Source organism: Shewanella sp. 8A, from assembly GCF_023475945.1.
Taxonomy (GTDB): Bacteria; Pseudomonadota; Gammaproteobacteria; order Enterobacterales; family Shewanellaceae; genus Shewanella; species Shewanella xiamenensis.
The window spans coordinates 57,672-100,843 of the sequence record NZ_JAMDJP010000017.1 but is presented as its reverse complement, the minus strand read 5'-3'; the positions used below and the strand labels follow the sequence as shown (position 1 = coordinate 100,843).

General features: G+C 48.1%; 38 protein-coding genes, 1 tRNA gene, 1 pseudogene and 1 riboswitch (1 of these 41 only partly in view). Of the genes and pseudogenes, 17 read left to right on the top strand and 23 right to left on the bottom strand.

Annotated elements, in window-relative coordinates; translation table 11 throughout:
• Nucleotides 1-77 precede the first annotated feature (77 nt).
• From M0413_RS22955 to M0413_RS14445, 4 genes are all read right to left on the bottom strand, one after another.
• Nucleotides 78-209: a hypothetical protein gene (locus M0413_RS22955; RefSeq protein ID WP_283771962.1), complete on the bottom strand. Its 132-nt coding sequence runs from the start codon at nt 207-209 to the stop codon at nt 78-80.
• Nucleotides 209-1,084, bottom strand: a complete 876-nt coding sequence (locus M0413_RS14455) for a DNA-methyltransferase (RefSeq protein ID WP_249554708.1) — start codon at nt 1,082-1,084, stop codon at nt 209-211. Before M0413_RS14455 ends, M0413_RS22955 begins: the two co-directional genes overlap by 1 nt.
• A 327-nt stretch (nt 1,085-1,411) precedes the next feature.
• Nucleotides 1,412-1,855 carry a GIY-YIG nuclease family protein gene (locus M0413_RS14450; RefSeq protein WP_249554706.1) on the bottom strand — a complete coding sequence of 148 codons (444 nt, stop codon included), beginning with the start codon at nt 1,853-1,855 and terminating at the stop codon, nt 1,412-1,414.
• Between the two features lie 10 nt (nt 1,856-1,865).
• The gene (locus M0413_RS14445) at nt 1,866-4,001 is read right to left on the bottom strand and encodes a S9 family peptidase (protein WP_249554704.1); all 2,136 of its coding nucleotides are present in this window, start codon (nt 3,999-4,001) and stop codon (nt 1,866-1,868) included.
• A 240-nt stretch (nt 4,002-4,241) separates the two neighbouring features.
• Nucleotides 4,242-4,472: riboswitch (FMN riboswitch) on the top strand.
• Between the two features lie 195 nt (nt 4,473-4,667).
• Here M0413_RS14445 and ribB point away from each other — a divergent pair.
• Complete coding sequence (gene ribB / locus M0413_RS14440) at nt 4,668-5,321, top strand: 3,4-dihydroxy-2-butanone-4-phosphate synthase (RefSeq protein WP_037416362.1); 654 nt, start codon at nt 4,668-4,670, stop codon at nt 5,319-5,321.
• A gap of 355 nt (nt 5,322-5,676) precedes the next feature.
• Nucleotides 5,677-8,910, top strand: coding sequence for an EAL domain-containing protein (locus tag M0413_RS14435; RefSeq protein WP_249554702.1), 3,234 nt, complete (start codon nt 5,677-5,679; stop codon nt 8,908-8,910).
• 75 nt (nt 8,911-8,985) lie between these two features.
• Here M0413_RS14435 and ftnA read toward each other — a convergent pair whose 3' ends face one another.
• On the bottom strand, nt 8,986-9,522 hold the full coding sequence (gene ftnA / locus M0413_RS14430; RefSeq protein WP_037416358.1) for a non-heme ferritin: 537 nt from the start codon (nt 9,520-9,522) through the stop codon (nt 8,986-8,988).
• A gap of 328 nt (nt 9,523-9,850) precedes the next feature.
• Between ftnA and moeA the strand changes: the two genes are divergently transcribed.
• Genes moeA through M0413_RS14410 form a run of 4 tightly spaced genes read left to right on the top strand, consistent with a single transcriptional unit; the run spans nt 9,851 to nt 12,906 of the window.
• Nucleotides 9,851-11,104: a molybdopterin molybdotransferase MoeA gene (gene moeA / locus M0413_RS14425; RefSeq protein WP_047536506.1), complete on the top strand. Its 1,254-nt coding sequence runs from the start codon at nt 9,851-9,853 to the stop codon at nt 11,102-11,104.
• Nucleotides 11,105-11,113: 9 nt separating this feature from the next.
• The gene (gene moeB / locus M0413_RS14420; protein WP_249554700.1) at nt 11,114-11,875 is read left to right on the top strand and encodes a molybdopterin-synthase adenylyltransferase MoeB; all 762 of its coding nucleotides are present in this window, start codon (nt 11,114-11,116) and stop codon (nt 11,873-11,875) included.
• Between the two features lie 55 nt (nt 11,876-11,930).
• Nucleotides 11,931-12,593, top strand: a complete 663-nt coding sequence (locus tag M0413_RS14415) for a Bax inhibitor-1 family protein (RefSeq protein ID WP_037416350.1) — start codon at nt 11,931-11,933, stop codon at nt 12,591-12,593.
• 25 nt (nt 12,594-12,618) lie between these two features.
• The gene (locus M0413_RS14410; protein ID WP_249554698.1) at nt 12,619-12,906 is read left to right on the top strand and encodes a putative hemolysin; all 288 of its coding nucleotides are present in this window, start codon (nt 12,619-12,621) and stop codon (nt 12,904-12,906) included.
• Nucleotides 12,907-12,945: 39 nt separating this feature from the next.
• Here the strand turns inward: M0413_RS14410 and rlmF are convergent, their stop codons facing one another.
• Together rlmF and M0413_RS14400 are read right to left on the bottom strand one after the other, a co-directional pair.
• Nucleotides 12,946-14,103, bottom strand: coding sequence for a 23S rRNA (adenine(1618)-N(6))-methyltransferase RlmF (gene rlmF / locus M0413_RS14405; protein ID WP_249554696.1), 1,158 nt, complete (start codon nt 14,101-14,103; stop codon nt 12,946-12,948).
• 59 nt (nt 14,104-14,162) lie between these two features.
• Nucleotides 14,163-14,573, bottom strand: coding sequence for a flagellar basal body-associated protein FliL (locus M0413_RS14400; protein WP_037416344.1), 411 nt, complete (start codon nt 14,571-14,573; stop codon nt 14,163-14,165).
• Between the two features lie 101 nt (nt 14,574-14,674).
• Here M0413_RS14400 and M0413_RS14395 point away from each other — a divergent pair, with 101 nt between their 5' ends.
• Entirely contained in the window at nt 14,675-15,244 is a 570-nt protein-coding gene (locus tag M0413_RS14395; RefSeq protein ID WP_037416341.1) for a chorismate--pyruvate lyase family protein, read from the top strand.
• A 64-nt stretch (nt 15,245-15,308) separates the two neighbouring features.
• Here M0413_RS14395 and M0413_RS14390 read toward each other — a convergent pair whose 3' ends face one another.
• Both M0413_RS14390 and M0413_RS14385 read right to left on the bottom strand, forming a co-directional pair.
• On the bottom strand, nt 15,309-17,633 hold the full coding sequence (locus tag M0413_RS14390) for an immune inhibitor A domain-containing protein (RefSeq protein WP_249554693.1): 2,325 nt from the start codon (nt 17,631-17,633) through the stop codon (nt 15,309-15,311).
• A 302-nt stretch (nt 17,634-17,935) separates the two neighbouring features.
• Nucleotides 17,936-18,529, bottom strand: a complete 594-nt coding sequence (locus M0413_RS14385) for a YhgN family NAAT transporter (protein WP_037416335.1) — start codon at nt 18,527-18,529, stop codon at nt 17,936-17,938.
• 285 nt (nt 18,530-18,814) lie between these two features.
• Here M0413_RS14385 and M0413_RS14380 point away from each other — a divergent pair, with 285 nt between their 5' ends.
• Together M0413_RS14380 and M0413_RS14375 are read left to right on the top strand one after the other, a co-directional pair.
• Nucleotides 18,815-20,455 (top strand): ZIP family metal transporter, encoded by a 1,641-nt coding sequence (locus tag M0413_RS14380; protein ID WP_240292790.1) that lies wholly within the window; start codon nt 18,815-18,817, stop codon nt 20,453-20,455.
• 62 nt (nt 20,456-20,517) lie between these two features.
• Nucleotides 20,518-21,318, top strand: a complete 801-nt coding sequence (locus M0413_RS14375; RefSeq protein ID WP_249554691.1) for an NRDE family protein — start codon at nt 20,518-20,520, stop codon at nt 21,316-21,318.
• A 4-nt stretch (nt 21,319-21,322) separates the two neighbouring features.
• Here the strand turns inward: M0413_RS14375 and M0413_RS14370 are convergent, their stop codons facing one another.
• Nucleotides 21,323-21,772 carry a YybH family protein gene (locus M0413_RS14370; protein WP_037416327.1) on the bottom strand — a complete coding sequence of 150 codons (450 nt, stop codon included), beginning with the start codon at nt 21,770-21,772 and terminating at the stop codon, nt 21,323-21,325.
• A gap of 129 nt (nt 21,773-21,901) precedes the next feature.
• Between M0413_RS14370 and M0413_RS14365 the strand changes: the two genes are divergently transcribed.
• Together M0413_RS14365 and M0413_RS14360 are read left to right on the top strand one after the other, a co-directional pair.
• Nucleotides 21,902-22,462: a lysophospholipid acyltransferase family protein gene (locus tag M0413_RS14365; protein WP_188871302.1), complete on the top strand. Its 561-nt coding sequence runs from the start codon at nt 21,902-21,904 to the stop codon at nt 22,460-22,462.
• A 26-nt stretch (nt 22,463-22,488) separates the two neighbouring features.
• On the top strand, nt 22,489-23,112 hold the full coding sequence (locus tag M0413_RS14360; protein WP_172589868.1) for a LysE family translocator: 624 nt from the start codon (nt 22,489-22,491) through the stop codon (nt 23,110-23,112).
• Here M0413_RS14360 and M0413_RS14355 read toward each other — a convergent pair.
• The gene (locus M0413_RS14355) at nt 23,109-24,377 is read right to left on the bottom strand and encodes a mechanosensitive ion channel family protein (protein WP_037416320.1); all 1,269 of its coding nucleotides are present in this window, start codon (nt 24,375-24,377) and stop codon (nt 23,109-23,111) included. The two genes, M0413_RS14360 and M0413_RS14355, sit on opposite strands and share 4 nt — an antisense overlap.
• Nucleotides 24,378-24,584: 207 nt before the next feature.
• On the opposite strand from M0413_RS14355, the gene M0413_RS14350 reads away from it, so the two are divergent.
• Nucleotides 24,585-25,163, top strand: coding sequence for an outer membrane beta-barrel protein (locus M0413_RS14350; RefSeq protein WP_047536485.1), 579 nt, complete (start codon nt 24,585-24,587; stop codon nt 25,161-25,163).
• 17 nt (nt 25,164-25,180) lie between these two features.
• Here the strand turns inward: M0413_RS14350 and M0413_RS14345 are convergent, their stop codons facing one another.
• Nucleotides 25,181-25,573 carry a DUF1090 domain-containing protein gene (locus M0413_RS14345; protein ID WP_249554689.1) on the bottom strand — a complete coding sequence of 131 codons (393 nt, stop codon included), beginning with the start codon at nt 25,571-25,573 and terminating at the stop codon, nt 25,181-25,183.
• A 218-nt stretch (nt 25,574-25,791) separates the two neighbouring features.
• On the opposite strand from M0413_RS14345, the gene M0413_RS14340 reads away from it, so the two are divergent.
• Together M0413_RS14340 and M0413_RS14335 are read left to right on the top strand one after the other, a co-directional pair.
• Complete coding sequence (locus tag M0413_RS14340) at nt 25,792-26,433, top strand: DUF3157 family protein (protein WP_249554687.1); 642 nt, start codon at nt 25,792-25,794, stop codon at nt 26,431-26,433.
• 136 nt (nt 26,434-26,569) lie between these two features.
• A complete protein-coding gene (locus M0413_RS14335; protein ID WP_037416307.1) occupies nt 26,570-27,559 on the top strand; it encodes a DUF481 domain-containing protein in 990 nt (329 codons plus the stop codon).
• On the opposite strand, the gene M0413_RS14330 is transcribed toward M0413_RS14335, so the two are convergent.
• The gene (locus tag M0413_RS14330) at nt 27,560-28,159 is read right to left on the bottom strand and encodes an MliC family protein (protein ID WP_372841599.1); all 600 of its coding nucleotides are present in this window, start codon (nt 28,157-28,159) and stop codon (nt 27,560-27,562) included.
• A 402-nt stretch (nt 28,160-28,561) separates the two neighbouring features.
• On the opposite strand from M0413_RS14330, the gene M0413_RS14325 reads away from it, so the two are divergent.
• Together M0413_RS14325 and M0413_RS14320 are read left to right on the top strand one after the other, a co-directional pair.
• Entirely contained in the window at nt 28,562-29,176 is a 615-nt protein-coding gene (locus M0413_RS14325) for a hypothetical protein (protein ID WP_249554685.1), read from the top strand.
• A gap of 116 nt (nt 29,177-29,292) precedes the next feature.
• Entirely contained in the window at nt 29,293-30,618 is a 1,326-nt protein-coding gene (locus M0413_RS14320) for a M48 family metallopeptidase (protein WP_249554683.1), read from the top strand.
• Nucleotides 30,619-30,708: 90 nt separating this feature from the next.
• Here M0413_RS14320 and yedF read toward each other — a convergent pair whose 3' ends face one another.
• The 3 genes from yedF to fdhD form a co-directional block, all read right to left on the bottom strand.
• Nucleotides 30,709-30,942, bottom strand: a complete 234-nt coding sequence (yedF, locus tag M0413_RS14315; protein ID WP_011070517.1) for a sulfurtransferase-like selenium metabolism protein YedF — start codon at nt 30,940-30,942, stop codon at nt 30,709-30,711.
• Complete coding sequence (yedE, locus tag M0413_RS14310) at nt 30,942-32,156, bottom strand: selenium metabolism membrane protein YedE/FdhT (protein WP_249554681.1); 1,215 nt, start codon at nt 32,154-32,156, stop codon at nt 30,942-30,944. The genes yedF and yedE overlap by 1 nt, the downstream gene beginning before the upstream one ends.
• 124 nt (nt 32,157-32,280) lie before the next feature.
• Nucleotides 32,281-33,117, bottom strand: coding sequence for a formate dehydrogenase accessory sulfurtransferase FdhD (gene fdhD / locus M0413_RS14305; RefSeq protein WP_011624738.1), 837 nt, complete (start codon nt 33,115-33,117; stop codon nt 32,281-32,283).
• A gap of 141 nt (nt 33,118-33,258) precedes the next feature.
• Between fdhD and M0413_RS14300 the strand changes: the two genes are divergently transcribed.
• Nucleotides 33,259-33,353 (top strand) — tRNA-Sec (locus tag M0413_RS14300).
• A gap of 93 nt (nt 33,354-33,446) precedes the next feature.
• Here the strand turns inward: M0413_RS14300 and selB are convergent.
• From selB to hutH, 7 genes and pseudogenes are all read right to left on the bottom strand, one after another.
• A pseudogene (gene selB, locus M0413_RS23115) lies at nt 33,447-35,240 on the bottom strand (selenocysteine-specific translation elongation factor); the annotation flags it as partial.
• A 2-nt stretch (nt 35,241-35,242) separates the two neighbouring features.
• Nucleotides 35,243-36,664 (bottom strand): L-seryl-tRNA(Sec) selenium transferase, encoded by a 1,422-nt coding sequence (selA, locus tag M0413_RS14280; RefSeq protein WP_249554674.1) that lies wholly within the window; start codon nt 36,662-36,664, stop codon nt 35,243-35,245.
• A 57-nt stretch (nt 36,665-36,721) separates the two neighbouring features.
• Nucleotides 36,722-37,630 carry a formate dehydrogenase accessory protein FdhE gene (gene fdhE / locus M0413_RS14275; protein WP_249554672.1) on the bottom strand — a complete coding sequence of 303 codons (909 nt, stop codon included), beginning with the start codon at nt 37,628-37,630 and terminating at the stop codon, nt 36,722-36,724.
• The gene (locus M0413_RS14270; RefSeq protein WP_037416279.1) at nt 37,630-38,271 is read right to left on the bottom strand and encodes a formate dehydrogenase subunit gamma; all 642 of its coding nucleotides are present in this window, start codon (nt 38,269-38,271) and stop codon (nt 37,630-37,632) included. The genes fdhE and M0413_RS14270 overlap by 1 nt, the downstream gene beginning before the upstream one ends.
• Entirely contained in the window at nt 38,268-39,182 is a 915-nt protein-coding gene (gene fdxH / locus M0413_RS14265) for a formate dehydrogenase subunit beta (RefSeq protein WP_047536467.1), read from the bottom strand. The genes M0413_RS14270 and fdxH overlap by 4 nt, the downstream gene beginning before the upstream one ends.
• Nucleotides 39,183-39,184: 2 nt before the next feature.
• Entirely contained in the window at nt 39,185-42,199 is a 3,015-nt protein-coding gene (fdnG, locus tag M0413_RS14260) for a formate dehydrogenase-N subunit alpha (RefSeq protein WP_172589872.1), read from the bottom strand.
• Nucleotides 42,200-42,808: 609 nt separating this feature from the next.
• Nucleotides 42,809-43,172, bottom strand: partial view of a histidine ammonia-lyase gene (gene hutH / locus M0413_RS14255; RefSeq protein WP_055646902.1) — the 3' end only. The gene runs 1,178 nt beyond the window's last position; the window shows 364 of its 1,542 coding nt (coding positions 1,179-1,542); its start codon lies beyond the right edge, outside the window — the gene reads right to left on this strand; the stop codon is at nt 42,809-42,811.

Below are 43,172 nucleotides of genomic sequence, written 5' to 3'. Positions count from 1 at the left end.
GGCTTTAAATTCTTGCGTATGGATCTTGCGGGGTTTCTTTGTTGACATACTTCACCTCAATAAGCGAGTTTACTCACTTAGCGAGATGTCCAAAAGTACCGGATCGGATCAAAAAGTTTTAATCCAAATATTTTAAGCTCTTTCTTTTTATGAAAGTCATTATCTACATTTGAAACTATAAAATCTGATACCGTTGTTGAATCAATCATTAATCCTCCTCAAATACAACTAAGCCATTTTTTTCTTTTTTTGACAGATTAATTCTCTCTGCACTAGCTATACAATGTTCACTAAGTATCTCAATTCCTATACCAATCCTTCCTAGATCTTTGGCTACCTTCATTGTTGTGCCAGACCCTGAAAATGGATCTAATACCACATCACCACTTTGGGTAAAAAGCTTGATAAACCAAGCAGGAAGGCTTTCAGGAAAAGCTGCACTATGGTTTTTGTTTGAACATTCAGTCGCTAGATGAAGCACGTTAGATGGAAATGCCATGTCTCTTTCGACCCAATTCTCAATTTTTTTACCGAAGCCGCTACCAACTCTTGATTCATCCCTTTTTTTATCAGTATCACTTAAATTCTTCAAACGAGAGTTAGCCCAATTTCCCATCGGTACTTTTACAGCATCTTGATACATATTGAATTTTTTGTTTTTTGTGAAGTGCAAACAACGTTCCCAAGAATCTCTAAATCGGTTAGGCCATTTACCTGGGAAACTATTCTTTTTATGCCACATGTACTCCTCTGTCCAGAGCCAGCCTATTTCCCTCATTTTTACAATTAAATCAATCACATAAGTATGTCTTTCGCCATTGACAACTTTTTCCTTGATATTGAGTACAAAAGATCCGGTAGGTTTTAATATCCTCAATAGTTCATGAGCAATAGGTAAAAACCAGTCAACATATTTATCAGGTCTTATCCCCCCATAAGTACTTTTACGCTGGTCAGCATAAGGAGGTGAGGTAACTATCAGATCTATTGAATCATCATCTATTAACTTAAGAACAGATAAACAATCTGCATTGAACAGAGTTGATGCATTTATGTTCAATTTTTTTTGTGTGCGTTGTAACATTTTTATTACCCAAGAATAACCAATTACGCAATTATAACTTTTTAAGTTAATGAGGTCCAGAACTATCACTCTCTAGTTAAATTTTTAACCTCAGAAATATTTATCAAGACACCCACTGTTAAATCTGGATATGAACAGGCTCACAAGATACTCCGTGGTTAACGGGATTAAGCACTGACATGGAAGTGACCGTCCGTGACATGGCCGCTCTTTCACATCCATGTGATCGCGGCATTCGCACTTCCTTATGCAGCAGATGTCACGGTCGAGCCTATAGGGATACTTCTTGTTAAATGAAAGGGCGGCGTGTCACTGAAATGGCAGAGCTTAATCGTTCCCCGCCATCATACCTAACGCTATCAAAGCGAGCTTTTGACTGCGGCTCAGCTTTTTAACTGCTATCTCACGGCGCAATGCATCACCACGACTCCCGACCGTTTCTTGGTACATCAGGGTTAATGGCCCTTTGCCGCGCAGGTACTTTGCTGCTTTGGGGCTGCTTGATTGATGTTCGTTAAATCGGCGTGCGACATCTGTGGTGATGCCAGTGTATAAGTGGCCATTGGCGCAGCGGATAAGATACAGATACCACGTTGATGCTTGTTCAATCTCTGATGTTGCGCCTTGCTCCGAAGTCACAGCTTGCTCAGCACCTAGCGCTTCTGGCTTGCTAGAAAGCGGAGCTTGGTTAACAGCTTGCGCTTGGCTAGCCCCTTTTTGGGGGCTAGCCGAAGGAGTTGAATTAGCGGCTTCAATCACTAAATCGGTCACCCGTTGGCGCCTACTTAGTCATGCCGAGCAGGCTTAAGAAGAAGGCATATTCCTGCGCTGTGTCTTGGTACTGGCGGTAACGACCACTCTTACCACCGTGTCCTGCATCCATATCGACGTGGAATAACAATACCTTATCGTCGAGTTTGTACCATTTATTTTGCACTTCGCGCAGTTTTGCTACCCATTTAGCAGGCTCGAAATACTGCACCTGTGAATCATGCAAACCTGTGGTCACCAATAGGTGGGGATACTCATGGTCGGCAACATTGTCATAGGGCGAGTAGCTGAGCATATAGTCGAAATAGGTCTTGTCGTTTGGATTACCCCATTCATCGTACTCGTTGGTAGTGAGCGGAATCGACTCATCGAGCATAGTCGTCACCACATCCACAAAGGGCACGTGCGCCGCAATGGCAAAGTACTTTTCAGGCGCCATATTGGCAATCGCGCCCATTAACAGCCCACCAGCACTGCCGCCCGAGGCCACCACTTTATTTTTATCGCCATAACCTTGTTCGGTTAAGGCGGTGGTGACATCGATAAAGTCATTAAAGGTATTCTTTTTATTCAGTAACTTGCCCGCATCGTACCAAGGGCGACCTAACATTTCGCTGCCGCGCACATGGGCAATGGCATATACAAAGCCGCGGTCGAGCAGACTGATAACCGACGACGAAAAGTCAGGCTCTACTGTGTAACCATATGAACCATAACCATATTGGTACAGAGGATTGGTGCCGTCTTTGTTGAACTTATCCTTACGATACACCAAAGACACTGGCACCTTAGCGCCATCGCGGGCGGTGACAAATAAACGTTCGGCGCGGTATTGGCTGGCATCGAAGCCGCCGAGCACTTGCTCCTGCTTAAGCAGATCGCGTCTATCGGGATTGCTTAAGTGGTACTCATAAATCGCCTCGGGTGTAGTCAGGCTCGAGTAGAAAATCCGTAACTTATCGCTATCTTGCTGAGCGTTAACATCTAAACCGAGCACATAGGCGGGCTCGTCAAAACTCAGCTCAAAGGGCTTTTGACCATTGAATGGCATCACTTTAATGCGCGTTAGGCCATTTTCACGGGTTTGAATCACCAAATAATCCTTCAGCACCAGCTCGTCTTCGATGCGCGCATTAGGATTATGGGCAACCACTTCCTGCCATTTGGACTTATCGGCGGCATCCTTAATCGCCACTTTCATCAAACGGAAGTTGGTTGCCTGCCAGTTGGTCAGGATGTAGTAGCTGTCGCCCAGCTTAGAGACGCTGTATTCATGGCCTTCTTCCCGCGCCAGCACAGGTTTGAACAGGCTTAGGGGATCGTTAGCATCCAGCACCGACACTTCGCTGGTTGTGGTGCTCTCTTGGAACAGCACAATTTGCGACTCATCTAAACTCTTGCCGAGGGAGATGTAGTAAGCATCATCTTGCTCCTCATACACCAACACATCGCTCGATTGTGGCGTGCCGAGTTCATGGCGATATACGCGGTAACCCAGCAGGGTTTGCAGATCTTTGGCGATATAAAACACATGGCGATTATCATTGCCCCAAACGATGCGTCCCTCTGTGTTTTCAAGCACATCGGTGATCATGGCGCCGGATTCAATATCTTTAAAGTAGATGTTATACACCCGGCGGCTTAACACATCTTCACCGAAGGCCAACATGGTTTCATCCGGGCTGACGCTGACGCCACCTAAACCATAAAACTCATGGCCCTTGGCGCGCTCATTCACGTCCAGCATCATTTGCTCAACCCCGTCACTGCCTTTGCGGGCGATCAGCGGATATTCGCCGCCCTCTTGGTAGCGGCGGTAATAGCTGTGCTGGTGCCATTGGTAAGGCACGCTCGACTCGTCGGCCACTAAGCGCCCAGTCAGTTCGTTAAACAGCCCATCCTGCAATGACTTAAGCGGCTTAAAGTAGGCTTGGGTGTAACGGTTTTCGGCGTTCAGATGTGCCAACACCTTAGGATCTTGGCGTTTATCGTCGCGCATCCAGTAGTAATCGTCGGTGCGCGTGACCCCGTGCAAGGTCATCACATGGGGAATTTTTTCCGCAACGGGCGCAGAGACTTGCCCTTTTGGAGTGGAGCAACCGGGTAATAGCATAGCGAGACCTAAAGTAAGCAGCAGAGTGCGCATTTATACGTCCTTGTGACGTTCATACACCATCGTGGGGCACGACGGCATGCCAATAAGTTGATGTGCCGGATATGATATACCCAAGCTAGCGCTTGTTGCGAGTTTCCTAAAGATGATGCTGGTTTAAGCTTGGCGGCCAGTTGTGCGCTTGCGCAAACATTGCCCAATTTATGGCGCGATTTTATTGCCATTCCAACTAAATAGGCGCAACATAACCGCGTTTTTAGGCCAAGGCCTAACAACAATTCTCAGGGCGGGGTGAAACTCCCCACCGGCGGTAAATAGTGAGGTGAATAAAATTCCCCACACTAAAGCCCGCGAGCGCCCGAACGCAATTTGGGGTCAGCAGATCTGGTGCCCTAGCTTGTCTCGCCATGGTTAATGCCTATCGAGCACTACTATTCCAGAGCCGACGGTAATGGACTGTTTGCCGCAAGCAACAGTACTGAGTCCGGATGGAAGAGAATGTAAGACAACACTTGGATAATTGGCATTTACTTGAGCTAAGTATCCCTGCTGTTAGCCTCATATTTTGCAATCACGTTTTTAAGCCTGCGCTTAAAGCGGGTCGATTGCTACAGCACAATCCCCTTTAGGGTAATGGCTGTATTTCTGCACGCCCTGATTCTGGATATTCCCATGTCGTATTTTTGAAGGATATTAACCATGAATCAGTCTTTACTTGCTCCTTTTGGTACTGCTATCGAACGCGTTGAAGCGGGTCTTGCTGCCCTGCGCCAAGGCCAAGGTGTGTTGGTGGTCGATGACGAAGATCGGGAAAACGAAGGCGACTTAATTTTTGCCGCCGAGTCACTAACCAATGCGCAAATGGCCATGCTCATTCGCGAATGCAGCGGTATCGTGTGTTTGTGTTTACCGGACGAAAAGGTCAAAGCCCTTGAGCTACCACCTATGGTCGAAAACAACTCGAGCCAATATGGCACCGCGTTTACCGTGAGTATCGAGGCCAAAGTGGGCGTCACTACTGGGGTTTCGGCCGCTGACCGTGTCACCACCATTAAAACCGCCATCGCCGACAATGCTAAGCCAAGCGATTTGGCTCGCCCAGGCCATGTGTATCCGCTGCGCGCTCAACCGGGCGGCGTGTTAACTCGTCGTGGCCACACCGAAGGCACTATTGATTTAATGCAACTGGCCGGACTCAAGCCCGCAGGCGTGTTATGTGAAGTCACTAACCCCGACGGTACTATGGCGCGTCTGCCTGAGATTATCGCCTTTGGTGCAGCGCATAAAATGCCTGTACTGACGATTGAAGATATCGTGGTTTACCGTAAGTCGTTATTAGCCAATGTAGGCTAAATTTGGCCCCATAAACAGGATGCAATTTAAAGGACGCGTGCGAAGGCCCGCGTCCTTTTTTATTTAACTTCGATAAAACACTTTGGTTAAGCATCAAATCACGCTAGATATCACAGACAGCAAAACAATTTATCTGCTAGGAGAAAATTTCATCAATAAAAATATAATCTTAGGTGTATATAATAAATAGCTGAATTTCGTGAGCTAGATTAGATATCCATAAACCAAGGGTCGCGAGCGACAGACTTGTATGTTAAATATTCGCACCCAGTGCCTGACCTTCCGCTTTCACCCCATCAAGGAAATTCCTTGATTTTTTATGTCTCAAATCAGGCCAATTGAGGAGTAAGTTTGTATGCCATCCACGCTACAGCATCTCAGCTTGAAACAGAAACTGATTCTGTTTTCGCTGCTACCTTTGCTGATGATGAGTATTTTTGTGCTGTCGCGAATGTATGTACTTGTGAAGGAGTATCGCTTTGCCACTCAAAACCATTTGGCAATACAAACCACCTCAAAAATTAATGAATTACTCTATCAACTTCATAACGAATATGGATTAAGTACCCAATTACTCCCAGCCACTACGCCTCAAGATGAAACTCGTCTATTGCAACAGCAACAACTGACCTCTGATGCACTAGAAGCACTGCTTAAAAGTCCGGCTTTGCTTGCGTTGAATACTGCGTTAAGTGGCCAACTGGCATCGACCCAATTACAGGAAAAACTGACGAGTTTAACGCTGCTAAGTCATAAATTGGCATCGAGCCGCCAAGAAGCTCTCGATCAACACCCATCCGCATTTATCGATTTATATCAACAATTTAATTCTGAATTAATGCAGTTAATCCAACAACTGCAATTACTCACCAATGATATTAATCAATCAAGAGCCTACGCAGATTTACTGAATCTACTGATGGTGCAAGAGTTGGCAGTGAAAGAACGCAGCGCCATCAATCGTATGTTGTTGTCAGAAAGCCTCAGCATTAATGACTACAAAGCCATCAATACCATTATGTATGAATATGGCCAAGCCATCTCCCATGCCAGCAATGCCTCAATATCAGACAGACATTCCCTCATCCGCCAGATACAAGCCTCACCGGAAAGCTTGCGAATACTTAAAATCAGTCAACAAATAGAGCAACAGATCCATATCAGCACGTTAGTACAAAGCATCAACGCCAATCTGGGTTACGATGGGTTAATCGATAGTTTTCAAGATTACTTATTAACGGGTAGCCTGATATCGCTTGAGAAGTTCAATCAATCCTTAGCCACGATTCAGCAAAAACTCGCAGAACTTAACCGCGAAACAATCAACCTGCCTTCACTTGCGCCTGCAGTACAGATTATCGAAGAGAGTATCAACCAGTATCAATTCTGCATGTCCAAGATCTTACAATTAAAAGATCAAAAACTATCGCTCGCTGAAATCACCGCCCTTGCCCACATCAACAATACCGATCTCACTAGCGCCATTGATAAATTATTAATGCCTCCCCACCCAGTGAGCAGCAAACACTGGTGGACATTAACCACAGATAGAATCAATAAGCTGAACGCGCTCAGTAATGAAATCACGCGTACCATGGCTCGCCAGAGTAATGAACAACAACAGCATGCGCTAACCCTATTAGGTATTTATCTGCTCTCCGCCTTATTTACCGCCACCATCACCCTGTGGCTAGGGCGGAAAATCATTCGTAGCTTTATGGATAAAATCACCCAAATTGCTAATGATATGCAGCGAATGGCCACCGACCCTGAGTTGAATATTCATATTGATGTGTCAGGCTCAGATGAACTTGCGCGGATGTCTCGGGCGATGAACCGTATGCTGAGCGAGCGCCAGAAAGCTAATCAAGCGCTTAATCGGGCCGCGGCGGTCTTTAACTATTCGGCCGAAGGCATTATGGTGACGGATGCCGATAACCATATCGAATTAGTTAACCCCGCCTTTAGCCAGATCACAGGCTATAGCTTAGAAGAGGTGAAAGGCCGAAGCCCTTCACTTTTAAGCTCGAAACGCCATCCAAGCCATTTCTATACCGCGATGTGGGAAGCATTAGAAAAAAACGGCAAATGGGAAGGCGAAATCTGGAATAAGCGCAAAGATGGCCAAGTGTATCCCGAGTATCTTGCGATTACAGTGGTGCGTAATGAACGGGGTGAAATAATCCAACATATTGGTTTGTTTATGGATATCAGTAAACGTAAGCAATATGAACAGGATCTGTGGTACCAGGCACATTTCGATACGCTCACCGGATTACCGAATCGCAAACTCTTTAATGAGCGGCTGCAGCATGAAATCCAGCTCGCCCAACATGACTCCCGTAAACTGGCGATTCTGCTGATTGATTTAGACCAATTTAAATATATTAATGACGTACAAGGCCACGCCACAGGCGACTTATTATTACAAGATGTGGCCAAGCGACTGGAAAATATTGCTGGTAAAACCGACTTTGTCGCCCGCATCGGCGGGGACGAATTTGTGCTTATCCTTCCCCGTGTCACCAATGAATTTGCGATCGAGCATATGGCAAGCCATATCATCGAAACCCTGTCGACGCCTTTTAGCTTGAATGAACGGGAAATTCAAATTTCTGCCAGCTTTGGGATTGGAGTTTACCCAGAAGATGGGCTAGATGTCAGCTCGCTGACCCGCAACACCGAAATGGCCATGTATCAGGCAAAAGACGCCGGCCGCAATAACTTCAAATACTTCACCTCAGGAATGAACCAAGCCATGTTTGCCCGTATGGAGCTTGAACAGCGGCTACGCCGTGCCGTGGCACAGAATGAGTTTACGCTGCACTATCAACCGATTGTGGAGATGAAAACGGGTAAAGTCTGCAGTGTTGAAGCGCTGATCCGCTGGCAAGACCCTGATTTAGGCTTAATCCCTCCTGACCAGTTTATTGGCATCGCTGAAGAAACAGGACTTATCGAACCTATGGGGGAATGGGTGCTCAACCAAGCGATGCACGACCTCAGACAATGGCAACAACTTGGCTTACACCTTAACGTGGCTATCAATGTTTCAAGCCGCCAATGTGTAAATGCTCGAGGTTTAGGATTTGATCAAGTGCTGCAAGAATGCTTTAACCGCCACCATATCAACCCAAGAAACGTGCATATTGAGATCACTGAAAGCATGCTGATGGGCGATGCTAGCCATTGCTTAACCACCCTAGAATCCATCCGTCATTTAGGCTCGCAGATTTATATCGACGATTTTGGTACTGGCTATTCATCCTTGAGTTATTTGAAGAAATTCCCTATCTCTGTGATAAAAATCGATCGTAGCTTTGTGGAAAATGCCCTGAGCAATAGCTCAAATACTAATTTAGTGAAAGCCATCGTGATGATGGGGCAAAGCCTTGAAATGGAACTCGTGGCCGAAGGGATTGAAACCGAAGCCCAATGGAATCTACTGCGCGATTTAGGTTGCCACTACGCCCAAGGCTATTTGATCTCTAAGCCCCTGCCATTTGCAGCCATTACGCCGCTGCTAAGCCAAACACTACCGGCATTATTACAGCAGCAAGAACCGCGCGAAAAGTGCGTAAATGCTTAATAGATTGACCCAAACCCTGATTTTTGCCCATAAAAAACAGCCTAGGCTGCTTTTTTATGGGCAAAGATGTTGCGCTTAAGCCTGCGGTTGGCTTTGGGCATTCATAATACTTTCACCGCCCTTTGAGGCTAATTTGGCAAGATCTTTATCAATAAAGAACAACGCTTTGCCATCTTCACCCACTAAACGGATCTTATCGACAATCGACTTAAACAGCTTTTCTTCTTCATGCTGTTCAGCCACATACCATTGCAGAAAATTGAAGGTTGAATAATCTTGATTCGAAAATGCAGTGTGGGCTAACGCGTTAATCTGACGAGTAATTAACTGTTCATGCTCATAGGTCAGCTCGAATAACGCCAGCAGAGAATCGAACTGTGACTGAGGTGCTGCAATGGCGCCCAATAGAGGTAAACCACCGGTTTCACTCACATAGGTGAACAAACGGCGCATATGGCCCATTTCTTCATCTGCATGTTCGCGCATAAATTTTGCTGCGCCTTCAAAGCCTTGATCTTCACACCATGCACTCATTTGCAGGTATAAATTAGAGGAGAAAAACTCCATATTAATTTGTTCATTCAACTTTTCGATCATGGTTGCAGACAGCATAGTTAATCCTCTTGGGCATTCGCACTTAAATCATCGGCTCACATTGTCATAAAGGGCGGCAGCAAAAGCAACAAAATTTACCTTTGTTGACTTAGCTAAGTTAATGATTCATTGATAAAAATGATTTTCATTTGTTCATAGAATCGCGTTTAGTACCGCACGAACGTTACTGCAAACTCAAGTATAAAAAGAGTAAACCTTAGGCAACACTTAAGGAAAACTACCTAACAAATCACATAAACTCCTATGCAGATCATAGCCAAGCAAGCGCAGCGTGGCATAATAGCTCCCATATTTGCTCCAACCCTTTGCCCATAAGGAAGACCCGATGTCCGTGAAAGCCGATCCTTGTTCGCAACCTAGCTTAATGCATCCAGATCAAGCCATTCCCCTTCTGCTTGAGCAGGTTAGCCCAGTGTCAGACACCGAAGTCGTTACACTTCCCCACGCGCTTGGCCGCGTGTTAGCAGAGGATTTGGCCTCGTGTATCGATTTACCCCCCTTTGATAACTCATCAATGGATGGCTACGCTTTTCGCTTTGCCGATTTAAACAGTCAAACCGAGCACACCACATTAACACTGATTGGTAGCTCCTTCGCAGGCCATGGCTTTGAGGGTGAAATTATCCCCAACTCCTGCGTGCGCATTATGACGGGCGCGCCAGTGCCTGCAGGTTATGACACAGTGCAAATGCAGGAAGAGACCCAAGCACAGGGCAATCAAATCCAAATCAATCACCCTAAGGCTAAGGGCGCCAATGTGCGTTGCCGCGGTGAAGAGCTGTTGCAAGGCACCAAAGTGCTGAAAGCGGGCATCGAAATTAAAGCCGCCGAGCTCGGTGTATTAGCCACCATTGGCGTGAGTCAGGTGCGGGTTTACCGCCAACTCAAGGTCGCGTTTTTCTCCACAGGGGATGAGCTGCGCCCCGTGGGCAGCGACTTAGCGCCAGGGCAAATTTACGACTCCAACCGCTATTCAATCCAAGGGTTACTCAACCGCGCCAATGTGGAATGGTTGGATTTAGGAGTTGTCGCTGACGATCCAGAGGCGATTCGCCATGCATTTCGCCATGCTGCGAGCCAAGCGGATATGGTCTTAACCTCGGGCGGCGTATCCGTCGGTGAGGCAGATTTTACGAAGCAGATCCTTGATGAAGAAGGCAAAATCACCTTCTGGAAACTCGCCATCAAACCAGGTAAACCCTTCGCTATGGGACGCATAGGCAAAGCAGTATTCTGTGGTTTACCGGGTAATCCTGTGTCCTCTATGGTGACCTTCTACAAGCTGGTGTGGCCAATTCTAAACAAGATGCAGGGCTTAACCCCAAAAGCGCCACTGATGTTATCGGCTACCCTGACGACACCAGTGCGTAAACAGCCCGGCCGCGTTGAGTATCAGCGCGGTATTTTATCCCGCAATGCACAGGGCGAGCTGGAAGTCGCCATTACAGGCAGTCAAGGGTCGGGTATGTTGACCTCTATGAGTTTGGCTAACTGCTTTGTGTTGTTAGAACAGTTCCAAGGTGACTCGCCAGCGGGCACAAAAGTCACGGTTGAACCCTTTAACAGCGTGCTTTGCTAAGGTCTTTTTATGAATCAACAAGTAGACATCCTTAGCGATAGCGAACTCACCCGCTACAGCCGCCAAATCTCGATCAAGGCGATGGATATCGATGGCCAAGAACGCTTAAAACTCGCCAAAGTGTTGATGATTGGCGCCGGCGGTTTAGGCTGCGCGGCGGGGCAATATTTGACCGTTGCGGGTATTGGCGAGATGACCTTAGTCGATTTCGATACGGTTGAGCTCTCTAACCTACAGCGCCAAGTGCTGCATCAGGATGCCACTATTGGCCAACCTAAAGTCGAGTCGGCCAAGCAGCACCTTAATCAGCTCAATCCTCACGTTAAAATCAATACTATCAATGCGGTATTGGATGACCATGAGATCGATGCCTTAGTCGCCAACCACAGTATCGTGGTCGATTGCACTGATAATGTCAGCGTGCGTGAGCAATTAAATAAGAGCTGTTTTAAGCACAAGATCCCTCTGGTTTCTGCCGCAGCCATCCGCATGGAAGGCATGGTCACCGTATTTGACTATCAAGCGCAAACGCCTTGTTATCATTGCTTTAGTTCACTTTTTGGCGAGCAGCAACTCAGCTGTGTCGAATCCGGTATTCTTGCGCCCGTCGTCGGTATGGTCGGCTGCTTGCAGGCGGTTGAAGCAATCAAAGTCATCACGGGTATGGGCAAAACACTGGCAGGACGAATGCTGATGATCGATGCTATGACCATGGAATTTCGCGAGATGAAATTACCCAAGCACCCTCACTGCAAGATATGTGGTGAGTAGCACATTAACCTTTAATATTCAGCACGCTTTTTACAATTAAGGAATGACAAATCAAATGGATACTGAAAATAGCGTATTTGACCGCCGCACAACCGATGACCCTATTATTGGCGCGGGTGTCTATAACTTAGTGATTGGCTTAACCCTCGTCTGGGGTTTTGCCGTGAACTATATGATGGTCAGCTATATCGACCCCGAAGCGATTGCCAGCGTGAATCCGTGGGTGTTCTTTATCGGTTACTTCGCCTCCTGCTTCTTGGGGATTTATCTGTTCCAATCTTCAACTAATCCCCTCGTCAGCTTTATTGGCTATAACTTTGTAGTCGTGCCCTTCGGCCTGATTATTAATATGGTTGTCAGTCAGTACGATCCCGCATTAGTTACTGAAGCGATTAGAATAACTGGCCTAGTCACGATTGCCATGATGTGTTTGGGCACCCTGTTTCCAGCTTTTTTCCAAAAAATATCTGGGGTACTCACCATCGCATTACTATTGGTGATAGTGGTCGAACTAATTGAAATATTTATCTTTAATACCCATCACGGCATTTTAGATTGGATAGTTGTGCTGATCTTTTGTGGCTATATTGGCTACGATTGGGGCCGCGCGAACCAAATCCCGAAAACCGTCGATAACGCCGTCGATAGCGCCGCCGCTTTGTATATGGATATCATCAATCTATTTCTGCGTATTTTGCGGATTTTAGGACGAAAATAAGTCACTCAATGACAAGGAAAACAGCATGAAACTAACCTCACCACTGTTAATCGGCATCATCATCGGCACCAGCTTAATCGGCTGCGGCGAGAAAACCGAGCCAGCAACAAACGCTCAGGCTGAAACAAAAACGGAAGCGAAAGCACAAATCGCCAACCCGGCATCAGAGTATTGCGCCGCCCTCGGTGGCATATCGGAAATCCAAAGAACCGCAGAGGGGGAACACGGTATGTGTACCTTGCCAAACGGTGAACAGATTGAAGAGTGGGCGCTATTTCGCCGCGACCATCCACAGGAAAAGCCCAGTAATTGAGGCTGAGTAAAAAAGCAGGCGCACTCGGCGCCTGTTGTTTTATGTCCCGCTGACGATCTGATTTCGCCACTGCAAACGTTTAGCCTGCGAATGGAAACTCCAGGCTAACACTCGGGTGATCTTATTACCCTGCTGCATCTCAATGGTTTTAACGGTATCAACACCCAACTTTGCCAATGCTTGATAGCAAGGTTTAAGATTTTCCTGCTTTGACACTAAACTGGTAAACCACAGACACTGCTCGGCAAACGCTTGGCTCTCGCGGATCATTGTGGCTAAAAATTGCCTCTCTCCGCCTTGGCACCAAAGCTCCGCCGCTTGGCCACCAAAGTTTAAGGTTGCGCTGGTCGTTTTAGGCTGTTCACCGCGATTAAGTTGCAGATTACGCACCTTGCGCAGCGAGCCTTCGCTAGCTTCTTTTAACGAGCCATGAAAGGGAGGATTGCACAGAGTTAACTCGAAGCGGTCAGATGCCTGAATGATCCCCTTAAAGACCGCCTTTTCATCCTGCTGTTGCCTTAAGGATAAGTGCCCCTGCAAACTCGGGTTATTGTCGATAATCCGCTGCACATTGGCTAGCGACTCGGCATTGATATCCGAGGCGACAAACTGCCAGCCATACACTTGATGCCCTAGGATGGCATAAACGCCGTTCGCCCCAGTGCCGATATCTAAAGCACTGACTTGTCCAGCACGCTGGACGGGGGCGCCTTCGAACAACAGATCAGCCAAGTAATGTAGATAGTCGACCCGTCCGGGGATTGGTGGGCACAGCGCGCCCTTAGGAATATCCCAAAACGCCAGCCCATAATGATGTTTCAAGAGGGCCGCATTGAGGGTTTTCACCGCCAAAGGATCGGCAAAATCGATAGATAAGGCGCCGTATGGCGTTGGCCGAACAAAGGTTTTTAGCTTAGGGTAACTTGTCATCAACGCCGAAAAGTCATAGCCGTGAGCATGCAAATTACGCGGGTGTAAGGTCTTTCTCTCAACGCCCTGTTTTGGCTTGCTCGTCGCTTTAGCGGGGGCAATATTTGGTTTGGCTGGTTTGGCTGGTTTGGCTGGTTTGGCTGGTTTGGCTGGTTTGGCTGGTTTGGCTGATTTTGCCACAAGTGGCTTAGGCGAGCTTGGTTTGCTGCGTTTTCCTGTGGGTGACATCGCAGGCTTAGCGGCAATTTTAACGACGGGTTTAGACATAATGATGGTTCAACAAGAGCGGGCCAATCCAAAGATCGGCCCTTAGCCTATTGGCTGGATTAATCGTAAAGATAAGAGGTAAACAGTAGATTGACTACTATAGGTTTACCCGCTTCCTTGGTCAGCAGATTATTGACCATATCAAAGCATTCGCGGCGGATTTCCTCACGGCCAGTAAGAGACTTAATTTTTTCTTCGGCTTGGTTACCCAGCACCTCAATAATGGCGGCACGCAACAGTGGATCATGGCGCTCAACGATCACTAAATCATCGGGACTCTTTACCATCAGCTCAACACTGATCTTTACAAACCCGAGCTTTTTGCGGTTTGAAATATAGTTAGTCACAATTTCGGGCTCAAACCCGTAATAGGCGAAATCCCCAGTAGGGGGTGGAGCTTTCTCGTCGGCTGCATATGCGCTAAACACAGCACTGAGCAAGATCAGGCAGGCTGATAATAATTTTTTCATCGCGGTTTACAGCTCCCTAAAAACAATAATGGTCAATGGAAGAAACTTCCCAATCTATCTGGTAGACTGCCGACGTTTGCTTATATTGTAACGAGTATTTAATGAATGTGACCAGCTTAAGCTTTCCCTATGGCGAATCTATTCAATGGTTTTGTGCCGATAATGCCAAAAATCTTCCCGCTTCTCCCCTTAAGGAATGGTTACTGGCGCCAGGAAGCCTGACGCAAAAACTCAAAACCTGCTGCGATAAGTTTGAAGTAAAAATCCTTGGTGAAGGCCAATGTGCCCCGCTCGAAGGGGAATATCCTAAGCAAAACACCGTTTGGGTGCGCGAAGTGTTACTCTGCCTCGATTCTGTACCTTGGGTATTTGCCAGAACCTTGATCCCTCAGTCTTTGTTATCGACACGCCAAGCCGATTTTTTAGGCCTAGGTACACGCCCACTCGGCGAATTATTATTTAGCCAAGATAGCTTCATTCCTGGTCGCATTGAAATCGCCCAATTTGACACCGATAGCCGCCTTGCCCAACTGGCACAGAGTTTAGCGCAAAACGTCGAGCATGAACTTTGGGGCCGACGCCGATATTTTCACCATGACGAAGAGGAAATGTTTGTCAGTGAAATGTTCCTTCCGGCCGCTGTACAAGCGATGGCGAGGCTACAACCCTAGCTCTCTTAAGCTAAAACAAAAATGCCTCTATATCAGAGGCATTTTTCGTTAGAACAATCCCTTCTTATTGGCGCTGGCGGCGCCATGCAAAACCACCGAGCAACATCAGGCTTAGCCAACCTAGACTGCCACCACCAGAGCTTTCTTGATCACTTGGTGTAATGGGAACTGGATCGGCATTCGCATTGGCTAAACGAATTACCGCGGTGCGGTTATCGCTGGCCTGAGATACCACTTGCATCGTCAACCCTAGTTGTTGCAGTTGCATGCCAGACTGAGGTTGTAGTGGTGCGCTGTAATCCAAACTATCATCAAAAAGACTGACCGCATCGAGGTTATTGTCCCCAGAGTAAGCTGTTTGTTTTACCATGCTAAAAGCCGCATCACGGATTTGTTCATCGGTAGAAAGAGTGCCAATCATATTCTGGTCAGCATCAATCACACCTATCAAGCTACGGCCGGGATGATCCGATACATTGTTATCGCTGTAACTGGCATTCTCTAGCCATAGCAGTACACCAGGATCAAACCCTTTACTCTTTAAGCCCGCATCGACACCATTATGGCTACGTAATTGAATAAGGTAACGGGATGCGGCGCCAGGGCGAGTACTGGTAATGCGGCTGTAACCCACAAGAGCCGCTTTACCAGCCACCTCAGCATTATCGGCATACCGCTCAGTTACGCCCTGTTTAATGCTGATATTGTCGATAGTAATCCCCGACTCAATTGCCGCCTCATCGGTCACATAGGTAAATTCAATGGTGACACTCTTACCTGCATAGGCTGACAAATCATATTCCAAGGCAACCCAAGCATCGCTGCCCACTGCGGTAGAGATGTCTGATGACTTACCAGTGATAATATGTCGGGCATTGTTAATGGCGTTGATCGACTTAGTGTAATTACCCGCAATCGCCGTACCATTAACCTTAACTTGCATATAGTCATAGTCAGTCTCAATTGCCCAACTCGCCTGCAAAGAGAGTGTGAGTTTTTCGCTGGTGCTAGGCAAGGTTGTGGTAAAGCTCATACTGTTTGTCAGCATGTTACCTTGACCAGAGTAGTACTGGTAACTCCCTTGATAAGGTGCTTTAAAGGCAATTTGTGCCGCTGGAAGCGGTATCGATATTTGATTCACGGCATCTTGGTTTATCGCCTGATTAAGCGTGATTTCCATACCCGATTTAGGAATACTGTCTAAACTAATCTCGCGCTCGTTAAGCCACTTTCCTTTATATTTTGTCTGTAAATACGAACGTGCGTAGGGGCTAAAACCACTCGGCTGCGCACCAGGAATAACCCCAGTCCAACTGCCTCCCGACATTAAAGACCAATAACCAACAGGTGAACCATCTTTGTTAGCGTTGTCTGTAGTGTCGTACTCATCGGGCAGCCCAAGATCATGCCCAAATTCATGGGTACAGACCCCAGTCGCAGCATCGATCGGTTGGATAGTGTAACCAAAGAGTTTTTTGCTCGAGCCCGGTAAAGTGTAACCTTGAGTACCTTGATCCACGTAATAACGGTGCGACCAAATAGCGTTGTCCCCTAATTTACCGCCCCCTGTTTCTTCCCCAATACTCGAGTGGAAAATCATCACATGGTCAATAATACCATCGGGCTCGTTTAGATTGCCGTTATCATTTAAATCATATGGATCTTCAATATCATAGGTTGCAAGCTCTGCAGCTGACATATTCGCTACTGCTAGCGATACTGCTTCTTTAACCAGTTCAGTCACATTAACATCGTTGCCAGTGTCAGCATCATTAGCGCCATAATAATCAGCATTTTGGCTAGCGGTATACCAACCTTTAACGTCACCACTAAAGAAGAAGGTTTTGCCCGAAACAGCTTGGTAATACTGATAGGCCGAATCTAAAGTTTGCCCCTGCGGGCCACTAAAACCAGCCGTAGAGAAGAGTAAATTCTTGTAGTGAGAAGCAGGATAACTCGAGTAATACATGTCGGTATCACTCGCTGTTAAGCCATTGTTATTATATTTTAAATCTGGAAAATCAATCAGCACGGTTAATACCTTAACCGTTTTAGTCACATCTGCATCCGCTAAAACACGCTGTGCGGGTGCACGCATCACCGCTGATGTTTTGGCTTTTTGCAGGCGTTCATGCTCAGCCTCAATCACCATTCTAGGCTCTTTAGGCTGTGCGAAACTTGCGCGAGCAATAAAGGCTTCAACGGCCGCTTGCTTAACGCTATCGCTGGCATCCTCTGAGACTTCACCCCGCTTAATCAGCCAATAGAGGATCCGCTCTTTATTAATGACTCCTGCATCCGCTGGCGTGTGATTGGGCGCAGCAATACTCGCGCCACTCAGCAAGGCCAACATCAATCCAAACGCTGTGATACTCTTTGTACTTCGCATTACCGTCTTCCTTCCGTCACAATCTGCGCTGTTATAGCCAAGCTATTTTTTAAGGCTAGTGCCTATTTGCTCTATGGCAAGTTTGTTTATTGGTTGTCTTCCCTCATCGGAAAGCCAACTTCAATGGGATGTGAAAACATATCAGGACACCAAGAGTGTAACAACTTGATACAGATTGGAAGGTGATGGTTTTTATACTTTTGTCAGCGTTGGTTCAGCAAGCATCCTCAACAGCGATTTTTTGCCATAAAAAAACCGCATTAACGATGTAATGCGGTTTTTGATAACTTGGTGCAATACGCTTACCCAGCAGTTTTCATATAGTTTGATACTCCATCGAGGAACATTTGTACCGATATCATTACCAGCACCATCCCCATCAAACGTTCAACAGCCGTTAACCCTTTTTCACCCAACATACGGGTAAAGAGTTTATAAAACATTAAGATAACCGCACTCGCGCCCCAAGCTGATACGAGAGCAATAGTCCAATCCCCCATACGTGAGCTATCGGTATGCGCTAGTAAAATGAGCGCGGCAAGAATAGATGGTCCCGCCATTAATGGTATCGCCATCGGCACGATAAATGGCTCCTCCCCTGCGGCAAGGCCAACCACACCACCCGGCTGGGGGAAAATCATCCGAATCGCGATCAGAAACAAAATAATCCCACCGGCAATACTGACCGATTCAGATCGCAGATTTAGGAAACTTAAGATGGCTTCGCCGGCATACAAGAAGGCCAACATGATCACTAATGCAAAAATGAGTTCACGAATCAAAACCCTACGACGTTTTTTAGGATCAATATGCCGTAAAATCGACGCGAATATCGGTAAATTACCGAGGGGGTCCATGATGAGAAACAACATTACCGCAGCAGAAAATATATCCATTTAACTTTATCAACGTCTAAGCCAACATGAGCACATATTGTATAACTTTTTCGCGTTACAGATGTGAAAAATTATCTAGAAAATTCCTTAAGATGGATTATGAGTGCCGTTTTATGATCCTCTAGCGGTTTTTACCTATCATCCATAAGCCATTGAGTCGTTGATTCATTTTTACTACAAGCCACAGCACAACATCTCGCTTGAGTAAATTGCCTGTAAGTCGCTGCTCATTTAAATTACAACTGGTATACTACAGCGTTTTTTCAGCCAATTTTCGTGGAATCCATGCTCTATCTTCTTGCTAGTTGTCTCGCACTCTTAATCGGGCCACTGTTTTACCGCTACTTTGCATCAGGCAGCGGATTGCAGAAGGGACTTGATGGCTTTATTTTCGTCTCCTTAGGCGGATTAGTGCTGATCCATATTCTACCTGAACTTCTCGAGCATGGCGGCCTGCTGGCCATCGTCTTTGTAGTACTCGGCCTGTGGGGGCCCACAGCCAGTGAACGCTTGTTCCACCGCTACTCTGAAATTACGCATAATTTTGCCCTTTTTCTTGGCATTAGTGGCTTATTGCTGCACACCATCACAGATGGGAGCGCTATGGTATTAGCCCAAAATGAGGGCAACTCCATTTTGTTAGCCTTGGGCGTTATACTCCATCGTCTCCCTGTTGGTTTTGCTATTTGGTGGATACTAAAACCTCATCTTGGTGCCCGTTGGACGCTGGTTATTTTTGGCGCCATTATGCTATTCACGAGTATTGGCTATTTTGCTAGCGAACAGCTTTTATCACACATGAGCATAGATAAAACTGTTTATTTACAAGCTTTTGTGACAGGATCGATTCTGCATGTGGTGTTACATCAGCCACATGGTCAACAGGAAACAGATAAACAAGGCCAGTATGAATATCAGGCGGGTATCGGCAGTTTGCTCGGTATTGGTTTATTAATGATGCTGTTATTGATGGATTCTGGCGGTCACGAACATGCCCATCACGACCACAGTACAGAGCAGCTAACAACATGGCTAATGACCATAGCGCCAGTGCTATTACTCAGTTACGCCGTAGCAGCACTAAGGTTCCAGCTTGGTTTAACACCACAGGACAATAGCCTCGCCCGTCGTTGGTTCCAACGTTTAGCGGGCCCAGAAGCCCTCGTACTGACGGCGCTATTGCTTGGCCCTTGGTTAGCGCTGTTTCAACTCGTAGTCGTCTTGATCATGAGTGCCTATTTAGCCTATGCGCGGGTCGATATTACCGATCCCCATACTAAATTACCAAGCCAAGCCCTGCGTTTTGGTTTCGCCCATTTGGTTGATCGCAGCGCACCTTGGGTGCTCCTCAGTTTAGTATTAGTTAACTTGATTGGTCACCCTTCGGTACCGCTAAGTAATCCTATATTGCAGATTACCGTGCTATTGCTGGTATTTTTACCAATGCGCTTCTGCAATTTAGGCGCGGCCGTATTGTCAATCGCCTTAGCCTATAGCGGCTGGAGTCCGCTGGCCATCGTATTGCCTTTGATTGCCGCTCCGGTGTTGAATATCGCTCAGCTAAAACTTATGGGCTGGTCGCAACGGGGGATTTTGCTGGCAATTATTGCCATAGCCCTCGTTGCTGCCCTTAAGTTGCCCATGTGGTTCTCGTTGTTCACTCTACCAGAAGCCATTAACCTCACGGCACTGCTGATCTTATCAGCCTTATTTGCAGCCAGCTTACTGCGCCTCGGGCCTCGTAAATTCTTGCGCCGCTTAATGATGTTAAAACCTGTGGCCCACGGCCATAAACACCGCCATGATCATGCGCACGCGCATGCTAAAACAGCCGAAACATCACATGTGCACGGGCATGGCCACTCTCATTCACACGGTCAGACTAGCGGCCACAGCCATCCCCATAGCGATAAGCACCAGCACTAACACTGTTCATTTGCCGACAGACAGGCTAAGTTAACCCCATCTTTGGATAAACTTAGCCTGTTATGTGCATACTTTTCGTCGCCCTTAATACTCATCCCCAGTATCCACTGATTATTTGTGCGAATCGGGATGAGTTTCACCACAGGCCCACTGCACCTGCACAGTTTTGGCCGCCTAAGCAGAATATGCTCGCGGGCAAAGATTTACAGGCGGGCGGCACTTGGTTTGGGGTGAATAAGCAGGGACAAATTGCCGGAGTCACTAACCTCAGGGTGGCTCAAAAATCCCAAGAGCCGATGCGCAGCCGCGGCGAACTTGTCATTCAGGCATTAAGTTCGGGCTCGCTGATCTGCCCTAACTGGCTTGTGGAACACGCTGAAAATTATCAACCCTTCAATCTCGTGTTTGGCCAAGGGACTCATCTCTACTGTTTTAATAGTCTTAAGCAAGAAACGGTAAAACTCACGGCAGGATTCCATGCAATAAGCAACGGCGCGCTCGATGATATTTGGCCGAAAATGGCTAAAGGTCAGCGCTCGCTCGAGGCCCTTATTCAACAATCGGGACCGCTTGAGCTAGAGTCACTTATACGGTTGATGCAGGATGATTCTCGGCCACAGGATCACGAGCTACCCGACACTGGCGTCGGGCTAGAGTGGGAACGCCGACTCGCGGCGATTTATATTTGCCACCCCGACTATGGCACTCGTTCCACCAGCATTTTGCTACAAAATGCCCAAGGGGAAGTTCAGTTCACTGAGGTGAGATACGATGGCAAGGGACGACGTTTGGGACAACAGGATTTTCACTTCACCCTACCGTCCCAATTACCGCAACAGCCCGACTGCTTAGCCGATTTTTAGTATATCAGTCAGAGCTGTGATCCATAGTGATCACCCAACGGTCATCAATTTTTTCCACCAGCAAGGTAAATACGCCTGTCGGGCTATCCTTTTGCCGCTTTAAATCCCAGCGACCCACCACCATTGCGGCGTAGTTACTGAGCATTTTGATTTCTTTGATGGTGAACTTCAGCTCTCCTAGTGCCTCTTTATCGGGATAATTTTTCTTATAGGCTGCAAGCGTTTCTTCCCAGCCGTAACGAAACTTACCGTTTGAGACAAATCTAAGCTGCTCACTCTGCCAATAACCCTGCATGTAAGCATCAAGGTCACCGCGATTCCACGCATCTTCCTGACCTTTTAACATTTGGGTAATCTCATCAGTTGGCACCGCACTTACCTGCCCAACAAATAGCAGCAAAAGCGCCGCGAGAGACTGCAAAATGGGTTTTCTTATCAATCCTTGTCGCAACATAGTACCGCTCCCTCACAATCAGGTTAGACTGTATTATCAGTATTTCGGCCCAGACTATCTTGTCTAAGTCGATTTATAATTAAAAAAAGCTAATGATATTATTCATTTTTCGACTCTGGGCACCACACTATGTTTACACATTTATGCCGCTGGCTACTCAAGATTTCAGGCTGGCAAATCCAAGGGGAACTCCCCAATCAAGCCAAATACATTGTCATTGTCGCACCACACACCAGTAACTGGGACTTTATTATTGGGGTACTCGCCCGCGGTGCATTGGCTACGCGCATCCACTTCCTTGGTAAGCATCAATTATTTATTCCACCTTGGGGTTGGTTCTTCCGAGCGATTGGTGGTAGCCCAGTTGATAGGCGTAAAAACAATAACTTAGTCGATTCTGCGGTGCAACTGTTTGCCACCCAGTCCGAATACAAACTGGCACTCGCCCCCGAAGGAACGCGCAGCCCTGTTACCCGTTGGAAATGCGGCTTCTACCATATCGCGACCAAAGCGCAGGTCGCTATTGTCCCTGTAGGCTTAGATTTTGCGCGTAAAGCCGTGGTGATCCGTTCACCACTGCAACCCACGGATATAGAGCAAGATATGGCTGAGATTTTATGCTTTTACCGCAGCATTAAGGGACGTCATCCTAAGGTCATCCCTGATTATTCACCCGATAACAAACGCTAATTCTCTCATCTAACTCGGAGCAAAACATGCAGACCGAAACTTGGTTACTCTATCTTTTTGCGATTGTTTTGATTGGTATTTCTCCTGGGCCTATTGCAATGTTGTCTATGTCCCACGGTATTCATTTCGGTAAAAAACGCAGCATAGCCACAGGGCTTGGTAGTGTGTGCGCCGCACTGGTATTAATGGTGGCCTCGGCGGCAGGTTTAGGGGCACTGATCAGCGCCTCGGAATACGGCTTTACCATACTCAAGTGGTGTGGTGGCGCCTATCTGGTGTTTTTGGGTATCAAATTATTGCTCACAAAACAGCACGTTCAGCCATTGGAAGTGGCAAAAAAAGAAGGAAATGGTCAGCCTAAACAACTCTTTAAACAGGCATTTTTAGTAGGGATCAGCAATCCTAAAGACCTACTGTTTTTTGCGGCGTTATTTCCACAATTTATCGATTTAACCGCACCACAATTACCGCAATTGGCGATTCTTGCCCTCACTTGGGCGCTGGTCGACTTTAGCTTTGTAATGATCTACGCCTCGATGGCCAATGTGCTGGCACCTAGCCTTAAGGCCAGCAACAAATTGCATTGGTTTGACCGAACCAGCGGCGGCGTATTTCTTACCCTCGCCGCGATTCTCGTCAGTCGAGACTAACCCTCGACCTTCACCGATTTTAGACTGCGGATATCGTTACCCGTCGGCGCTTGGAAGGCCTGCAAACCAAACTCAGGCAACACGGCAAAGATATGGTCGAAGATATCCGCTTGTATCGCCTCATAAAAAGCCCAGCGGGTATCATTGGTAAAGATATAAACCTCAATCGGTAAGCCTTCGGTGGTCGGTGCCAATTGGCGCACCATCAGGGTCATATCCTTATGCACTTTATCGTGACGTTGCAGGTATTCCTGCAAATAAGCGCGGAAAGTCCCCACGTTGGTCAAATGGCGACCATTGACCATCATATCCAGATCCGACACTTTAGCATTCGACGCTTGGATCTCGCTGATCTTGGCGGGGAAATACTCTTTCAAACAATTGATTTTACTCAGGCGATTTCGATCTTCCTCAGTTAAAAACTTAATACTGTTGATATCGATATTAACCGCGCGTTTGATCCGACGACCACCGGATTCCGACATACCACGCCAGTTACGGAACGCATCCGAGACTAACGCATAGGCGGGGATCATGGTGATGGTCTTATCCCAGTTACGTACTTTAACTGTAGTTAAGGACACCTCCTCCACCGCGCCATCGGCGCCGTACTTATCCATTTGGATCCAGTCGCCCTTGCTTACCATGCGGTTGGCTGCGAGCTGAATCCCTGCGACAAAGCCTAAAATCGTGTCGCGGAACACTAACATTACAAAACCCGTCGCTACACCTAAGCCGCTGAGGAAGTACACAGGAGACTGATCGGCGAGCACAGAAAGGGACACGATAAGGCCGACAAAGAATAGGAACAACTTAAACAACTGCACAAAGCTTTTAACCGGTAGTCGGCGGCTAACCAGATTGATGTCAGAGATTTCATTAACCGCATCCAGCCCCGCGTAGATAGCGCGGATCATCAATACCACCAGCCAGATACTCAGTAGACGATCAACTAAGCCGCTAAGTACCGGATGCTCTGTTAAGGTTATAGGCACCAGCAGATTGAGCACGATAGCGGGCACTAACATCGCCAGCTTTTCGAGCACTTTATAGCGCATAAACACATCGTCCCACGTCACTCTAGATCGCAGAATCACCATGTTAACCGCGCGGATCACCCCACGGCGCATAATAAAATAGGCAATGGCCGCGACTAACACGCAAGCAAGCAGCATAATGCTGGTTGATATTCCGTCGGATGGTTGACTGTCAATTCCCAAACCCGTTAACCATGCCGAAATTTCGAGCCTTATTTCCTGATCCACAATTCACTCCAATTTAGGCGCTAGCGCAACAAAGTCATACAAAGGAAACAACTGGGTTACCCTCAGTTAAATATCCCTTTAAAAACACTCACCATAAGATACAAAAATTTTACAACCAATTATTTTAAAAGAGATTTTAGCATTTTGAATTGACCACACACAAAAGGAAATGAACAATAATCCACCTGCTACCAAGGAAGCCATCCCATGTATCGTCATTTAGCTAAATTCGCCTATCTTAGCATTGGGCTACTGAGCCTATGCCAACCGCTACAGGCAACGGAATATAACACTTCAAATCATCTGATGATGCCAGATAAATCAGTTGAGAGAACCACCACTCCCTATGTAGCGCTCATGCTCGATTACGTTCCCGCAGAAGATAATCTCTACGGAATCACCCTTGCGCCCTATCATTTCGATGATGATTATCAGCGATGGGGTTATTACCTTGGTTATGCCCGCAGTCGTGAAACCGATATTGAGGTGCCAGAACCCGCACTATCACATCGACAAGAAAGCCTCTGGCGCTTAGGTTTAAGCTACAGTTTAACCAATGACTTTAGCATTTATGCGGGCGGCAGCCTCTATATCAGCACCACAGCTTATACCAACAATATTTCACCCCGCATTGTCGATGGCAAACCCTCGTGGGAAGAAGATAAGTCCAAACATTGGGGTGCCGAAGCAGGCCTAAGATATCGCCTAACAGAGCATGTCATGCTGAGTGCAGGTTATAACTCCAGCACTGAATCGACCATTTTGAGCATAGGGTATGCGGGTTAAACCGAAAGAGTCCGAAGTTATTGTGCGAGCTCTGCTCTAGCCTTAGCAAGCTCAGATTCAACTTCTGCAATCTTTTGGCGTTTTTTATTGATTTTATCCATAGGCTTACCATCGGCAATCGCTTCGGTAAGCTCATGCTGGCGCTCGGCTAATTTAGCCTCTAAGACCTCAATTTTAGCTAAACGCTCGGCAGTTAAGCTGTCATCGTCACAATGGTTTACAACCTCACTATAGGCCTTTTCTAGCCCTGCCACTTTGTGCTGATGACCAGCAGCCTTAGCCTCAGTGAGTTCAGCACTTATAGCCGCTAATTTTGCAGCACAGCCCGTTTTAGGAGGCTCATCTGCCCAGGTTACAGCACTGAAAATCAAGCCGATAACGAGTCCATAAGTACAATGTTTACCTTGCATTTTACTCTCCTCTACAGACGTTTATAGACAATCCGACTCTATGACAACGCCCTGATACTTTTTATCCCTAAGCGCATACCTTAAACTCAGCCTGCCCTCTCTTACGGCTAAATCCGCTTTATTCATCAAAACGCGACTTAGACAGTGACGAATATGCTGCAAATTGTTTATGTTAGGGCAGAATGTTGACTCAGATGGATACCGGAGCCAGAAAATCAATGCAAACCTTATTTCGCCTTAGCGCACTTAGTTCACTCTTATTGCTCTCATCCTCAGTGATGGCAGCCGATGTGGCCACCATTACCCTTGAGAATGGCGCTCAGGTCAGACTAAAAGACGACTTTACCTGGGAATATATCATCACAGAGACCAAAGCCGCTAAATCGCCAGCTGTTGCTACAGTTGCGGCCCCAAGTTCTACTGTAACAACAGCCGTAGCCGCAGCGGCAGTAGCCAGCAGCACATCCGCCGTTGAAGCAACCCAACCTGTCACTACCTTGACCGCCAATGCCATCGCCAGACCCGAGATCTTAGGCTCTACTGCCAAAGACGGCATTAAAGTCACCTTCAGCGAGAGCCAATGGAAGCAGGATAAACTCGGCTTGACCTTTGAGCTTGCCAGCACCAGCGGCGAGCACGTGACTTTAGTTGAGGTCGAAGCCAGCTTCTTTGCCGACGATGGCACCTTGCTCAAAACCGAAAAACTGGAAGTCTGGGAAGCGATTTTCCGCATGCCAGAAACCTACCTACGTAAGGGCGAGCAACGTAAGAGCCCTGTGATTTGGGTTGAAGGCGTTGACAAAAACCGTTGGCAGAAACAATTGCTCAATCTCAAAATCACCGAAATCAATTCTCGTTGATCCTTAAGCAAGATAGGGAATTGGGTGCTAACATCCAATTCCTGAAATCTTCGCCTATTGTTATTGCCTTACTCTGCGCCATATAGGCTAGAATGCCCAAATCTTCGACACTGTTTATTTTTAGAGCCAGCCACTAATGCCAAATCACTTTTCTAGGTTATCTGTAGCCATATTACTGGCAGGCTTAAGTGGGCAAAGTCTGGCAGATACTGTGTTACTGAGAAATGGCGATAAAATCACTGGCGAAATTAAAAGCTTTGACGAAGCACACTTAGTTATCAAACCCAGTTATTCCCCCAAAATATCCATAGAGCGTAGCGCGATTAAAAGCTTTGAAACCACCCAAAATCAGCATTGGAGCATCAACCGTACGCTACAAGATGTGAGCATAAAATCCTCCGAACTCGATGGGTTTGTTCAGGTTAACAATAAACAAATTCCCATTAGTGAGCTGGTGTATTCAGACCGAAAAAGTGACTCAGAGTGGCGCTATAGTGGCAGTGTTGAGGCCGCACTCGATGTCACCAGCCACAGCAAAAATACCCAAAAACTCCATGCAAAAAGTGATATCACAGCCGAAACCTTGCAATGGCGCCATAACCTGAAAAGTGAAGTGCGCTATGAAACCGAAGGTAACGCCACCAAACGTAATACGATTGAAGGCCACTACAGCCTTGACTACCTCATCAGTGAACATTGGTTATTGCGGCAAGAAGATTATTTTCAAGAAGATAGACTCGACTTCCCAATTAGCAACTATTACGCCGCGATTGGTCCGGGTTATCGGTTTTGGGGAATAGGACGAGATAAACTGGACTTTGTTGTTACGTACAACCATTTTTGGTTGGATACCCAAATATTTACCTATCAACTCAACGCTTGGGCATCCACGCTCAACTATAAACAATATTGGTTTGATGGCGTATTGGAGACCTATGCCGATCTCCAAATCGCCTTTCCTGACACACCAACCATTGATTATATTTCGGACTCAACATTTGGGCTTAAGTATCTACTGACTCAGCAAATTTACCTCTCATTCAAATATGATATCAATGAGACTAAAACCTCGATACGCCATGTTCGGGATGTCAGTTATAACCTAGGGCTTGGTGTTAATTTTTAATCATTTAGCTGTTTTGACCGTACAGGTCATTTCTGGCGCTTCATATCCCCAGACAATTTTGGCTTCGCCATGGTGTTCCCATAGGCTTTCGTTGCGCCCCTGATACTTAGCGCCACTGCCACTTGGCTGAACAAACATCAAGGAAGTTTGATCGCCATACTCTGCAATTAAGGTGGCGGGTTCAGTATTAAAGTAACTGACCACGACTTCATTGGCAGGGTTGCCATCGCAGGCATAAAATACTGGGCCAGTCATCTCAACGAGGCGATATTGCGCCTGTAACTCTGCAATCCGTGTTTGGTAACTCGATTCAATACACGCATGTTTATCATCGCTTTTCCAACATTCGTTGCGACCTTTTACCCAACCCCGTTGCAGCGCTTTTAACGTTGGAGGCTGTTCATTTTTAGCTTTTGCGGTGGCCTTAGCATAGACCTCGGCCAATTGTTTATCTAACTTAGTTAAGCCCGCATCCTTACACACCATATCTTCGATACTGTCCGGCTGTACTTTACTACAGTCAAAGGAAGGCTTTTCAGCCGCAATAGCAGGCATACTCAAAGCGATGGCTAAAAACCCCGCTATTCCTGCGATTTGCATATTGATTATCTTAGTTAACCTCATACTCTTGAGTCCCTTATATCAACGACCAATCACTATTCATTGCCATAGCTAACGCCATCTCAGCTTAACCTAAGCTGACTTAAGCAAAATACGCTTATCAAACTGGCAAAAAACAGCACTACTCCACAAATAACCACTCAATGCCTGTTCCGCAATCAAGCAGTGTTTAACAAACTCGACTAAGTGTAGTGCAGCCTGATGGGTTATCCCAAAAGTGTCCACTGAACGGACACATTGAGACTGAACGCGCGGACACATTTAGGCTCGCCAGGCGGACACTTTCTACATGTGAATGATAAATAAAGAATATTTTATTGGCATGGACTCTGCTTATACAGGTGAGTTAATCACAAACACTTATTCATACAAGGAAGCATTATGAACACACGCACTAAAGTATTTGGCGGCTTATTGATCCTCGTACTTATCCCCTGTGGAATTTGGGCTACACAGCAGACAAGCACTCAGTCATCGACCGAAACCAATATTTCAATCAATAGCAGTAATTATCCTGACTTTTCGTGGATTTATGTACGCCAAGATGGTGAGCTCACGATAGGCGCGGGTGAAAGCCAAGATTGGAACACACTCAAACAACAATGCAATGCTTACCAAACGGATTACCTGTGGGTTAAGACTGGCGGAAACCGCTATGTGATTACCGATCCAGCCCTTGTAAATCAAGTGAAAGAGGCCGTGCGCCCAATGCAGATCCAAGGCGAAAAAATGCAGCGTCTAGGCGAGCAAATGCAAGTAAAGGGTGATGCTATCAGTGCCGAAACCAACAACCTCTTAGTCAATCTCGCCTCAGGTGAAAAAGATGCTGAGAGTAACGCGCAAATTGAAAGCCTAGGCGCATCGATGGAAGTGATGGGCAAAGAGATGGAGCAACTCGGCGATGAACACCAAAAGCTAGTTAATATAGCCGAAAAGCAGGTTTACGAACTGGCGCAAAACGCGATTAAAAATGGCACCGCCGTATTGGCACCTTAAGCCATTTTTAGCACGAAAAGGTAAATTATCGGTTATTCCAGTTATAGAGATTGAATTTCCTAGTGAAATTGACTATTTTCACGCCGCTTTGTTATTTCACTAGGAAAAGGATCAACATGGAACAAGTGGTTAGTGCAGGGAACGACAACCCTATTCAAATGACCGATACCGTCTATTCGAAGGAAAAGTCACTCTTTACAATTTTAGCGATTATTTCAGGACTGATTTGGGCCGTGCTTATCATAGCCACTAAAGGTCTCGCCCTGATTTATGTGCTGATGTTTTTTATTATCTACCTCTTCACCCACTCGGCGTTTATCAGCTACTTAAAGGGAACGGCGGTTGAGATTAGCCCTGAGCAGTTCCCCGATTTACACAAGCAATACCTCGCCTGCTGTGAGCGTTTAGAGATTAAAGAACCACCGCGCGCCTATCTGTTAGCCGCCGATGGTATGTTAAACGCCCTCGCAACCCGCTTTTTGCGCCGCAACTACATAGTGCTGTTCTCATCAATAGTGGATGCACTTGAGTCGGATAAAGACGCAATTAACTTTTATATCGGTCATGAGCTTGGCCATATTCGCCGTAACCATATTGGCAAAGAACCGCTGTTAGTGTTTGCCACTTGGCTGCCATTGATCGGCGCCGCCTATGCTCGCGCATGTGAATATACCTGTGATTTACACGGCTTGCGCTGCTGCAATAGCTTACGTTCAGCCACCAATGCGGTCGCCGTACTTGCCGCCGGGGTTGAGCAGTGGAAACGGATGAATGTCGATCAATATATTCGCCAAACCCAAGAGTCGAGCGGCTTTTGGATGTCTTTCCATGAGATCAATAGCAGCTATCCTTGGCTGACTAAACGCATGGCAAGAGTACAAGCAACCGCACAAGGCAAAGTGTATACGGCGCCTTCTCGCAGTGTATTTGCCTATCTCTTTAGTTTGTTTATGCCACGTATGGGCACAGCAGGCGGCGGGATTATCATCCTTGCGGCGATTATCGGTGTGGCAGCAGCGGTCGCGATTCCCGCCTATAAGGAATACCAAGAAAAAATGGGCGCAGAAGTAAGTTATGAGGCGCCAACTGATCAAACTCCGGCTTTAACTTTGACCGTTCCCGATACCGATGCTGCGGTTAAACATATAGATCAATTACATCAGTCATTAACGCCCATTACAGATACTTTAACGGCCTACTACCAAGCCCACAAAGCTTGGCCGACAGAATTGGAAGTCCTTGGGCTCACGGATGCACAACTGGCCACCTTTAATCTCTACACCGATGGCATAGTCGGGTTTGTTGGCGGTGAAACCCTAGGGGATTATCAAGACTATGAGGTGTACCTATCGCCACAAGTCGACGAGCAGGATAATGTGACTTGGGTATGTAGCAGTAATGGCATTCCCGACGAATATCTGCCTGCCGACTGCCAAGGCTAAAAACCAAAAGCGCTGCTAATGCAGCGCTTTTTACTATGTTGTGATTATTTTATTTAAAAAACCAATCAAGCCACACTGAATGCAGTAAGACTAGCGCTGGATCAGATAACGAATCGTTGGTCCGTTCTGCTCAATTTCCAGCACTTTATAGCCATGATTCTTGGCATCGAGTGGAATATTATTGATTGACTGCGGGCAGTCACTAATCACTTCTAATATCTCTCCCGGTTTCAGTGTCGGCATGGCCTCAAGGGTGGCCACAGCAGGATAAGGGCAAGGCTCGCCTACCATATCGAGTTGATAATCTGGAATATATTGACTCATTACGCCGCCTCCGCAATCAATTGTTCATCTCGCTTCGCCTTGCGAGCAAAGAAACGTTTTTCCCACAGCAACATGGCCGCAAACGACAATGCCAACAGTAGATAGGTCACTAATAAGCCACCCTTATCGCCAAAGCTTGAAAGCAAGTTAACCTTGTCCCAACTTGTGGCTAATGGCTGGGCTAAATCATCCCAGTAATAGGCCAGCAGGGTTGAACCCAGCACGTTGCCTAAACCAACCCACCAGAAATGCACTTGGCCTTCGACGGCGCGATACATCCACCCCGTCTCACAACCACCTGCCAGCACAATGCCAAAGCCAAACAGCAGGCCACCAATCACCGCATTCGGGCCAGCCCACATAATTTTTGGCGGCACGCCTAATTGCACATAGCTATAAATCCCGATGGCACTTACCGCCATACCGAGAATAATCGCCTTAGCCATATGGGTGCGTCCGGTGATCCACATATCGCGAAATGCCGAGGTGAAGCAGATTTGCGCCCGTTCAATCAACAAGCCAAAACCCACACCGCAGAGCATGGCGATACCCAGTTTAGGCGCATTGAACATAGTCAATAATCCCCAGCCGATAATGGCTGCGAACACTAACATACCGATGCGAAAACGCCGTCTGGCTTGGTTTTCATCCTGTTTGACCGAAGACGCCTTATCGACTTTCTTCAATTTCACTGGAATACGGAACATGGGTAGCAGCGTAAAGCGCGCACCAAAGTAAGAGCCCGCCGCCGTCGCGAGGGCAAAAAACCACGCGTGTAAGGAAAACTGCGGAATACCGGTGAAGAAGGCCGCTAAGTTACAGCCCATCGCCAAGCGCGCACCAAAGCCGGCAATAATACCGCCAATTAATGCCTGAGCGATGCGGATACGGCTCTGTGGCATACGCAGTTTAACGTTATTGGCCCACAGTGCCGCCGCAATACAGCCACCAAACATGCCGATGATCATCATGCCGTCGATGCGGTCTAAGGGCGAGCCCTGTAAACCTATCACCTTGAAATAACCCCAAGTTTCAGGATTTGCCCCTACCAGTTGCAGTAAGTGCCCGCCCCAGCGCGTAAATTCCCCCGTGACAGCCCAAAAAGTGCCAGTTAACCCAAAATAGTAAGTAGAAAGGATACCGGCGGCGATAACCGCAGGCATAGGAGCCCAAAAACGGACTAAATATTGTTGTTTAAATTGTTGCCATGTCATGTCATTACCCTAATGAACGAGACTATAAAAAATAAGCACAAGGCTTATACCTGTTGCCACACAAGCAAGGCACAATCCCTTAAAAATAAGGTGCTAAAGAATCTTAATTGTGTGGCGACACGCTTTAGATGGCTTTCGCTAAACAGCCACGATTTATCCCCAACAGTCGATAACTATGGGTGTAGAGCGTGGCTCTGCCATTACGGCAAAAACCGATAAGCGTGATGTTGCTTTTCTCTGCTAATTCCAACGCCAGTGAAGTCACGGCGGACATAGCAAACAGAATTTGGATATTGGCACTGGCGGCCTTTTGCACCATTTCAAAACTGGCGCGGCTGGTGAGCAACACGGCGACAGGTCGCTCTGCCTTACGCATTGAAAATCCACCGATTAATTTATCCAGTGCAATGTGCCGCCCTATGTCCTCAAAGGCGGCGATGATTTGTCCTTCCTCGTCTAAGCCCATGGCGGCGTGGGTTGCTCCCGTGAGCTTAAAGTGATGTTGATTCTCTTTGATCTGCTCAAGGGCGAGCTGCAGATGATCGATATTAAATCTGGCATCCGAGTCGACGCGGATAACAGGTTTAACCGCCTCTTCTAGCTGCGCCACACCACAGAGTCCACAGCCCGTGCGCCCCGCCATATTGCGCCGCTGCTGCTTGAGTTCCATAAAGCATCTTTGGGTGATCTCCACCTGAATGAGCACACCTTCGGGGGTGAACTCCAGATCCACCCCTTTGATTTCATTCACATGGGAAACAATCCGCTCCGACAAGGTAAAGCCAATGGCGAACTCTTCGAGATTTTCAGGGCTGGCGAGCATCACAGTGTGGGCGATGCCGTTATACACCAGCGCCACTCGCACCTCGTTAGCCACATAATCGGTTAACTCGGAGGCCTGTCCCTGTTCTAAAAGGGTCACCTTTCTTTCAGTAACCACGGCGTGTGAATGATATTCCATAGCGACCCTCTAAACTCATTAATTCAAATAAAAACAATTGGTTTGCCAGTAAAGTTCGACTCAAGTCACAAAGCGACTAACGAAATACGAATGCGCTTGATTCAGGTTTAAGCATTTTCTACTATCGGTCTGTCTTCGAATGGAAGAACGTCGTCTCCGGTGAGGCGTCCGGATTTCAAATCCGGGTAGGGCTGCCAGCAGTCCTGGGTAGGTTCGACTCCTATGTTCTTCCGCCAATTCTCATGGGAATAAAACAGTTCCCCATCCCGGATCTCCCGACTGTTACTGCGATATTTCCTACGGGTAAAACCACTGCGGTCAAAAAACTCCAACAGCTGAATACTGACCTTACGGCCTAGGCCAATCAGATCCTTAAACTCTGCGGTTTCGAGCTTGCCGTGGGTTTCCACATGCTCACGCACCAGATTGGCGTAGTGGCACAACTGCTCGCTCAGCAGATACCTATCCTTCACTACGGCGGTAATAAAGCCCTGTTGCACCAGTTGAAAACACAGCAATCTGAGTTTGGCGGGCTCGAGTTCGAGATATTCTCCCATCTCAGTCACCCACACGGGCGAGGTTTGCAGCGCCAACCAAGGGGCCAAGCGTTGCCAACACTGCTGCGCCTCGCTATCGAGGACAATCCTGTGATCCGCCAACTGCAGCAGAGCGCCGCGCAGCACCATCTGTCCATCTTGGCAGAGGCTATCGAGCACCTTATTGGCCAGCTCGTTGGGTAATATGCTGTGGCTCATGCGTTGCAGACGATTACGCCCCAGCCCTAATTGATCGGGGTGCTGTTGGTGATATTCACGTAATAGCTCGATAAACTGCTGTTTTTCTTGCTCGAGTAACTGGGTCGATAGCCCATAGGCTCCGAGGCGAGTCAGCCCGGCCTGCGCCAGCATGGCTGCGAGCCCTTCATCGGTTAGCTGCCAGCGCCAACGGATTTCATCAATACTGAGCGCCTCACTCTGGCCGAGTAGCGCCAGCACATTCACCGGATTGGAGAGCTTGGCGAGCTGTTGCAACTTACTGACACGCTCCGGCGTGCGCTTCTTACGATTGGGGACTTTTAATGCCAGCACCCGCCCTGCACCCAGGGTTTGCTTGCCGCCAATATGCCTGAGCACTATCGGATCGTCCTGACACAGCAGCAGCGGCTTATCGAGCACAATTTCGGCCAGATAACGCCCCTGCTCATCGGCTTCATCGAGCAAGGAAATCCGCCCCAGGGTATGGTCGGCGCCGTGGTGACAATGCACATTTTGCCAATGGGTTATGGGTTCGAAACTGCGAATTTGCACCACGGGTCTGGCGCACAGCTCAGCCTGAGGCAGGCTGCTTAACCAGTCGCCGCGGGCTGGCGCCCTGTGGTTATCGACACCGGTAAGATTCAACGCGACCCGAGTGCCGCTTAAGGCCCTGTGGACTTCCATCCCTTGGCAATGAATGCCGCGCACTCGTAGTTTGGCCTTTTGGCCTGAACTGTAGAGACTATCGCCGACACACACACTGCCGCTAATCACAGTGCCAGTGACCACACAGCCGGCGCCTTTAACGCTAAAGGCGCGATCGAGCGTCATCCTAAAGCTGCTGGCATCTTCCGCTTGGGTCGATTGCTGCTCGGCAATCTCTAAAATATGTTGTTTAAGAGTGTCTACCCCCGCATCGCCTGCATTATTCGCGCAGACTTCAAACACGCCACTGGCCTCGATACCGTATTCGGCAAGCAGCGCCATCCCCTCTTGAGTCAACTTGGCGGCGGTTTGGTCATCGACCAAATCCCGCTTGGTCAGCACTAAGGTCAAACTATTTAGCGGTAAAAGCGCGAGGATTTGCAGATGCTCGCGGGTTTGCGGCATCACGCCGTCGTCACAGGCCAACACCAGCAGCGCGTGACGCACATGGCTCACGCCCACCAGCATGTTATTGATGAATTTTTCATGGCCGGGCACATCGATAAAAGCTAAGCGAGTGCCATCTCGCAGTGGCATAAAGGCGTAGCCGAGATCAATGGTCATGCCACGGCGTTTTTCTTCGGGGAGCCTGTCGGTGTTCATACCCGTCAGGGCACGGATCAACGTGCTCTTGCCGTGGTCGACATGGCCCGCGGTGACCATAATCATAGCTGCACACCTAAGGTGCTGAGTTCGGCCAATAATTCGGCCTCATCATCGATACCGCGCAAGTCGAGACGAAGTTGATCTTGGGCCATTCGACCAATCACAGGGCGCTGCGCCTGCTTAAAATGCTGCTCGAGCAGCGTTAGACTGCCACCCTCTTGCGCGTTAAAGCACAGGGCGATTGAGGGCAAAAAGGTATCGGGCTGCGAGCCGCTACCGACTTGGGTTTGGCACTCCACTAATTCGATGTCATAGCTCGGGGCAAACAGCGGTGCTAAGGCGCGCTGCAGACGCTCACCGATTTGGCGTAACTCAGCTTGGCTACGGGCAAACTTAGCCATAATTGGCAGTTCTTTGTCTAAGGTTTCGGGGTTGAGATAGTGGATCAGCGTTGCCTCGAGCGCCGCGAGAATCAGCTTGTCGCAGCGCAATGCACGCTTTAGCGGATGGCTTTGAAGCTTATTAATTAGCGCCTGTTTGCCAACAATCAAACCCGATTGCGGGCCGCCTAGGAGTTTATCGCCGGAGAAGCTGACCAGATCGACGCCATCCGCCAGCATGGCTTGGGGGGTTGGCTCTTGTTTTAGGCCAAAACGGCGTAAGTCGGTGAGTGAACCACTGCCAAGATCCGAGATCAACGCAACACCACGATCGCGGCAGAGTTGGCCTAATCTGGCCTCATCCACCGAGGCGGTAAAGCCACTGATATGGTAGTTGCTGGTGTGCACCTTCATAATGGCGGCGGTATTTTCGGTTATCGCCTGCTCATAGTCCTTGAGGTGAGTACGGTTAGTGCTGCCGACTTCCACTAAGGTGCAGCCCGCTTGGCGCATAATGTCCGGAATGCGAAAGGCGCCGCCAATTTCCACCAGCTCGCCGCGGGAGACGATCACTTCTTTGCCCGCCGCGACCGCCGACAACATCAGCAACACAGCGGCGGCGTTGTTATTCACCACGCAGCAGGCCTCTGCCCCAGTTAGGCGCTGGATTAACCCACTAATGGCATTATCCCGATGGCCGCGCTCACCCGCTGCCAACTCAAATTCCAGCGGCGTGGGGTAACGCATCACAGAGGTCACCGCCCGAATGGCCGCCTCAGACTGCTGGGCGCGACCAAGATTGGTATGCAGGATAGTTCCCGTGAGGTTCCACACGGGTTTAAGACTATGGCTATAGTCCTTAGACAATTGATCAACCAAATATCCGTTCAATAATGACGGGTTAGCACACCAAGCGGGTAAACGTCGCTCCTGGGCAATCAGCTCACGCGCCGTGCGTAACTGGCTATCCAGCGCCGCCTTTACCGCCGCTTTACCATAGCGTTGCAGCAGAGGCGCCAATATCGCATCGGCGAGCAGACTGTCCATCGACGGCAGCGCACGGTACAGGGCTTGGGGTGTATCGGGTACTTGGGTCATCATTTGTATCATCTTGATAAATATAAGGGGAAGAGCTCAGTGAGCCCTTCCCGACTTTGGTTATTGCTCAGTTTCGTGGGCCAGTAGCAATGGATTGACCGTGGTCGCTCCAAAGCCCTTGGCATTTAGCTCACTGTCGAGCATCAAGGTTGCTAAGTCGTCGGCCGCCACATCCATCAGCGGTGACTTTTCAACGAACAGCATCTTGGTGTAACCATGGCATTCGTCGCAGCTCTCGATACGCACCTGCGCCTGAGTATCGTCAAATGACCAGAGCGTCGTCCCTTTATCCTGACCACAGCTAGTGCAGTGGGCGCGAATGTAATGCCATTCGCTCTCACACAAACTGCAATGCAGATAACGCAGACCCGCTCGCGGCTGGTCGACGATCACGCTCGCCACAGGATGACACCCACAAATCGGGCATAGGTTCTGCTGCACGACTTTGCGTTGATCGATCCGTTTAATCACCATAGGTGCCCAATGGGACCAGTAGACCCCCATCGCCGCCCAGATAAACAAACTGAAGCGCGCGGGGACTTCGCTCATATGTCCCTGACGCAATGCACTGCCCCAGGAGGTGAGTTGCTCAGGAGATTGCTGCATCAACAACCGCAGCACTCGCGCCATATCCTCATCCACCTGCGGCAGCAGATCGCTTAACAGTTGTTGTAGCAGTCCTTGCCAGTAGCTATCTGCCTCTGAACCCAAGTGGGAAAGCGGAATCGCTTCATCTTTCCCCCAAGCGAGAAGCTGACCGAAGTCAGCCTCCGCCGCCAATCTGGCCTGAATCGCAACCACACGGCGGCATAGCTCAAAGTAGTCGGCCAGCGGCGAGTCCTTGGCCAACGACAACAAACGCTGCGCCCGTCTGTGATACACAGTTTTAGGGTCCACCGCCTTTAAGGGTTTAAGCTCCAGCGGCGATTCGCTGCCGGGGACCATAGGTATCTCGGCTGTATGACTCATTAATGTTTCTCCACGTCCGAATGTTCATCCAACATCAGCGGATGATGTTTACGGCACCAAGCCTTAGAGACCTTGCCGTAAAGCATGCCTGTGATAGAACCTTCCACCCAGGTCGCCATCCAAAAGTGCACCATCACAAACATCAGCATGATCAAGGCACAAATGGCATGCAGCACGATCGCCCAGCCCACCACAGTGGCCGAGAAGTAAGGTGCAAAGTAGGGTTGCCACATGATGAATCCCGTCACGGTTAAGGTGATAGAAGTCAACACAAAGGCACGGAACAGCACTTTTTGGCCAGGGTTGTAATGGCCGATAGGCGGGATTTTTTCCTCGTTCTCGAACATCACGTCCTTGATGGCGAGCATCCAAGCCAGATCGTGTTTTTCCCATTTGTTGTGGTGGTAATAACGCACCAACATCAACATCAGCGGTAAACACATCATCAGGCCGGCAATTGGGTGAATAAACTTCGCCAATTGCGGCGTGCCCGCTATCGCGCCCAACCATTGGAAGGAGGGATAGAAGAAGGAAAAGCCCGTCAGAAAGGTGACTAGCCCTACGGCCACAATGAACCAATGACAGATGCGGTCGAACAGCTTGTGACGCACTATCATTTCTTGCTTATTATGCTTGCTCATTTCTTGGCCTCCTCTTCCTGCTTAACCTCTTCCTCTGGCGGTTGATAGCCGGGTTGGTCCTCTTCCACTATGTTGCGACCGACGGTGATCTTATGCAGGCAGGCCACAGCCGCCGTTGCAAGAAGTCCGACAGTACCTAGTGGTTTCACCCAGTCCTGCCACAGGGTGACAGACAATGGGATTTGCGGATCCTTTGGCATTTCGTAGGTTTCAGGCTGAGTGACATCGTGCAATATCATCAGCATGCCTGTGCCACCCACGCCCTCAGGGTTGTAGAGTCCAGCCTTGACAAAACCGCGTTCTTTTAGCTCGTTAACACGCTTTTCTGAGTAGAACAGCATGTCTTCGCGCGTACCAAAACGCAGCGCACCCGTGGTACAGGACTTAACACATGAAGGCTCCAGCCCAACAGCCAAGCGGTCAGAGCACATAGTGCACTTGTAGGCCTTGTTGTCGACGGCGCTGATTTTCGGGATATCGAATGGACAGGCACTGGCACAATAGCCACAGCCAATACATTTGTCCGAATCGAAATCCACAGTACCGTTGGCATGCTGAACAATCGCGCCGGAGGTAGAACAGGCCTTCAAGCAGGCGGGATCCGCACAGTGCATACAGGCACTGTGGGTAAACTGCCAACGTAATTTGCCTTGGTCTTCGATCTCGTTGAACTTCATCAAGGTCCAGCACTCTGGCGACAGAGATGCTGGGTTTTGATAAGTCCCTTGGAACGAACCCACCTCTTCACGCAGGTCATTCCATTCTGAGCAAGCGACCTGACAGGCTTTACAACCATTACACTTAGTCGCGTCAAACAGCTTCGCAATTTGCTTCACGCCACCGACTCTCGCCTGTGCAGGTGGAGTCGCTTGCGAAGTGCCGGAACGTTGAATGATATCTTGAGTCGCCATTATCAGACCTCCGCCTTTTCAACATTCACGAGGAACGCTTTGTACTCAGGCACACCCGTGTTGGCATCACCCATCTCAGTGGTAAGGACGTTACAGCTATAGGCCTTACGTGTAAGCGCGTTATGGCTGCCGTGACGTGGAATACCTAGCGTGTGTACCGTTTGACCATTAACCTGCAATGGGCGCATACGCTTAGTCACTAAGGCTTTGGTGAGAATGTGGCCACGTTTCGAGCTCACTTTCACCCAATCGCCATTCTTGATGCCTTTTTCTGCCGCCAATTGCTCATTCATTTCCACAAAGGTCTCTGGCATGGCAATCGCCGCTAAACGGCAGTGTGTCGTCCAGAAGTTAAAGTGTTCTGTGAGTGAGTAAGTGGTACAGGCGTAGGGATATTCCTCTTTAGTACCTATGGTCTCTTTCACCCCTTCGAACCAACGCAGCACAGGGCTGTGCACCACATTAGGATGCAGTGGGTTGGTGCCGATAGGCGATTCGACTGGCTCGTAATGCTCAGGGAACGGTCCTTCTTTAAGCAGTTTGAGCGCGAAGAAACGACCCACGCCGTCAGCCTGCATAATGAAAGGATGCGCACTTTCCTGTGGATTCAACTTGGCATTGAAGTCGGGCACGTCTATCCCTTCCCACTTGCCGTCTTTCCACTCAACAATCTTACGGTGCTCATCCCAAGGTTTACCGTTCACATCACAGGATGCACGGTTGTAGAGGACGCGGCGGTTAAGCGGCCATGCGAAGGCCCAGCCCGGCGTAATACCTTTACCCGATGGATCATGGTTATCGCGGCGAGCCATTTGGTTACCGGCTTCGGTCCAAGAACCCGCGTAAATCCAACAGGCACTCGCAGTACTACCATCGGCCTTCAATTCAGCAAAACTGCTGATCTGACGCTTGGTCGCGACATCGTAACCATTCAACTCTTTCGTCAGTTCGATAGCGCTTGGGTTGTGCGGATCGGTATAGTTCCAGTTAATCGCTTGAATCGGCTCAGGCAGTTTGCCGCCCTCTTCGCGATATAACTTTCTCAACTCCAGCAGCAGACCAGACACAATCTCTGAGTCCGACATCGCTTCGCCTGGAGGATTAGCGCCTTTATAGTGCCATTGCATCCAACGACCAGAGTTAACGATCGAACCTTCTTCCTCCGCAAACACTGTCGCAGGTAGGCGGAATACTTCGGTTTGAATACTGGCGGTATCGACCTCGTTATAACCAGGCTCGTTTTGCCAGAAGGTGGCGGTTTCCGATGACAAGTTATCAAGCACCACTAAGTACTTAAGGTTACTCAGTGCTTTGATGTTCTTATTACGGTTAGGCATTGAGTTAATGGCATTAACCCCTTGCACAATACAACCGTTCACTTTGCCACGGTACATCATGTCCAGATGCTTACCGAAGTCATACATCTGATCCCACTTAGGCAACCACTGATAACCGAACTCGTTTTCAGGCGTCGCGTTCTCACCCCAGAAGGCTTTGAGCAAGGACACATAAAACTTCGGATAGTTTTGCCAGTAGTTGGTTTGACCTGGGCGCAATGGCTTAGGTGTGTTCGCCGCCAAGTGAGCTGCTAAGGTAGGTTCTTTATCGTTTGGCAGTTTAAGGTAACCGGGTAAACTTTGGGCCAGTAGACCCATATCGGTTGAACCTTGAACGTTGGCGTGACCGCGCAATGCGTTAACACCACCGCCTAACTGACCTATGTTGCCCAGTAATAACTGGATCATCGCCATAGAACGGATGTTCTGCGCACCTTTACTATGATGGGTCCAGCCCAGCGCATACATAAATGTCGCCACACGATCTTTAGTATGAGTGCTCGCAATGGCGTCACATACCACTTGGTAATCTTCTGTTGGTGTACCAGTGATATTACTTACCGCTGCAAAATCATAACGTTCTACGTGTTGTTTGAGTAAGTTCCACACACAACGCGGGTGCTCAAGTGTTTCATCCACTTTGGCATAGCCGTCTTCGTCGAGTTGATAGAACCAGGATTCTTTGTTGTACTCGCCTTTTGCTTCATCGAAGCCTGAGAATAGGCCGTCATGGAAGTCAAAATCATCCCGCACCAGATAACTGGCGTTGGTATAGGCTTTCACATAATCGAAGTTAACTTGATTGGTCGAAATCAAATAACGGATCACGCCCAGAAGGAATGCAATGTCAGTTCCTGAGCGGATTGGGGCATAGTGATCTGCCAATGACGCACTGCGGTTGAAACGTGGATCAACCACAATCAACTTAGCATTGTTATGCTGCATAGCTTCCGTAACCCAGCCGAATCCGACAGGGTGAGCTTCTGCGGCATTACCGCCCATAATAATCACTACGTTTGAATTTTTAATATCGATCCAGTGGTTGGTCATGGCACCACGTCCAAATGTCGGAGCAAGACTTGCTACCGTTGGAGAGTGTCAGTTACGTGCAATAGTATCGATAGCTACAAGGCCTAAAGCGCGAGCAAATTTTTGTGTCGCTAAGCCACTTTCATTGGCCATGCCGGATGAAGTCATCATCCCTGTGGTTAACCAACGGTTAACCGTTACACCATCGGCGTTCTTTTCAATCAGGTTCGCATCACGGTCATCTTTCATTAAACGAGCAATACGTTTAAAGGCATCATGCCAGCTGATCCGTTCCCACTTGTTGCTGCCGGGGGCGCGATATTCTGGGTACTGTAAACGGTGTGGACTGTTAACATAATCCACAAGGCCTGCACCCTTAGAGCACAATGCACCTCGGTTTACTGGATGATCGGCATCACCCTCGATATGGAAAATAGCATGTTCAGAGTTTTTACCCCCGCTGCCTTGGCTGTACATCAGCAGGCCACAACCTACCGAGCAATACGGACAGTTGTTACGGGTTTCTTTGGCTCCGATCAGCTTAAACTCTCGCACTGCTGCATAGGCCTTTTCGGACATCAATCCCAGCGCTGAAATCGCTGAGGTTGCCGCTCCGGCCGCACACAGTTTAAAAAACTGGCGTCTGTTCATAGCGTTATCTCACACTTTTGTCGTTATGAGTTTGGTAATTGCAGTGGTAACGCTGCAATCGTTTGAGTGAGTCAATAAAGACCTCACTTAATTTAAGATTATCCTTAAAGTGAAAATAGATAACAAATAATGACATGAGATCAAGATCTCAATTTGCCAGCTACAGAGCAAACAACCATTAAATAGATTTTAAATATGATTTTTTTAGAATTTAACTCTATAAAAGCGAAACAAATTAAGATATAAACCCAAAAAGCACCAAAAGACATTTTGTCCACCCATCAAGACCCATTTTGTCTCACAATGGCATATTAAGGTTATATAAGGTGTAGATTTAAAGCCGAAACGAAATAAGAGATGGTTAAAAACACCTCATATTTATCGGTTTTGGATGGATAGACAGCTCTCAAAGCTGACAATGTAAAGATTGGATAAAAAAGCATTCATCCTGCGGTGTTAAACACACCTAAAGTACAAAGTGTAAAAACAGCGAAATCGCCGCATAAGATAGACAAAAGGCATAGCAAATCGCTATGCCTTTCACTTTATTGGTCGCTTGCTTCAGCACTTTTCACCCGCAGAGGGGTTATCGGCGCCAAAGACTGTGCATTACAGACTCGGCAATACGCCTTGGGGCAAGTAAGTATTAAAGCTGGCGGTGTACAACAGATCCGTTGCCGCTTCGATATCCGGCGCGAAATATCTGTCTTTATCGTAGTAGGCAACCACTTCGCGTAGCTCGGCTTTGGCCTTAGCCACTGCATCACTTGGCGCTAATGGCGCGCGGAAATCCAACCCTTGGGCGGCAGCTAACAATTCAATCGCTAATACGCCGCGGGTGTTTTCACTCATATCCCGCAAACGGCGCGCCGCAAAGGTCGCCATAGACACATGGTCTTCTTGGTTGGCCGAGGTTGGCAAGCTGTCGACCGAGGCTGGATGGGCGTAGGTTTTGTTTTCAGAGGCTAATGCC

What these genes read in the sequence shown, in the direction of transcription:
- M0413_RS22955 (WP_283771962.1), bottom strand. Translation starts at nt 209, where the DNA reads ATGATTGATTCAACAACGGTATCAGATTTTATAGTTTCAAATGTAGAT.
- M0413_RS14455 (WP_249554708.1), bottom strand. Translation starts at nt 1,084, where the DNA reads ATGTTACAACGCACACAAAAAAAATTGAACATAAATGCATCAACTCTG.
- M0413_RS14445 (WP_249554704.1), bottom strand. Translation starts at nt 4,001, where the DNA reads ATGCGCACTCTGCTGCTTACTTTAGGTCTCGCTATGCTATTACCCGGT.
- ribB (WP_037416362.1), top strand. Translation starts at nt 4,668, where the DNA reads ATGAATCAGTCTTTACTTGCTCCTTTTGGTACTGCTATCGAACGCGTT.
- M0413_RS14435 (WP_249554702.1), top strand. Translation starts at nt 5,677, where the DNA reads ATGCCATCCACGCTACAGCATCTCAGCTTGAAACAGAAACTGATTCTG.
- ftnA (WP_037416358.1), bottom strand. Translation starts at nt 9,522, where the DNA reads ATGCTGTCTGCAACCATGATCGAAAAGTTGAATGAACAAATTAATATG.
- moeA (WP_047536506.1), top strand. Translation starts at nt 9,851, where the DNA reads ATGTCCGTGAAAGCCGATCCTTGTTCGCAACCTAGCTTAATGCATCCA.
- moeB (WP_249554700.1), top strand. Translation starts at nt 11,114, where the DNA reads ATGAATCAACAAGTAGACATCCTTAGCGATAGCGAACTCACCCGCTAC.
- M0413_RS14415 (WP_037416350.1), top strand. Translation starts at nt 11,931, where the DNA reads ATGGATACTGAAAATAGCGTATTTGACCGCCGCACAACCGATGACCCT.
- M0413_RS14410 (WP_249554698.1), top strand. Translation starts at nt 12,619, where the DNA reads ATGAAACTAACCTCACCACTGTTAATCGGCATCATCATCGGCACCAGC.
- rlmF (WP_249554696.1), bottom strand. Translation starts at nt 14,103, where the DNA reads ATGTCTAAACCCGTCGTTAAAATTGCCGCTAAGCCTGCGATGTCACCC.
- M0413_RS14400 (WP_037416344.1), bottom strand. Translation starts at nt 14,573, where the DNA reads ATGAAAAAATTATTATCAGCCTGCCTGATCTTGCTCAGTGCTGTGTTT.
- M0413_RS14395 (WP_037416341.1), top strand. Translation starts at nt 14,675, where the DNA reads ATGAATGTGACCAGCTTAAGCTTTCCCTATGGCGAATCTATTCAATGG.
- M0413_RS14390 (WP_249554693.1), bottom strand. Translation starts at nt 17,633, where the DNA reads ATGCGAAGTACAAAGAGTATCACAGCGTTTGGATTGATGTTGGCCTTG.
- M0413_RS14385 (WP_037416335.1), bottom strand. Translation starts at nt 18,529, where the DNA reads ATGGATATATTTTCTGCTGCGGTAATGTTGTTTCTCATCATGGACCCC.
- M0413_RS14380 (WP_240292790.1), top strand. Translation starts at nt 18,815, where the DNA reads ATGCTCTATCTTCTTGCTAGTTGTCTCGCACTCTTAATCGGGCCACTG.
- M0413_RS14375 (WP_249554691.1), top strand. Translation starts at nt 20,518, where the DNA reads ATGTGCATACTTTTCGTCGCCCTTAATACTCATCCCCAGTATCCACTG.
- M0413_RS14370 (WP_037416327.1), bottom strand. Translation starts at nt 21,772, where the DNA reads ATGTTGCGACAAGGATTGATAAGAAAACCCATTTTGCAGTCTCTCGCG.
- M0413_RS14365 (WP_188871302.1), top strand. Translation starts at nt 21,902, where the DNA reads ATGTTTACACATTTATGCCGCTGGCTACTCAAGATTTCAGGCTGGCAA.
- M0413_RS14360 (WP_172589868.1), top strand. Translation starts at nt 22,489, where the DNA reads ATGCAGACCGAAACTTGGTTACTCTATCTTTTTGCGATTGTTTTGATT.
- M0413_RS14350 (WP_047536485.1), top strand. Translation starts at nt 24,585, where the DNA reads ATGTATCGTCATTTAGCTAAATTCGCCTATCTTAGCATTGGGCTACTG.
- M0413_RS14345 (WP_249554689.1), bottom strand. Translation starts at nt 25,573, where the DNA reads ATGCAAGGTAAACATTGTACTTATGGACTCGTTATCGGCTTGATTTTC.
- M0413_RS14340 (WP_249554687.1), top strand. Translation starts at nt 25,792, where the DNA reads ATGCAAACCTTATTTCGCCTTAGCGCACTTAGTTCACTCTTATTGCTC.
- M0413_RS14335 (WP_037416307.1), top strand. Translation starts at nt 26,570, where the DNA reads ATGCCAAATCACTTTTCTAGGTTATCTGTAGCCATATTACTGGCAGGC.
- M0413_RS14330 (WP_372841599.1), bottom strand. Translation starts at nt 28,159, where the DNA reads ATGCAAATCGCAGGAATAGCGGGGTTTTTAGCCATCGCTTTGAGTATG.
- M0413_RS14325 (WP_249554685.1), top strand. Translation starts at nt 28,562, where the DNA reads ATGAACACACGCACTAAAGTATTTGGCGGCTTATTGATCCTCGTACTT.
- M0413_RS14320 (WP_249554683.1), top strand. Translation starts at nt 29,293, where the DNA reads ATGGAACAAGTGGTTAGTGCAGGGAACGACAACCCTATTCAAATGACC.
- yedF (WP_011070517.1), bottom strand. Translation starts at nt 30,942, where the DNA reads ATGAGTCAATATATTCCAGATTATCAACTCGATATGGTAGGCGAGCCT.
- yedE (WP_249554681.1), bottom strand. Translation starts at nt 32,156, where the DNA reads ATGACATGGCAACAATTTAAACAACAATATTTAGTCCGTTTTTGGGCT.
- fdhD (WP_011624738.1), bottom strand. Translation starts at nt 33,117, where the DNA reads ATGGAATATCATTCACACGCCGTGGTTACTGAAAGAAAGGTGACCCTT.
- selA (WP_249554674.1), bottom strand. Translation starts at nt 36,664, where the DNA reads ATGATGACCCAAGTACCCGATACACCCCAAGCCCTGTACCGTGCGCTG.
- fdhE (WP_249554672.1), bottom strand. Translation starts at nt 37,630, where the DNA reads ATGAGTCATACAGCCGAGATACCTATGGTCCCCGGCAGCGAATCGCCG.
- M0413_RS14270 (WP_037416279.1), bottom strand. Translation starts at nt 38,271, where the DNA reads ATGAGCAAGCATAATAAGCAAGAAATGATAGTGCGTCACAAGCTGTTC.
- fdxH (WP_047536467.1), bottom strand. Translation starts at nt 39,182, where the DNA reads ATGGCGACTCAAGATATCATTCAACGTTCCGGCACTTCGCAAGCGACT.